At 38.1% G+C, this 55129-nt stretch carries 71 protein-coding genes, 1 tRNA gene and 1 riboswitch (1 of these 73 cut by a window edge); of the genes, 68 read left to right on the forward strand and 4 right to left on the reverse strand.

Features of this window, described 5'->3' with window-relative positions:
• The 6 genes from KJ593_04485 to KJ593_04510 form a co-directional block, all read left to right on the forward strand.
• On the forward strand, positions 1 to 1010 hold a 1010-nt coding region (locus tag KJ593_04485), incomplete at its 5' end, for an RHS repeat-associated core domain-containing protein (protein MBU2541138.1).
• Between the two features lie 80 nt (positions 1011 to 1090).
• A complete protein-coding gene (locus tag KJ593_04490; GenBank protein MBU2541139.1) occupies positions 1091 to 1636 on the forward strand; it encodes a tetratricopeptide repeat protein in 546 nt (181 codons plus the stop codon).
• A 244-nt stretch (positions 1637 to 1880) separates the two neighbouring features.
• Complete coding sequence (locus KJ593_04495; GenBank protein MBU2541140.1) at positions 1881 to 3122, forward strand: RHS repeat-associated core domain-containing protein; 1242 nt, start codon at positions 1881 to 1883, stop codon at positions 3120 to 3122.
• A gap of 2 nt (positions 3123 to 3124) precedes the next feature.
• A complete protein-coding gene (locus KJ593_04500; GenBank protein ID MBU2541141.1) occupies positions 3125 to 3571 on the forward strand; it encodes a hypothetical protein in 447 nt (148 codons plus the stop codon).
• A gap of 205 nt (positions 3572 to 3776) precedes the next feature.
• Positions 3777 to 4259: a DUF3015 domain-containing protein gene (locus KJ593_04505; protein ID MBU2541142.1), complete on the forward strand. Its 483-nt coding sequence runs from the start codon at positions 3777 to 3779 to the stop codon at positions 4257 to 4259.
• A 192-nt stretch (positions 4260 to 4451) separates the two neighbouring features.
• Complete coding sequence (locus KJ593_04510; GenBank protein ID MBU2541143.1) at positions 4452 to 6293, forward strand: DUF4105 domain-containing protein; 1842 nt, start codon at positions 4452 to 4454, stop codon at positions 6291 to 6293.
• A 245-nt stretch (positions 6294 to 6538) separates the two neighbouring features.
• Here the strand turns inward: KJ593_04510 and KJ593_04515 are convergent, their stop codons facing one another.
• The gene (locus tag KJ593_04515) at positions 6539 to 6877 is read right to left on the reverse strand and encodes a tail fiber domain-containing protein (protein ID MBU2541144.1); all 339 of its coding nucleotides are present in this window, start codon (positions 6875 to 6877) and stop codon (positions 6539 to 6541) included.
• A gap of 51 nt (positions 6878 to 6928) precedes the next feature.
• Here KJ593_04515 and KJ593_04520 point away from each other — a divergent pair, with 51 nt between their 5' ends.
• From KJ593_04520 to KJ593_04530, 3 genes are all read left to right on the forward strand, one after another.
• Positions 6929 to 7177 (forward strand): transposase, encoded by a 249-nt coding sequence (locus KJ593_04520; protein ID MBU2541145.1) that lies wholly within the window; start codon positions 6929 to 6931, stop codon positions 7175 to 7177.
• A 476-nt stretch (positions 7178 to 7653) separates the two neighbouring features.
• Positions 7654 to 8199: a nucleotidyltransferase domain-containing protein gene (locus tag KJ593_04525; protein ID MBU2541146.1), complete on the forward strand. Its 546-nt coding sequence runs from the start codon at positions 7654 to 7656 to the stop codon at positions 8197 to 8199.
• The gene (locus tag KJ593_04530) at positions 8181 to 8618 is read left to right on the forward strand and encodes a HEPN domain-containing protein (protein MBU2541147.1); all 438 of its coding nucleotides are present in this window, start codon (positions 8181 to 8183) and stop codon (positions 8616 to 8618) included. The genes KJ593_04525 and KJ593_04530 overlap by 19 nt, the downstream gene beginning before the upstream one ends.
• A 516-nt stretch (positions 8619 to 9134) precedes the next feature.
• Here the strand turns inward: KJ593_04530 and KJ593_04535 are convergent.
• Complete coding sequence (locus KJ593_04535) at positions 9135 to 10505, reverse strand: tail fiber domain-containing protein (protein ID MBU2541148.1); 1371 nt, start codon at positions 10503 to 10505, stop codon at positions 9135 to 9137.
• A gap of 77 nt (positions 10506 to 10582) precedes the next feature.
• Here KJ593_04535 and KJ593_04540 point away from each other — a divergent pair, with 77 nt between their 5' ends.
• The 50 genes from KJ593_04540 to aroB all read left to right on the forward strand — a co-directional run bounded on the left by KJ593_04540 (position 10583) and on the right by aroB (position 48213).
• Positions 10583 to 11359, forward strand: a complete 777-nt coding sequence (locus tag KJ593_04540) for an NAD(P)H-hydrate epimerase (GenBank protein ID MBU2541149.1) — start codon at positions 10583 to 10585, stop codon at positions 11357 to 11359.
• A gap of 2 nt (positions 11360 to 11361) precedes the next feature.
• A complete protein-coding gene (locus tag KJ593_04545; GenBank protein MBU2541150.1) occupies positions 11362 to 12366 on the forward strand; it encodes a hypothetical protein in 1005 nt (334 codons plus the stop codon).
• A gap of 57 nt (positions 12367 to 12423) precedes the next feature.
• Positions 12424 to 12708, forward strand: a complete 285-nt coding sequence (locus KJ593_04550; GenBank protein MBU2541151.1) for a PilZ domain-containing protein — start codon at positions 12424 to 12426, stop codon at positions 12706 to 12708.
• 228 nt (positions 12709 to 12936) lie between these two features.
• Positions 12937 to 13296, forward strand: a complete 360-nt coding sequence (locus KJ593_04555; GenBank protein MBU2541152.1) for a response regulator — start codon at positions 12937 to 12939, stop codon at positions 13294 to 13296.
• On the forward strand, positions 13293 to 14471 hold the full coding sequence (locus KJ593_04560; GenBank protein ID MBU2541153.1) for an HD-GYP domain-containing protein: 1179 nt from the start codon (positions 13293 to 13295) through the stop codon (positions 14469 to 14471). The genes KJ593_04555 and KJ593_04560 overlap by 4 nt, the downstream gene beginning before the upstream one ends.
• A 4-nt stretch (positions 14472 to 14475) precedes the next feature.
• Positions 14476 to 15612, forward strand: coding sequence for a glycosyltransferase (locus KJ593_04565; GenBank protein ID MBU2541154.1), 1137 nt, complete (start codon positions 14476 to 14478; stop codon positions 15610 to 15612).
• On the forward strand, positions 15585 to 16445 hold the full coding sequence (locus KJ593_04570; GenBank protein ID MBU2541155.1) for a hypothetical protein: 861 nt from the start codon (positions 15585 to 15587) through the stop codon (positions 16443 to 16445). The genes KJ593_04565 and KJ593_04570 overlap by 28 nt, the downstream gene beginning before the upstream one ends.
• A 6-nt stretch (positions 16446 to 16451) precedes the next feature.
• Positions 16452 to 17132, forward strand: a complete 681-nt coding sequence (locus tag KJ593_04575) for a glycosyltransferase family 2 protein (GenBank protein ID MBU2541156.1) — start codon at positions 16452 to 16454, stop codon at positions 17130 to 17132.
• Entirely contained in the window at positions 17114 to 17770 is a 657-nt protein-coding gene (locus KJ593_04580) for a protein-L-isoaspartate(D-aspartate) O-methyltransferase (protein MBU2541157.1), read from the forward strand. The genes KJ593_04575 and KJ593_04580 overlap by 19 nt, the downstream gene beginning before the upstream one ends.
• Entirely contained in the window at positions 17763 to 18221 is a 459-nt protein-coding gene (locus tag KJ593_04585) for a small multi-drug export protein (protein MBU2541158.1), read from the forward strand. The genes KJ593_04580 and KJ593_04585 overlap by 8 nt, the downstream gene beginning before the upstream one ends.
• Positions 18218 to 18727: a cob(I)yrinic acid a,c-diamide adenosyltransferase gene (gene cobO, locus KJ593_04590; GenBank protein MBU2541159.1), complete on the forward strand. Its 510-nt coding sequence runs from the start codon at positions 18218 to 18220 to the stop codon at positions 18725 to 18727. The genes KJ593_04585 and cobO overlap by 4 nt, the downstream gene beginning before the upstream one ends.
• Entirely contained in the window at positions 18727 to 19587 is an 861-nt protein-coding gene (locus KJ593_04595) for a cobalamin-binding protein (GenBank protein MBU2541160.1), read from the forward strand. Before cobO ends, KJ593_04595 begins: the two co-directional genes overlap by 1 nt.
• Positions 19556 to 20539, forward strand: coding sequence for an iron ABC transporter permease (locus KJ593_04600; GenBank protein ID MBU2541161.1), 984 nt, complete (start codon positions 19556 to 19558; stop codon positions 20537 to 20539). Before KJ593_04595 ends, KJ593_04600 begins: the two co-directional genes overlap by 32 nt.
• On the forward strand, positions 20536 to 21330 hold the full coding sequence (locus KJ593_04605; GenBank protein ID MBU2541162.1) for an ABC transporter ATP-binding protein: 795 nt from the start codon (positions 20536 to 20538) through the stop codon (positions 21328 to 21330). The genes KJ593_04600 and KJ593_04605 overlap by 4 nt, the downstream gene beginning before the upstream one ends.
• Positions 21331 to 21387: 57 nt before the next feature.
• Positions 21388 to 21587: riboswitch (cobalamin riboswitch) on the forward strand.
• An 82-nt stretch (positions 21588 to 21669) separates the two neighbouring features.
• Positions 21670 to 22275 (forward strand): alpha-ribazole phosphatase, encoded by a 606-nt coding sequence (cobC, locus tag KJ593_04610; protein MBU2541163.1) that lies wholly within the window; start codon positions 21670 to 21672, stop codon positions 22273 to 22275.
• Positions 22268 to 22792: a bifunctional adenosylcobinamide kinase/adenosylcobinamide-phosphate guanylyltransferase gene (gene cobU / locus KJ593_04615; GenBank protein MBU2541164.1), complete on the forward strand. Its 525-nt coding sequence runs from the start codon at positions 22268 to 22270 to the stop codon at positions 22790 to 22792. Before cobC ends, cobU begins: the two co-directional genes overlap by 8 nt.
• A gap of 1 nt (position 22793) precedes the next feature.
• Entirely contained in the window at positions 22794 to 23855 is a 1062-nt protein-coding gene (gene cobT, locus KJ593_04620; protein ID MBU2541165.1) for a nicotinate-nucleotide--dimethylbenzimidazole phosphoribosyltransferase, read from the forward strand.
• Positions 23852 to 24595: an adenosylcobinamide-GDP ribazoletransferase gene (cobS, locus tag KJ593_04625; GenBank protein MBU2541166.1), complete on the forward strand. Its 744-nt coding sequence runs from the start codon at positions 23852 to 23854 to the stop codon at positions 24593 to 24595. The genes cobT and cobS overlap by 4 nt, the downstream gene beginning before the upstream one ends.
• A complete protein-coding gene (locus KJ593_04630) occupies positions 24592 to 25287 on the forward strand; it encodes a diphthine--ammonia ligase (protein MBU2541167.1) in 696 nt (231 codons plus the stop codon). Before cobS ends, KJ593_04630 begins: the two co-directional genes overlap by 4 nt.
• A gap of 186 nt (positions 25288 to 25473) precedes the next feature.
• Entirely contained in the window at positions 25474 to 27336 is a 1863-nt protein-coding gene (locus KJ593_04635; GenBank protein ID MBU2541168.1) for a TonB-dependent receptor, read from the forward strand.
• A gap of 85 nt (positions 27337 to 27421) precedes the next feature.
• The gene (locus tag KJ593_04640) at positions 27422 to 28108 is read left to right on the forward strand and encodes an energy transducer TonB (GenBank protein ID MBU2541169.1); all 687 of its coding nucleotides are present in this window, start codon (positions 27422 to 27424) and stop codon (positions 28106 to 28108) included.
• A 79-nt stretch (positions 28109 to 28187) separates the two neighbouring features.
• Entirely contained in the window at positions 28188 to 28349 is a 162-nt protein-coding gene (gene rpsU, locus KJ593_04645; protein ID MBU2541170.1) for a 30S ribosomal protein S21, read from the forward strand.
• On the forward strand, positions 28349 to 29251 hold the full coding sequence (locus tag KJ593_04650) for a sugar phosphate isomerase/epimerase (GenBank protein ID MBU2541171.1): 903 nt from the start codon (positions 28349 to 28351) through the stop codon (positions 29249 to 29251). Before rpsU ends, KJ593_04650 begins: the two co-directional genes overlap by 1 nt.
• Position 29252: 1 nt before the next feature.
• Positions 29253 to 30065: an AmmeMemoRadiSam system protein B gene (gene amrB / locus KJ593_04655; protein MBU2541172.1), complete on the forward strand. Its 813-nt coding sequence runs from the start codon at positions 29253 to 29255 to the stop codon at positions 30063 to 30065.
• Between the two features lie 30 nt (positions 30066 to 30095).
• On the forward strand, positions 30096 to 30467 hold the full coding sequence (locus KJ593_04660) for a DUF1844 domain-containing protein (protein MBU2541173.1): 372 nt from the start codon (positions 30096 to 30098) through the stop codon (positions 30465 to 30467).
• A gap of 17 nt (positions 30468 to 30484) precedes the next feature.
• Positions 30485 to 30643, forward strand: coding sequence for a Trm112 family protein (locus tag KJ593_04665; GenBank protein MBU2541174.1), 159 nt, complete (start codon positions 30485 to 30487; stop codon positions 30641 to 30643).
• Between the two features lie 32 nt (positions 30644 to 30675).
• On the forward strand, positions 30676 to 31116 hold the full coding sequence (gene aroQ / locus KJ593_04670; protein MBU2541175.1) for a type II 3-dehydroquinate dehydratase: 441 nt from the start codon (positions 30676 to 30678) through the stop codon (positions 31114 to 31116).
• On the forward strand, positions 31113 to 32177 hold the full coding sequence (locus KJ593_04675; GenBank protein ID MBU2541176.1) for a Xaa-Pro peptidase family protein: 1065 nt from the start codon (positions 31113 to 31115) through the stop codon (positions 32175 to 32177). The genes aroQ and KJ593_04675 overlap by 4 nt, the downstream gene beginning before the upstream one ends.
• Positions 32152 to 32715: an elongation factor P gene (gene efp / locus KJ593_04680; protein ID MBU2541177.1), complete on the forward strand. Its 564-nt coding sequence runs from the start codon at positions 32152 to 32154 to the stop codon at positions 32713 to 32715. Before KJ593_04675 ends, efp begins: the two co-directional genes overlap by 26 nt.
• A gap of 18 nt (positions 32716 to 32733) precedes the next feature.
• Entirely contained in the window at positions 32734 to 33201 is a 468-nt protein-coding gene (accB, locus tag KJ593_04685; protein ID MBU2541178.1) for an acetyl-CoA carboxylase biotin carboxyl carrier protein, read from the forward strand.
• An 18-nt stretch (positions 33202 to 33219) separates the two neighbouring features.
• Positions 33220 to 34572: an acetyl-CoA carboxylase biotin carboxylase subunit gene (accC, locus tag KJ593_04690; protein ID MBU2541179.1), complete on the forward strand. Its 1353-nt coding sequence runs from the start codon at positions 33220 to 33222 to the stop codon at positions 34570 to 34572.
• 5 nt (positions 34573 to 34577) lie between these two features.
• Positions 34578 to 34937, forward strand: coding sequence for an Asp23/Gls24 family envelope stress response protein (locus KJ593_04695; protein ID MBU2541180.1), 360 nt, complete (start codon positions 34578 to 34580; stop codon positions 34935 to 34937).
• Positions 34934 to 35527, forward strand: a complete 594-nt coding sequence (gene amaP / locus KJ593_04700) for an alkaline shock response membrane anchor protein AmaP (protein ID MBU2541181.1) — start codon at positions 34934 to 34936, stop codon at positions 35525 to 35527. Before KJ593_04695 ends, amaP begins: the two co-directional genes overlap by 4 nt.
• Before the next feature lie 23 nt (positions 35528 to 35550).
• Positions 35551 to 36585: a 6-phosphofructokinase gene (locus KJ593_04705; GenBank protein ID MBU2541182.1), complete on the forward strand. Its 1035-nt coding sequence runs from the start codon at positions 35551 to 35553 to the stop codon at positions 36583 to 36585.
• An 18-nt stretch (positions 36586 to 36603) separates the two neighbouring features.
• Positions 36604 to 37179 (forward strand): D-sedoheptulose 7-phosphate isomerase, encoded by a 576-nt coding sequence (locus tag KJ593_04710; GenBank protein MBU2541183.1) that lies wholly within the window; start codon positions 36604 to 36606, stop codon positions 37177 to 37179.
• A complete protein-coding gene (rfaE2, locus tag KJ593_04715; protein ID MBU2541184.1) occupies positions 37169 to 37648 on the forward strand; it encodes a D-glycero-beta-D-manno-heptose 1-phosphate adenylyltransferase in 480 nt (159 codons plus the stop codon). The genes KJ593_04710 and rfaE2 overlap by 11 nt, the downstream gene beginning before the upstream one ends.
• On the forward strand, positions 37632 to 38045 hold the full coding sequence (locus KJ593_04720; GenBank protein MBU2541185.1) for a thiamine-phosphate pyrophosphorylase: 414 nt from the start codon (positions 37632 to 37634) through the stop codon (positions 38043 to 38045). The genes rfaE2 and KJ593_04720 overlap by 17 nt, the downstream gene beginning before the upstream one ends.
• Positions 38011 to 38649 carry a thiamine phosphate synthase gene (gene thiE / locus KJ593_04725; protein ID MBU2541186.1) on the forward strand — a complete coding sequence of 213 codons (639 nt, stop codon included), beginning with the start codon at positions 38011 to 38013 and terminating at the stop codon, positions 38647 to 38649. Before KJ593_04720 ends, thiE begins: the two co-directional genes overlap by 35 nt.
• Position 38650: 1 nt before the next feature.
• Positions 38651 to 39934, forward strand: a complete 1284-nt coding sequence (gene thiC / locus KJ593_04730) for a phosphomethylpyrimidine synthase ThiC (protein MBU2541187.1) — start codon at positions 38651 to 38653, stop codon at positions 39932 to 39934.
• Between the two features lie 12 nt (positions 39935 to 39946).
• Positions 39947 to 40017: transfer RNA gene (locus KJ593_04735), tRNA-Gly, on the forward strand.
• Between the two features lie 20 nt (positions 40018 to 40037).
• Positions 40038 to 41681, forward strand: coding sequence for an ATP-binding protein (locus KJ593_04740; GenBank protein MBU2541188.1), 1644 nt, complete (start codon positions 40038 to 40040; stop codon positions 41679 to 41681).
• Complete coding sequence (locus tag KJ593_04745; GenBank protein MBU2541189.1) at positions 41682 to 42170, forward strand: YfcE family phosphodiesterase; 489 nt, start codon at positions 41682 to 41684, stop codon at positions 42168 to 42170.
• Between the two features lie 4 nt (positions 42171 to 42174).
• Positions 42175 to 42651, forward strand: a complete 477-nt coding sequence (locus tag KJ593_04750; GenBank protein MBU2541190.1) for an HIT domain-containing protein — start codon at positions 42175 to 42177, stop codon at positions 42649 to 42651.
• On the forward strand, positions 42648 to 43808 hold the full coding sequence (locus KJ593_04755; GenBank protein MBU2541191.1) for a deoxyguanosinetriphosphate triphosphohydrolase: 1161 nt from the start codon (positions 42648 to 42650) through the stop codon (positions 43806 to 43808). The genes KJ593_04750 and KJ593_04755 overlap by 4 nt, the downstream gene beginning before the upstream one ends.
• Positions 43768 to 44856, forward strand: a complete 1089-nt coding sequence (locus tag KJ593_04760) for an HD domain-containing protein (GenBank protein ID MBU2541192.1) — start codon at positions 43768 to 43770, stop codon at positions 44854 to 44856. The genes KJ593_04755 and KJ593_04760 overlap by 41 nt, the downstream gene beginning before the upstream one ends.
• 3 nt (positions 44857 to 44859) lie before the next feature.
• Positions 44860 to 45375, forward strand: coding sequence for an SPOR domain-containing protein (locus KJ593_04765; GenBank protein ID MBU2541193.1), 516 nt, complete (start codon positions 44860 to 44862; stop codon positions 45373 to 45375).
• A gap of 24 nt (positions 45376 to 45399) precedes the next feature.
• Positions 45400 to 45711, forward strand: a complete 312-nt coding sequence (locus KJ593_04770; GenBank protein MBU2541194.1) for a small basic protein — start codon at positions 45400 to 45402, stop codon at positions 45709 to 45711.
• Positions 45708 to 46523: an SH3 domain-containing protein gene (locus KJ593_04775; GenBank protein MBU2541195.1), complete on the forward strand. Its 816-nt coding sequence runs from the start codon at positions 45708 to 45710 to the stop codon at positions 46521 to 46523. Before KJ593_04770 ends, KJ593_04775 begins: the two co-directional genes overlap by 4 nt.
• Position 46524: 1 nt before the next feature.
• Entirely contained in the window at positions 46525 to 47130 is a 606-nt protein-coding gene (locus tag KJ593_04780) for a site-2 protease family protein (protein ID MBU2541196.1), read from the forward strand.
• Entirely contained in the window at positions 47131 to 48213 is a 1083-nt protein-coding gene (gene aroB / locus KJ593_04785; protein ID MBU2541197.1) for a 3-dehydroquinate synthase, read from the forward strand.
• 15 nt (positions 48214 to 48228) lie between these two features.
• Here aroB and KJ593_04790 read toward each other — a convergent pair whose 3' ends face one another.
• The gene (locus tag KJ593_04790; protein ID MBU2541198.1) at positions 48229 to 48891 is read right to left on the reverse strand and encodes a hypothetical protein; all 663 of its coding nucleotides are present in this window, start codon (positions 48889 to 48891) and stop codon (positions 48229 to 48231) included.
• Complete coding sequence (locus KJ593_04795; GenBank protein ID MBU2541199.1) at positions 48888 to 49688, reverse strand: AAA family ATPase; 801 nt, start codon at positions 49686 to 49688, stop codon at positions 48888 to 48890. Before KJ593_04795 ends, KJ593_04790 begins: the two co-directional genes overlap by 4 nt.
• Before the next feature lie 88 nt (positions 49689 to 49776).
• Between KJ593_04795 and KJ593_04800 the strand changes: the two genes are divergently transcribed.
• The 9 genes from KJ593_04800 to lsrF all read left to right on the forward strand — a co-directional run.
• On the forward strand, positions 49777 to 50127 hold the full coding sequence (locus KJ593_04800) for a PilZ domain-containing protein (protein ID MBU2541200.1): 351 nt from the start codon (positions 49777 to 49779) through the stop codon (positions 50125 to 50127).
• A gap of 86 nt (positions 50128 to 50213) precedes the next feature.
• Positions 50214 to 50576, forward strand: coding sequence for a hypothetical protein (locus KJ593_04805; protein ID MBU2541201.1), 363 nt, complete (start codon positions 50214 to 50216; stop codon positions 50574 to 50576).
• A 5-nt stretch (positions 50577 to 50581) separates the two neighbouring features.
• On the forward strand, positions 50582 to 50962 hold the full coding sequence (locus tag KJ593_04810; GenBank protein MBU2541202.1) for a PilZ domain-containing protein: 381 nt from the start codon (positions 50582 to 50584) through the stop codon (positions 50960 to 50962).
• Positions 50963 to 50978: 16 nt separating this feature from the next.
• Positions 50979 to 51674: a SagB/ThcOx family dehydrogenase gene (locus KJ593_04815; protein ID MBU2541203.1), complete on the forward strand. Its 696-nt coding sequence runs from the start codon at positions 50979 to 50981 to the stop codon at positions 51672 to 51674.
• Positions 51675 to 51680: 6 nt separating this feature from the next.
• On the forward strand, positions 51681 to 52208 hold the full coding sequence (locus KJ593_04820; protein ID MBU2541204.1) for a DUF4416 family protein: 528 nt from the start codon (positions 51681 to 51683) through the stop codon (positions 52206 to 52208).
• Entirely contained in the window at positions 52205 to 52948 is a 744-nt protein-coding gene (locus KJ593_04825; protein MBU2541205.1) for a M48 family metalloprotease, read from the forward strand. Before KJ593_04820 ends, KJ593_04825 begins: the two co-directional genes overlap by 4 nt.
• Before the next feature lie 2 nt (positions 52949 to 52950).
• A complete protein-coding gene (locus tag KJ593_04830) occupies positions 52951 to 53487 on the forward strand; it encodes a hypothetical protein (protein MBU2541206.1) in 537 nt (178 codons plus the stop codon).
• Positions 53384 to 54529, forward strand: a complete 1146-nt coding sequence (gene pyk, locus KJ593_04835; protein ID MBU2541207.1) for a pyruvate kinase — start codon at positions 53384 to 53386, stop codon at positions 54527 to 54529. The genes KJ593_04830 and pyk overlap by 104 nt, the downstream gene beginning before the upstream one ends.
• A protein-coding gene (gene lsrF, locus KJ593_04840) for a 3-hydroxy-5-phosphonooxypentane-2,4-dione thiolase (GenBank protein MBU2541208.1) crosses the window boundary here: on the forward strand, positions 54526 to 55129 show its 5' portion. The gene runs 173 nt beyond the window's last position; only the first 604 of its 777 coding nucleotides appear in the window; it begins with the start codon at positions 54526 to 54528; its stop codon lies beyond the right edge, outside the window. The genes pyk and lsrF overlap by 4 nt, the downstream gene beginning before the upstream one ends.

Raw genomic sequence — 55129 nt, forward strand, 5'->3', positions numbered from 1 at the left:
ACTTTTACGGCGCGAGATATTACGACCCTGAGATAGGCAGATTCATCACTCCGGACACAATAGTCCAGGCGCCAAGTGATCCCCAAAGCCTCAACCGCTATGCCTACTGCCGAAACAATCCTTTAAATCTAATTGACCCAAGCGGACATGGTTGGTTTAGCAAGTTCTTTGCGAAAAATGCAGGCGTAATAGGTCTTTTGTTCGGCTTTACTGGTTTGGTTATTGGGAGCATAATCACAGGTAATTGGGGACCTACCCAAAATATAGCAATATCTACTGCATCTGCCTTTGTTTTTTCTGGATTTAATCCTGTTGCTGCAGCTGGTGCCTTCATTGCCTCATCCATCTTAGAAACTCAACCTGGCATAGAATACGTCCAATGGCAAGGAGAACAAGTTTTTGACGATGTATTTGGTATGCGTCCAAAAGCTGCTTATATGTGGTCATATGTCGCCACAGATATTGCTCTAACTTTGACATTTGAAGCAATGGTTGCTAGTTTGGTGGCTGATCCGGCAACAGTAAGCAAAAATGCTGTTTTATCCAAAGACATCGAAAATCCTAAAGGATACGATCCTTGGGGCAGATTTCCGGGAGCTGAAAATATAGATAAAAGTAGGGCAGGATTTACATTCGAAGAAATGAATAAATTGACCAATAAAGTAGGTGATGCTTTAGCGGTAACCGGTAAGGGTGCAAAGTCAGGAGGACTGTCAAAAATAATTCCTGGTACACAATTAGATCCTATACACGTGGGAGCAATATCTTCTAAATTCCCTAAAGCAGGAGCACCAAAACCTAGTGTTGGATGGTGGTATGGTACATTGTTTGGTACTTGTCATCAAGCTTCAAATGCAACTTTACTCGCAGGAGGTATAAGTAGTACAGTAGTTAATGTATATCCTCACTGGTCAACCTTTCTTTCTACAGCAGTCTATGGAAATTACGGGGGTGGATTAATACGTTCTGTAGCAACTGCAATAAATGCTAATCAAGATTACCAAAAATGATAAGGTGTTTTATCAAGAACAAAATAATCTGTATTTTTCTCTTAATAGCCCAGATTCCTATTGTAGGAGGATGTGAGACATTGCATGTGGGCAAAGGGTATAGTGTACACGATGATAAAGAAGCGATGGAGTTCGCTTGGGTATGGTTTAATAATAAAGATTATGGTGCTGCTGAACGAACAATAAATATAGCTCTAGGTATCAATCCCAAAAACATTGATGCATACAATCTCTTGGGAATTATCGCCTTAAAGAATAGTGACCCAAGAAAATCTGTTGAATACCTTGAGAAGGCTAATTATCTTGTAAAAGAAAATAATGCGCCTTATTCAGAATATATATTAAACAACCTGGGATTCGCTTATTATAGCAACCAAGAATACAGAAAAGCTTTGCAAGTTTTCGAGGCCTCATTTGAAATTAAGAAAAACTGGGTAAGCAGTTTTGGCACTGCTATGGCGTTGTATAATTTAGGCGACAAAGAAGGGGCGAAGCCAAAAATTGAATACTGCAAAAATGAAACGGATTTTGAATCAAAAGCCAAAGAAATATTAGAATATTTCAATATAGCTACTGAAGAAAATTTGATAAAATTCCTAGGATTAAAAGAAAATAAAAGAGAATAACAATTGGTGAATTTGAATGAATAAGGGGACGCGTTCCTCAAGATATAACTAACTAAAAGTTCCGGGGACACGTACCAATTAAATAGCTTATAAATTCGAATCCTTCATCACCTCTTTTGAATACGATGGTGATGGAGGAAGGATAAAGAAGATAACGCCCACAAGTACTACCACCTATGTAGGCTCGCTCTTTGAAAAAACTGATTACACAGATGGCAGCCAACTTGCTCAGAAGCATATCTTCATGGGTTCCCAGAGGATTGCCTCGGTTAAGTCTGTGGATAACGGCCCTTGGACAGCCCAGTATTATCATTCAGACCATTTAGGCTCAAGCAATATCATCACAGATGAACAAGGCAACCAAATAGCCCTATATGAATACACTCCTTATGGAGAACTTGCCACAACTCAACAAACAGGCGGCTCAACTAACTACCTCTTCACTGGCAAAGAACTCGACGCCTCAACCGGGCTGTATTTCTACGGGGCGAGGTACTACGATGCTGAAATTGGCAGATTCATTACTCCTGACACAATAGTCCAGGCACCGTCTGATCCTCAATCCCTCAACCGCTACGCATATTGTCGAAATAACCCCGTTAAATACGTTGACCCAAGCGGTCATGGTTGGTTTAGTAAATTCTTTGCGAAAAATGCAGGCGTAATAGGTCTTCTGTTCGGATTTACTGGTTTGGTTATTGGGAGTATAATCACAGGTAATTGGGAGCCTACCAAAAATATAGCAATATCTACTGGATCTGCCTTTCTTTTTTCTGGGTTTAATCCTGTTGCTGCAGCTGGTGCTTTCATTGCCTCTTCCATATTAGAAACTCAACCTGGTAGAGAGTACGTCCAATGGCAAGGAGAACAAGTTTTTGATGATGTTTTTGGCATGCGTCCAAAAGCTGCCTATATGTGGTCGTATATTGCCACAGATATTGCTCTAACTTTAACATTTGAAGCAATGGTTGCTAGTTTGGTAGCTGAACCTGTTGCAGGACAAAGACCATATGATCCTAGCAACAAAACTGATAAAGCATTAACTGATAATCCTAAAGGATACGATCCATACGGAAGAATGCCGGGAAGAAATGCTCACCCTGACGGGAAATTTACAAATAAAGAGTTAACTACTTTATATGATAAAAATGGAAATTCTTTAGCAGTAGTTGGTAAAGCACCAAAATCAGGTGGGTTAACTAGATTAGGGTTAGAGTCACGTCACACTGGGGCTATCACGCGCGATTTTCCGAATTCGGGAATACTAAAAAAATTTCCTGAATGGGGTTATGCAACGGTATTTGGTACTTGTCATCAAGCGACTAATGCTACTTTTCTTGCTAGCGGTATAAGTGATACTGTGTTAAGTTTATACTCTCACTGGTCAATATTTACTTCTACTGTGATATACGGCAACTACGGCGGAGGATTAATGCGCTCAATGGCTACTGGAATTCAAGCAAATCAGAATTACACGGGAGATTAACTATGTATACAATGAAGTTAATTAGTTTGTTTAGTATTATACTTTTGTGCTCAGGATGCCTTTATTTCCTATCTGACCAGGCATATTATGATGATATAAACAGATTACGAAACAAATATCTGCAAGAACATCCTGAATTGAATTCAGGGATTAAAAGTTTAATTTTAGAAGGTAAAATTGGAATCGGCATGAATAAAGAACAGGTAAAATTAAATGGGAACTACCGTTATCCAAGAAAAATTAAAGCGACCAATGAATATGGTTCAGAGGAAGTGTGGATATATTACAGAAGCTATAATAAGCCAGTTCAACTCTATAAGGCAGGTAAATTCTTAGGGTGGGGCGGAATGGACTCTACGGTTAAAAGCTTCTTGGTCTATGAAAACCTTTATTTCAAGGGCGGAATTTTGTTAAAAATTGAAGCAATTGAGACAGATAAAGAATATTAGAGAAGAAAAATATTTGATTTTCTTCCTATCCTATATCGTATTTTCTACAATTTAAAGTTGGGGTTGATAGGATGTGCAACTTCTTCTCAATTTACTAGGATAGGGGAAACTCCACTGATAATTTGTTTGACACGAATAGTTTCTATTGGTAAACTGTTAATGTCTATATTTATTAATAAAATGGCATAAAAGAAAGGAGGAAGAGATGCTAAGGGCGATTAAGATTTCTGCATTGGCTGTTTTGGTCCTCGTGGCATTTTCTCAACCCTGTATGGCGCGAGAATTTGCTGATATTTATACTGAATGTGGTATTGGAGCAATGATTGCGCCAAGAAATGAAGCTGTTGCAGCAGTTACTAATGTTACATGGGACTTAGGGACAACGGCAATCAGCTCAAATATCTCTTGTCCAGATACTTGCGCTGGCGGACAAGAAAAAGTAGCCTCATTTATTTATGACTCCTATGAAGCTTTAGAAAGAGATTTGGCTAGTGGTTCAGGGGAATATCTTGATGCATTAATGGTTTTAGCCGGATATGATTCTCAAGCTGAACAGAAAGTCACAGAGGCGTTACGTAATGCTTTTGCCAAACTTGTTGCAGATTCAAGTTATACTGATAAAAGCCGTTTTGAAAAAGCGCAAGCCTTATATAACTTAGTCTACAAACATATAGACAGCATCTCTTAGGGGTTTACTTAGTAAATAACAGCCATTTATTGTAATTTTGAAGAATGCGTCTGGATTTTATAGACGCATTTTTCATTTTAGAATCTATTTTTATGTCTCCATATTCAATTTGTTAAGTAGTGTCAGACTACCTATAATAAAATTATTCATATAATAAAACTATTCATAGTCTGTTGCACCATTCTTTTGCTTTTGAGCACCCAAGCTCAAGCATCCTCTCTGAAAGAAGTTCTCGATAAAGCCGAACGACTCAATCTTGCAAGTCATCCCATCTGGCTCAAATTACTTCATTATGGACGTAATGGCAGGCAGAGTGTAGTTTTGACAGACAGTTTCTTTCTGTCTCCAAATGGCAGGAGTGATCCGGAAGCTGAATTGATAGCTACTATTAATGCCTATTTTACTCTTTGGGGTGAGAATCCTAATGAACACGCACGGTGCAGATTTCCTGCTCGTTACTATTGGCTTTCTCATCAGCTGCCTTTACCCAACTACAACTTAAGAGAGACACATTGTCAGAAACTTGAAAAATGGGCTTTATTCGACAGCGTAAACTCTATTAGCGTACTTTTAGTCAGCGGTTATTTGGGTAATCCGGCTTCAACCTTTGGACATGCGTTTCTTAAGTTCAATACAGACTCTATTGATGATCAGGTCGGATTGTTTGACTTGACGCTGAATTATGGAGCAGTGGTTCCGGAAAACGAAAACACATTACTCTATGTTGCGCGGGGGCTTTTTGGCGGATATAAGGCCGGGTTTTCCGATAAGTATTTTTACACGCAAGATCTTGTTTATTCGCGCACTGAGTTTCGTGATATTTGGGACTACAAGCTTGCATTGACAGATTACCAACGTACGTTATTGATCCTACATATCTGGGAAATCGCTGGCAATAAGTTCAAATACTATTTCTTAGATAAAAATTGTGTTTATAGACTTGCAGAGTTGCTGGAGTTGGTAATAGAAGAGGATTTGTTAAGCAATGGGCGATTTTGGTATCTTCCGGTAGAATTATTTTATCACTTAAAGGATGTTGATAAAGCTCGACGTAAGTCTTTTGGGGCAAACCTGATCCAATCTGTGCGTTTTATTCCATCAACTCAACGAGTACTCTATCATCAACTGAAGCTATTAACGCCAGATGAACTCAAGGTCTTTAATGCTATTATTCAGGCAGGGGGACATTCTATCTCAAGCCATCTGGCAAAGTTCACAAGTGACCGGCAAATTATAATTTTAGACAGCTTGCTTGCCTACCAGCAATATCGACTTATAGCTGAGGAGCCTAATCCAAGCAGCGAGAGACGAAAGTTTAAAGATCAGATTCTGCTGGTTCGCTTGCAGCTGCCCGCTTGCTCAAAACCATCGCTTGAAATTAAAGAATTGCTTTCACCCGCAGACAGTACACGCCCTATGGAGTTTGGTGTCAGTGTTGCTAGCGAAGACAGCGGGAGGCCTTTTTTACGTTTGAATTGGGCACCTTTTAAACAGGAAAAGGTTGGAAAGAGTAGCCTTGAAGGTAATGAGCTTGTTGTTTTTGATCTTGCTGTTGGGTTTTTTGGAGATGAACATAAGGTCTTTTTAGATAAGCTTGATTTACTGCGTATTCTAAATCTCAACACTTTACCTGTTTCGGTAGTGGATGAAAGTCAGTGGTCTTGGCAATTGCGAATCGGCAGTAACCGTATTAAGGATAATGAAAAATACAGTTATGATGGAGTTGTGAGTTTTGGCCTCGGTCGTGCGAAAAAATGGAATGAAGCGATTACGAGTTGTGGAATGGTTGATTTTGCAGCGCATACAATCTCCCCCCTTGTTCGATTACGCCCTCATTTAGGTTTGAAATTTGATTTGAGAGAGATGCAGACATGGTTATATTTTGGAGCAGAATCTGTCAATTATGATGCTGAATTTAGAGAGGCTTGGGGAGGAAAATTGCAGTATCAGTTGAATGATCGATATGCTGTTCACGTCGAACTTTCCAACGAAAATGCTACGCGTGTATCTTTCGGAGTGAGTTCTTATTGGTAAATTTTGACCGAAGATAAACACATAGGTCTAAGCAGTAATATGAAATAATAGGAGGTTTTAGTATATTCTTTATAAGAGCAATATAGATACAGTGTCTGTTGAAGGAACAGTTTAAACAGCAGACAGAAGTTCTTTTGTAAACTTTTCAGTTTCTTTTGAACCCAAAAAGTTGCGAAAGTCGTCCAATAAGGGGAGTCCGCATGCTCCAATGTTGATAACAACAAGGAAAAGGATTGAGTAGGAAATTAACCTTGGAGTTCGCCCTCCAAGACTTCAACTCGCTTTTGTAGCTCATCATTTCCCGCTTTTAATTCTTTAACTACTTCTAGTAAGTAAATTGCGACTTTATCATATCTAACCGATTCTGGCATACCTTCCTTGTTATAAATTACCAAATCAGGAATTATTTCGTTAACATCTTCCGCAATTAGACCAACTCCTGCTTTTCCTGTTGATTTCCAGTTGAATTTTACTGGATTTAATTTAAGAACCGCATCAGTATCAACTATTAGGTTTTGAATGTTATTTTTATATCTCTTACTAGAAATAGCCCTATAAACAAAAATAAGGGGACGGTTCCTCAAGATGCAACTAGTTAGAAATCAATAACTTGTAAATGCTAATAATCAAATATTATGCCAAGAAAGGCAAGAATTATCCCAGAAGTTGGTTTTCTACATGTTATGTGCAGAGGAAACAATAAAAGAAAAGTCTTTCGTACCTCTACAGATAAGCGGCGATATTGTTCTTTGTTAAGGGAATTTAAACAAGAAGAAAATATAAGAATTCATCACTATTGCTTAATGAGTAATCACCTTCATTTGATGGACTCAATAGATCAACAGAGCAATCTTTCTCGATTTATGAAACGAGTAAATTTGTAGTATTTTTACTATTACCGCCGCAGGCATGATTATTCAGGCCATCTCTGGCAAGGTCGTTACAAAAGCAAAATTATCTTAGACTACGTTTATCTTGTTCAGTGCGGAAAATATATCGAACTTAACCCTATTAGAGCACGTCTAGTACATAAGCCAAGTGATTATGAATTTTCCAGTTTTAGGTTTTACGCCCTCGGCCACAAAGATAATCTAATAGATACAAATCCTTATTACTTAGAACTCGAAAAAAGCCCTAGAGACAGGCAATCTTCTTATCAAGACTTGTTCATTGATGATTATATGGAAGAAAAAATGAAAATTTAACTTCTTGATGTTGTAACGCTATAAAAAATAAGAGGTTAGGGGGGGGGCGAGGAACCGTCCCTTTTGTTCTTTCTAGGGCAGATTTACCTTGACACTAAGATGTTAACTCAATATAATGGACATGAGTCCAAAATATTGGATGAAGAGGTAAAATTATGGACAACGCAAAATCTATTTTAGTGGCTACAAATTCACAAAAGGTCTTAGAATTCTTCTTGGATCACCCGGGGAGAGAACTTACCGAGAAAGAAACACAAAATTCTGTTAAGGTAAGTAAATCCGGAACCAACTATGCTTTACGGGAACTTGCAAAGGCAAATTTTCTGCTTAGGGATAAGAAGGGTAAGATGTCCTTTTATTCTTTAAATTACAAAAATCCCGCCATAAAACAACTAAAGGTATTAAAAATAATAATGTTTATACAGCCTATCATTAAGAAGTTAGCTGTGTCTTCCTCGCAAATAACTCTTTTCGGCAGCTCTGCGAGGGGAGAGGATATTTCAGATAGCGATATCGATTTATTCGTTATCAGTAATAGCAAAAAGCAGGAACTAGAGAGGGTAATTGAGAAAATTAGACTAAAAAGGAAAATACAGCTAATCGTAGAGACAGAATTATTCCATACAGAGCTAAAGGTTAAATCGCCTGATTTTTATGAACAGGTTCAGCGAGGCATTGTATTATGGAGAAGAGAACAGTAAGTCCCGAATTTGGGGATTGTCTTAAGAGAAATAAAATAAGAGAGTTTTCTCAAGGAAAAAACTTGGTGGATAAAGAACTGCTTGCTGCTAGGACTGACCTTTCTGAGGCAAAAGATACCTTTCAAAGAGACAAGTTTAAGTGGGCGATTATTCAGGCATACTATTCTATGTTTCATTCTGCAAGAGCTCTCTTATATAACCAGAATTACCGAGAAAGAAGCCACCACTGTTTAATCGTTGCTTTAAAATCATTCTATGTGGAAAAAGGGAAACTCTCAGTGCGATTTCTTGAAGGACTTCAAAAAGCTAAGACGTTAAGAGAGAATGCTGATTATTATGACCAGTGGTCTCAACTTGGTGCAAAAGAAATGGTTGCTTTAGCCGGAGAGTTCTTAAATAAGGCCGAGTCTATATTGTAATCGCAAAACAACATGTATTTTTTGCACTATAAAGGGCCGTTCGGCGCCAAAATCGTTTTCTCAAGTTTCCAAAATGCCAATTTTCCCAACCGGGCATAGATTCCTAACACTTTGTCTTCCATGAAGTCATATAAGCCAAATTTTATTTTTTTGCCAACTGAGTAGAGAATAGCAGAATAGGGAACGGTTCTTCGAAATATAACTAACTAAGTAGCAATGAAATATAGATGCTGGAAGTTAAAATACGATTTCCGGGGATACGTACTAATTATTTCAAAATTTGCCTCCCCGGAAATTGAGATTCCATATATATCCAATAAATCGTAATAACCCTTAGAAAGGAGGGTACATGGTTAAAAAGCTTCTTTGTTTGTTGATTGTAGCAGTTTTTGCTTTTTCTTCTGCCGGAGCTCATAACCCCCAGCTAGAATTAGAATTTAATCTGGCAAAAGAAGACAAAAATAATAAAAATAAATAGTTTTTTTGATGGAATGGATAGAAGTAAAAAAGATAGCTTTAAATTTTACTCTCTAGCGCTTTGACTCTATCTTTAAGCTCGTCATTTTCCGCCTTTAACTCCTTAACAACCTCCAGTAAATAAATCGCAACTTTATCATATCTAACCGATTCCGGCATACCTTCCTTGTTATAAACTACCAGATCAGGAATTATCTCGTCAACATCTTCCGCAATTAGACCAATTCCAGCTTTTTCCGTTGATTTCCAGTTGAATTTTACTGGATTTAATTTAAGAACCGTATCAGTATTGACTATTAGGTTTTGAATATTTTCTTTATACCTCTTACTAGAAACAGCCCTATAAACAACTCCGCTTGCATCCGCACTTAGATTTTGCATATCGCCGTCTATAGGTGCGCGGATTTTTAGATTTCCATTAACATCCAAAGCTTCAGTTGGAGCATCAGTCCTAACGCCAACACTACCGGCGCTACCTTTTGGAAATATTAAAAATGCGTCAGGGGTAGCTATAGTTTCTACAACATTTGAATGACCCCATGCAAATGTCCGATCAGCAGCAGTAGTCAATTGCATATTCTCTCCTGCTGCAAAGGAATGATCGCCTGCAGCTTCGTTAAATGAGCCGCCTACTATCATGGAATTTGTTCCTGATGCAGTATTTGAGAAACCACCTGCTACAACAGAACCTTGACCTGATGCTGTATTTAAACTACCGCCTGAAATAGTGGACGTGTTGGCTGATGCTGTGTTTCCGGCACCGCCACCAGCAACAGTAGAAAAATCACCGCTTGCAACGCAGAGGCTTCCGCCCGAGACTGTTGACCAGTCGCCGCTTGCTTCAGAGTTAAGACCAAAGGCAACAGAATAATCTCCTATATTGGCATCATCCCACTGATTTGGAAATGCTGCATTTATTGCTCCTGCACGGAAGGCTGCTTTTCTAGGATACCAGATAAGCCTTGTACCTGCTCCAGATGTAATAAGCACATTGCCGCTGTTCATAGTTCCCCTAGCGATTATCCCGCCATCATTATTCAGATCAAGCTTGAATTCAGGAGTATTAGTGCCAATGCCAACCTGCCAAGTAAGATCATTTGGATGAATATCTGTTCCATTTTGCGTCCAAAGCCCGGTTAAAGGTTGCCAGGTAAAAGTAGCTCCGTCGCAAACAAGTATCTGATCCCCTGTGTTATAGTAACGTAAGGTTCCTTCTTCATTTGCTGCACAGGCAGCACCAGTGGCAAAATCATCATTAGGATAAAGCGTTAGTTCCTTATACACCCCGTGGGGTGCAGGGTAATAGGTGGTAATAGAAAGTTGTTCAGTAGCAGCAAAAGAGCTTGCACTGTGAAAAAAGAATGCCAAAAGCATAACAATGACTAAAAGTAAAACTTTATTTTTAAACATAGCTAAATCCTCCTTTTTAAATCGCTTGTTTTTCATCCAATATATCATTAATTTAACACGCCCAGTAGAAATCGTCAATGTCTTTTGCGTTTTCTCTAATTAGAGTTGATATTTCACTTGACAAACCAATGGTTTTGATGAATATTATTGTAAGCGAAGAAATAAACATAAAAAATAAAATCACCAGAGAAACTATGAAAAGAAAATATTGCACAGCCAAAGAAATGCAAATTATTGATAAAAAGGCGCAGGAAGTTTATGGCATTCCTTCTATTGTGCTTATGGAAAATGCCGGTATTTCAAGCGCAGAAGTAGCCTTAAAGATGCTAGGTAGAGGGAGGAAGGCGCTTTGTATTTGCGGCAAGGGCAATAATGCCGGAGATGGTTTTGTATGCGCAAGGCATTTGATAAATAAAGGTGTAAATGTTGCCATATTCTTACTCGCAAGTCCTAAGCATCTAAAGTTTGACGCACGAATTAATTTTAATATTCTAAAGAAGTTAACCAAAAATATTTATTTCATAAATAAAAGCTCCAAGTTATTGAAAAGTAAATTAAAAACAGCAAGTCTTATTATTGACGCAATTTTTGGAATTGGCCTAACTGGACAAATCAAAAAACCTTATGCGAGTATTATTAACTTGATAAACAGCTATAATAAAAAAATCCTTGCTCTAGATGTACCTTCAGGACTTAATGCCACTAGAGGAGAGATTTTAGGCACTTGCATAAAGGCAACAGAGACTATTACATTTGCCTTAGCTAAATCCGGGATGATTAAGAATAATGGACCTAGTTATTGTGGCAAAGTACATGTTGCTGATATATCAATACCTAAAGCCTTACTCAAATAATAATGACTAAAGTTAGATATGAGATTGATCCGCACAATAGATTGGTTTTAAAGGAATCAGGCAAAAGTACAAGGCTGAGTAGGTACCGCACAGTTCTCGACGGAAGATTTAAAACTGACAGTAAAAATTCTTTGATTTATCATGCCAAAATCCCCTCTCACACTAAAGAACTGCAACAGATTAAATTAAAGGGAAACTGGTCTTTAAATAAAAACCACGATCTTGTGTTTACGCTTAACAAATGGGGCAATCAAGTTGCAAAGAACAAATTGACGATAAAAGGGGAGCTGATTAATGTGGGAGGCGATGAAATAACCTTTGCAGTTATAAGTAGAGAGACAGCTAAAAAGAGATCAATCTATCTTTTAAAATTATCCGGTAAATGGAAGTCTGGTAAGGATAACGGGCTAGAGTTTGATGTCCAAAAGGATAAAGAGGCAGATACCCTGCATTTTCAAGGCTCCTGGAAACTCAAAAACAACCAATTGACTTACAATTATAAAAAATATTCTGGCTCAAAAAGAAAAAAAGATGAGCAGGGTTTAACATTTTGTGGCTACTGGGATATCAAAGATAAATATCGCCTCTCTTACGTAATGGATAAACCGTTAAAGTCAGGCTTTGATTTTAGGGCATCGCTTGCAGCACCAATCAGGAGTAAGGGACAATATGGCCTTAAATATAAATTAGGTGCAGGTCTAATAAGCAATGAGAAAACAAATAAAACCATAATAATTTTTGGAGAGTGGAAAATAAAAAAAGGCATTGGTCTAATCTTTGAAGTAAGATATGGAGAAAATTACCTTAACTCAATAGTCTTTGGCGGAGAGATGAGAATTAACAAAGATTATAGCCTAATCGTGAATTTGACGAGTAGAGAAAACAATGATCTGGGGATTAGATTGGAATTATCAAGAAGATTCTTTAATGACTATAAAGGGTTTCTAAGGGTTTTGATGGGGAAAGAGGAGAAGGCTGTTGAACTTGGTGCTGGCTTTAGATGGTAGGCTTTTACTTGCAAAATTGAACACTTTGCTGTATAATAACAAATTATGGAGGGAAATATGCAGGAGAGACGAAGATTTCCTAGAATCAACTCAACAAACATCACAGAGATTGAGCCAAGACCTGTAGTTTCAGATATCCAGGCGATTACCAAAGACATAAGTCAAGCTGGAGCTTGCATTTACAGCGATACCTATCTTGAGCCAGGAAAATTTACCAGGATAAGAATGCACAAGGAAAATCAAGCTTTTCCTGAAGCAAAAGAGGCGGTCGTTGCCTGGTCAAAATTATCCAAAGATAAATTTGGCTCAGTCTTTCAAATTGGCTTAAATATCCCAGAATAACAACATTGTCTTCAGATCCGAGGGGTTAAGGTAATCAAGAAAGAGAGGTTTTATTTTTTAATACCCAATAGAGATGTTGGGTTTTTTTATTGATAGTGTTGACTAAAAGAAAATTTAAAAGTATAATACATTAACACACTTCTTTAAAATTTTTAAAAAGTGGATGAGGACATAACTTATGTAATCCGAAAGGATACACGGGTTATGCATTCACTTAAGGAGCTAAAAATGAGTAAATTATTGATTGTTGATGATGAACCGGATGTGCGCGAGTTTGCTAAAAATTTCTTTGTCAAAAGAAAACTTGAGGTTGATACTGCTGCAAGTGGTTCTGAGGCAATTGATCTTGTAAAAAAGTCAAAACCTGAATTAATTCTGCTTGATTTAAGGATGGAAGGCATAGACGGCCTTGAGACGCTTAAACAAATTAAGGAAATAGATAAAAACATCAAGGTAATTATGGTTACCGGGGTTAATGATGCTGAGTCTATTAATAAGGCAAAGGAATTAGGGGCAAAAGGTTATATTCATAAGCCCTTGATCTTAGAAGAATTGGAAAAAGTGGTTTTAAAGGAAATCAGGAAATGACAATAAATTACAAAAGAGAACTAGAGGCTGCTGCTAAAAACATGATTCTTATCCACAGGCCAGATACACTCATAAAATTGGTCTTGAGGACAACTGTGCGCAAGGCAAGGCTTACGCATGCAGCTGCGCTTCTTTATGATAAGAAAAAAAATATATACATATTTGCAGAATCAAAAGGCGAGACAGGCGTGAAGGTGCCTTCTGGGTATGTTCGCCTTGATCCCAATAGCGGATTAATCAAATTCTTCCGGGAAAAAAAGAACTATCTTTTGCATAAAGAAGGGGTCTTAGAATTTGCAGAGATCAGCAATTTTTTAAAAACAAAAAAAGAGCTCTTTGCCAAGGATAAGCTACTGAAATCATATCTTCAAGAGACAAAATATCAAATGCAACTTTTTGATGCCTATCTTTGCATCCCTAGTTATATTCATGGAACTCTCCTGGGATTACTTCTACTTGGATCCAAGAAGTCTGAACAGCCCTTTTCAAAAGAAGAGATAAATTTCTTCGTAGCCTTAACACATGACGTAACCATGGCAGTACGAAATGCTCAGCTATTTGAAGAGTTAAAATCTGAACTTGATAAAAATCACAGTTTATTTATCCATACTGCCCAGGCCTTAGCCAGCGCCATAGATGCTAAAGATCACTATACTCACGGACATACAGAACGTGTGACTCAGTATTGCATGGCAATTGGTAGAGAATTGATCAAGAGAAAAAAGATACGGGTTACAGGCAATTTTTTGGAAACGCTTCGCGTCTCAAGCCTGCTTCATGACATCGGTAAGATTGGCATACCGGATGATTTACTTTCTAAAAAGGGTCCACTTACTGAAGATGAAAGAAGAGATATTGAAGAGCACGCTATGATCGGCAGCTCAATATTAAATCCCTTAGAAGAATTAAGTGATGCAATTACAGCAGTAAAGCAGCACCATGAGAATTTTGATGGTACGGGTTATCCTAAAGGGGTTAAGGCTGATGAGATAAACATCTATGCTAGAATTATTCGCGTTGCTGATTCCTATGACGCGATGACAAGCGATAGGCCTTATAGAAAAGCATTTTCTGACCAACAGGCATTTGAAGAATTAAGGCAATATAGCGGCACCCAATATGATCCTACTGTAGTGAAGGTTTTTATAGATATTTACAGAAGAGGAGATCTTTAGTCTGATGCCAAAGAAGGCGTTACTACTTTATATATCTGAGGTTTCCGGCCACCATCAGGCAACATTGGCTATTGAGAGTGCCTTAAAACGGCTTGATCAAAATATAGAGGTCTTGAATCTAAACGCCTTCAATTATACCACTCCAATCTCAGAAAAAATCATCAATCAACTTTACATCAAAGTAATTAAAAGAACACCTAAGATATGGAAGTATCTTTATGATAATCCCAGCGTAATAGAAAACACTCGGCAAATTAAAAAGACCATCCACAAACTAAATTCCCCGAAGTTAAAAATACTCATAGATAGATTCAAGCCCACTTGTATTGTATGTACACAGGCCTATCCTTGTGGAATGATTGCTGACTGTAAAAGGACGTTTGGTCTGAATATACCCTTAATCGGTGTCTTAACCGATTATGCACCGCATTCCTTTTGGATTTACGATGAAGTTGATTATTATATCGTCCCGGCAGAAGAAGTAAAGCAGGCATTCGTACAAAAGGGTGTTGAGGCAAAGAAAGTTATCAACTTCGGTATCCCAATTGACCCCAAGTTTGTCCAGAGCAAAAATAAAGAACTTATTGCACACAAACTCGGCTTAAACCCTTCAGGGCCCATTATAATGATAATGGGGGGTAGCCAGGGAATAGGGCCCATTAAAAAAATAGTGAACGACTTAGAGGCATTTCCGTTTGAGTTACAAATTTTAGTTATCTGCGGCGTAAATAAAACTCTTCTTAAATGGCTAAAGCGTAAATCAAAAAAGGGCAAGAAAAAACTAATTGCCTTAGAATATGTGGAGACAATTGATGAATTGATGGAAATCGCAAGTTTAATTATTACCAAACCTGGCGGACTTACAACAGCAGAAGCCTTAGCCAAAGGACTTCCGCTTCTAATCGTCAATCCTATCCCCGGCCAAGAAGTTGCTAATGCGAATTTTCTGACAAAGAAAGGTGCCGGAATAACAATTGAGAAAATGAAAGACTTCTCAAAGTCAGCTACAGAGCTGTTAATCGACCAAAAAAGATTAAACGACATGTCCTTTCAGGCGCGCCAAATCAGCAAACCCAAGGCTGCCATTGACATTGCTTCATTAATTATAAAACTATGTTCCAATACTTCATTTACAGACTAGCTCACTTCATAGTTTCACACTCACCGTTAAAGGTTGGCTATTCAATAGCAAAATTTGTTGCTACTTGGCAGTATCTATGCTCGAATACAGACAGGAATATTGTTAAGAAAAACTTGAAGGCAATCTTTCCTGAAAAAAGCGATTCAGAAATTAAGGCAATTACAAAACAGGTATTTATCAATTTTGGCAAATATCTTGCAGATTTTTTGCGCTTTTCAAAAATAGATAAAGAATTTATCAAAAACAAAGTTAAAATTAAAGGCTTAGAAAGCATTGATAAGGTTTTAAGGCAATCAAACGGCGGCATAATAATCACAGCGCATCTTGGTAACTGGGAACTTGCCGGGGCTATCATGGGGGTACTGGGTTATAAGATTATTGGCATAGTGATGCCCCATAAACATAAAAAGGTGAGCGATTTCTTCAATAAGCAACGCCAAATAAATAATATGGAGGTTTGTTCCTTAGGAAACGCGGCTCGTTTTTGTTTATCAGGATTAAAACAGAATAAGATGGTAGCTGTTGTGGCTGACAGGGACTTTACCGAGCATGGCCTAGTAACTGATTTTCTAAATAAAAAAGCGCTTTTACCCAAAGGTGCCGCTTCCTTTCATCTTAAGACGCAGGCTCCAATAATTTATGCTTTTCTTACCAGATGCAAAGATGACACATTCAGATTTGAACTTGGACAACCCCCTAAGTTTAATTTAACAGGAGAGAAGGAAAAAGATATCGAAATAATTATCAAAACATACATAACTATAATTGAAAAATACATAAAGACATATCCAGAACAATGGTTTATGTTTAGAAAATATTGGATAGATGAATAGCCCAAAATGAATATCTGTGCCGTAATTCCATCTTATAATGCTAAGAGGACGATAAAGCCGATTATCTCCGCTTTAAAAAAAATAAATATTAAAGTAATAGTAGTTGATGATGGCTCAACTGACAAGACAGAGGAAATTGCCAAAGAAGAAGGGGCAATAGTACTACGCCATAGGAAAAACGAAGGAAAAGGCGCAGCGTTACGTAACGGTTTCAACTATGTAATCTCCAATACTGACTGCGACGCGATAATCACTCTTGATTCCGACGGTCAGCATGACCCCGAAAGCATTCCTAGCTTTATTACTTTGGCATATTCAGATGAAAAGATTGGCGTTGTAGTAGGTAACAGAATGAACCATGCAAAAAATATGCCCAGGATTAGAATATTAACCAATAAATTCATGTCTTGGGCAATCTCCAAACTTTGCCGCCAGGAAATCCCCGATAGCCAGTGTGGCTTTAGATTGGTCAAGTGTCACGTTTTAAAAAACATCAAACTTATGACGTCAAATTTTGAAGTTGAGTCAGAAACGCTGATAAGGGCAAGCCGCCTGGGTTATAAAATTGCCTCTATGCCCATAGAGTCAATTTATTCTAGAAAAATCATCAGTAAAATAAATCCGATTATTGACACCTGTCGTTTTTTCATTTTTATAGCCAAAGAGATATGGATTTCGCTCTTTTAAAAGAAAGGATGTTAAATGAGCAGCTAATCCGCCGCGGAATAGAAGATGTACGTGTATTAGAAGCATTCCGAAAGATAAATAGACATGAATTCGTTCCAGCGATTTTAAAAAAACAAAGCTATGCTGACTGGCCGCTTGCGATAGGAGAAGGACAAACAATATCTCAACCCTATATTGTTGCCTACATGATTGAAACATTAAACTTAAAAGGGGGAGAGAGAGTACTTGAAATCGGCACAGGTTCAGGTTATCAGACAGCACTCCTTAGTAATCTAGCCAAAGAAGTTTACTCAATTGAAAGATCACGGGTCTTAGCAAAAAGAGCACAAGAAGCTCTCCAAAGATTAGAGATTGCCAATAACAAGGTAATCGTTGGTGATGGCACTAAAGGATTAGCTGAATTTTCTCCTTTCGATGCTATTATTGTAAGCGCAGCCGCACCCCAGATACCAGCTCCGCTTACTAGGCAGCTAGCTCAAGAAGGAAGGATGATTATACCCATAGGAGAAAGATTTAGCCAGGTACTCATACGATTAACAAAAATTAAGGATAACATCAAAGAGGAAAGGTTAGTTTCTTGTGTGTTCGTTCCACTCGTTGGTGAATTTGGTTGGGGAGAGAAGGTAAATCATGAGTGAAGAGCTATTAGTCTTATTAACTGCAGCAGCGCCTATATCTGAATTAAGAGGCGCTATTCCCTTGGGAATTATCAAATTCGGCCTGCCAATATATAAGACGTTATTTATTTCTCTTATCGGCAACATGCTTCCTGTTATTCCCATACTTATTCTTGTTCAGCCTTTTGCAGAGATGTTGAGAAAATTTGCCTTTTTCAAAAGATTCTTTGATTGGTTCTTCGAACGCACAAAAAGAAAGGCAGAGTTGGTTCAAAGGTATGAAGCCTTAGGCCTAATTCTTTTTGTGGCAATACCGCTTCCGGTTACAGGTGCCTGGACAGGCGCAGTTGCAGCTACTTTATTCAAGATTCGATTTCGCTATGCCTTGATAGCAATATTTGCTGGTGTGCTTATAGCCTGCGTTATAGTAACTACCTTAACCATAGGTAGCTATAATTTCTTCATAAAATAGGTATGATACACATTTATACAGGAAATGGAAAAGGTAAAACAACAGCAGCTATTGGTCTGGCTATGAGAAGAGTCGGCGCAGGAGGTAAGGTCTGCATTATTCAATTCTTAAAGAAAGGCATTTATAATGAATTAAAATCATTAAACAAAGTATCAGGCATCACTATAAAACAGTTTGGTAGAAGCTGTCTGCTTAAGGCCAAGCCTACTAAAGAGGACAAAAAGTTAGCAAAGCAAGCGATTGCTTACGCAAAAGGAGTCATCCAGAAAAAAAACTACGACCTTTTAATTCTGGATGAAATAAATGTTGCTTTAAAATTAAAACTTATAAGTCTTAATATAGTTTGCGAATTTCTTAAGGCCTTGCCTGAATCTGTTGAGTTGGTACTTACAGGTAGGTATGCGCCTAAGAAATTAATTTCCTTAGCTGATTATGTCGCTGAAATAAAAGAAGTGAAGCATCCCTTTAAATTAGGTATTCCTGCCAGGAATGGCATTGAGTTCTAATGCATCTTTTAACCAAATTTAACATCTATCTAATAGCATTTTTTCTAAATTTCCTCTTTCTTAACAATTCTTCTGCATCTGGCGATGACAAAGATATAAGGATTATTTCCATTTCACCTGCGGCAACTGAAATTATCTATGCAATAGGTGCTGGTGATTCTTTAGTCGCTGTAAGCTCTTATTGTAATTGGCCGCCTGAAGCCAAGGCCAAAACCAAAATAGGTTCTTTCAGTTGGCCCAAGATCGAAAAAATTATTTACCTGCAGCCAGATATTGTTATTACTGCCGGATTAGAACAAGCACCAGTTGTTCAGCAGCTTAAGGCGCTTAATATTAGAACAATAGTCTGCTCTGCAAAAACAATAGAAGGGCTGTTTGGTGCTATTGAGGAAATAGCTTTGGCAGTGGATAGAATTGAGGAAGGGCAGAAGTTGATTAAAGTTATGTCAGCTAGGATAAATCAGATTAAAAGCAGATTTGAAGATATACCGGTTAATAAACGGCCAAAGGTTTTATTGGAGCTATGGGATGAGCCTTTGATTGTTGCCGGAACTGATTCGCTTATCGGTCAGGTTATTGAGCTTGCGGGAGGCAAAAATATCGCCTATGATGCAATGCACGCCTACAGTCGTTTTAGTTATGAGCTCGTGCTTAAGAGAAATCCTGACTACATCATCGCTGTTTATATGAAACGAGGCCAAGATAAGGAACGTATTAAGAATCGTTTTGGATATAGCAATATCAAAGCTGTGAAGAATGACCACATTATTTGTGACATTAACCCAGATATTATTTTAAGGGCTGGTCCAAGAATTACAGAGGCGATTGATGAGATCAACAAAAGGATATACGCACAATAGGTCATTAATTATAATTGCTTTATTTGCGCTATTGATAATAGGATCTGTCCTGCATTTGTCTTTGGGTGCTGTAAAGATCAATATATTTACTCATCTTGATGAAATCTCCCTAAAGATTATTCAATTACGTTTTATGCGTCTTGTGCTTGCGCTTATTGCCGGCGGCGGCCTTGCCGTGAGCGGCGTCATCTTACAAGGCCTAACACGAAATCCTTTAGCCGAACCTTATCTTCTGGGCATCTCCAGTGGCGCAGCTTTAGGTGCAGTCTCTTGCTTATTAATCGGGGTTGATATCAGACTTCAACCTATCATATCTTTTTTATTTGCTGCCTTAACGTTTTATGCCGTATACTCAATCGCTAAGGTCAATCAAAAGATATTTATGCATTCCTTAATCTTATCCGGGGTAATAATAAGTATACTTATTTCCAGTGTGACAATGTTTCTTGTGTCTCTTTCTCCAAATGAAGCCTTGCATGGAATGTCTTGGTGGTCATTAGGAAGCCTGCATATATTCAGTCAACCGCTGTTAATAATTGTGGGAGTAACAGTAACAATAGCAGTTGTCTTTAGCCTCTTTTTTGCGCGCAACCTTAATGCTATCAGCCTTGGAGAAGAAGAGGCAATGCATCTGGGCATAGATGTTGAAAAGACAAAAAAGATTCTGTTTTTGATTGCCGCATTAATAACCGCTAGCTTAGTATCAACCTGCGGTATGATTGGTTTTGTAGGTCTTATAATTCCGCATATGTGCCGCTTACTGCTTGGTCCAAATCATAGGGTTTTAATGCCAGCATCTGTTTTAGCTGGGGCGGCCTTTCTAATCATAGCTGATATATTCTCACGCAACTTAATGGGTTCTGTAGAGGTGCCTATTGGGGTCATAACAGCCTTGATTGGTGCACCTGTTTTTATTATTCTCTTCAAGCACAAACTAGGTTCAAGAGTATGAATTTGATAGATGTCGAAAATCTAAACTCCGGCTACGAAAAAGACAAAGTCGTCTTGAAGGACATTAGCTTTGAGGTAGGGGAAGGAGAGTTTTTAGGTATTATTGGCCCTAATGGCTCAGGAAAGACTACACTCCTAAAATCATTAAGCGGCATCATCAAGCCTTTCAAAGGCAAGGTACTATTAAACAATAGAGACGTATACAAAATGAGTTTGCGCGAAATAGCTAGAGCCTGTGCCTTTGTTTCATCAGACACCTCAATTGCCTTTCCTTTTAGCGTATTAGATATAGTCTTAATGGGAAGAATCCCTCATATAAAAAATTTAGGCGGCTATAGTAAAAATGATATACGCATTGTCAGGGAGTCTTTAGAGCTGACTGACAGCACTGCATTTATAAATCGGCCTATATACACACTTAGTGCGGGTGAACGCCAACGCGTCTTCCTTGCCAAGATGCTGGCTCAGGAGCCTAGGGTGGTTTTTCTTGATGAACCAACAACACATTTGGATATTGGCCATCAAATCCAAATACTCAGCCTTTTAAAAAGATTTAATCAACAAGGAAAATTTACTATAGTGGTTGTTTTGCATGACTTGAACCTCGCAAGTGAATTCTGCACCCGCCTAATCCTTCTTAATAACGGCAAGATTGAAAAGGCCGCTAGTCCAGAAGAAGTGCTCACCTATGAAATAATTGAAAAGGTTTATAACACCCTTGTGATTGTTAGTAAAAATCCAGTAAGTAGTAAACCCCATATATTATTAGTCAAGGAAGAAGAAAAGATATAGTAAGTCCTTAAATTCTGCTTGACATCTTGATAAAATAATCTAAAATAGATTTATCTTTGAAAATTAAATCCTACAGGTCCTTTCTCTAGGAAAGAGAAAGGGATAACAGGGAATCCTAAAAAGGGAACGGTCCCGCCGCTGTATAAGGTAACGAAATCCCAGAAAGCCACTTCTTAAAAGATCTTTTAGAGGGAAGGCAGGGAGAGTAGGTTATGAAGCCTTGAGTCAGAAAACCTGCCTGTAAAAATAAGCCTCGAGGAAGGGTGAAGTTAAACAGGGCGCAACCCCGAAGCTGACGATTAGAAGAATCGTAGATTTCGGGGTTTTTTATTTTTAAAAATGCCTAAGAAGCTAATCTTAATTCGGCACGGTCAAACAGACTGGAATTATCAAAAAAGATATACTGGCTTTACGGATATAGGCCTAAATAAAAAAGGCAAGGCCCAGGCAAGAAGGCTTTCTAAGAAGTTAAGCAAAGTAGAAATTCATAACGTCTACGCAAGCAATATGAAAAGAACAGTTCAGTTTGCCAAGATAATCTTTAAAGATAAACCAGTAAAAGAATTTTCAGGGCTTCGCGAGATGAATTTTGGCATACTTGAAGGCTTGACATATCAGGAGATTATGAAAAAGCACTCTCAAGCTTATACGAAATGGTTAGCCAACCCATCAAAACACACTATTCCAGAAGGTGAAAATTTAAATAATTTCGCAAAAAGAGTAAGAAAAACATTAAAGACGCTATTATCAGACAATAAGAATAAAACAATCGCAATATTTACTCACGCCGGCCCCATAAAAGTAATTTTATGCGATATTTTAAAAATAAGTTTAAGAGAGACTTGGCGTATAGAGCCAAAATCAGGCAGCATTAATATTATTGAATTTACTAGGGGCAAGGCTAGAATCCACTCTACATCCAACACGGCATATTTAAATGGGTAAGATTATATTTATTCTTGGCGGGGCAAGAAGCGGAAAAAGCGCCTATGCTGTTAAATTGGCTAAGGGGCTTGATAAAAAGGTCGCGTTTCTTGCTACTTGTCTACCTTTAGATAAAGAAATGAAAGAGCGAATCTCTCTCCATAAGAAAAAAAGGCCTGCGCATTGGCAAACATTTGAGCAACCTAAAGATTTGACCCCAACACTTAGAAAGATATGTCCTAAATTTAATGTTATCATTATTGACTGTCTTACAATTCTCATATCTAATCTTTTAGGGCAAGGGCTCAAATGTGCTGCTGTAGAAAATAGGATTGCTAAGATGTTGAAAATCCTTAAACAAAGTAAGCCTACATCAATCATTGTCTCTAACGAAGTCGGTTTAGGCATAGTCCCCGAGAACGCGCTAGGAAGAAGATTTAGGGACTTGGCTGGAAGAGTGAATCAGAACGTAGCAGCCAGAGCTAATGATGTTTTTTTTATGGTTTCAGGCCTGCCTTTAAAAGTCAGAAAGGGATAAAATGGACAAAATACAAGAAATTATTAAGAAAATAGAGGAACTTGATCAAGGTCTTATGACTAAGGCCCAGGCTAGATTAGATAACCTCACTAAACCGCAAGGAAGTTTAGGCCGACTAGAAGAAATAGCAAAGCTTATTGTTGGTATTAGCAGGAATGAGAATCCGTCTATTGGAAAAAAAGTAATTTTTACCTTTGCCTCTGATCATGGAGTAACGCAAGAGAAGGTAAGCGCCTTTCCAAAAGAGGTTACAGCACAGATGGTCTATAATTTTTTAAGTGGCGGTGCGGGAATTAACGTCTTAGCAGGTTGTGTTGGCGCAAAGGTTATAGTTGCAGATATGGGAATTGCACTTGATTTAAAGCCGCATCCAAAACTAATTATCAATAAAATCAATTATGGTACCAAAAATATGGCAGCCGGTCCAGCAATGACAAGAGAAGAGGCGGTAAGGTCTGTTGAAGCAGGTATTGAAATATTTCTAGATGTGTTTAGAGAAGGCGTAGATATTGTCGGCACAGGAGAAATGGGCATTGGGAATACAACAGCCTCAAGCGCTATAGCTGCCTGCCTACTAGAAGAGCCGGTTGAAAAAATGACAGGTAGAGGAACAGGCATTGATGATAAGGCCTTCTCTAATAAGGTTGGAGTAATAGAAAAAGCGCTTAGTATAAATAAACCAAATCCTAAAGACCCTTTAGATGTATTATCTAAAGTAGGTGGATTTGAAATAGGAGGCCTTGCTGGGGTAATTCTAGGGGCGGCCTCAAAAAGAATTCCTGTAGTCATAGATGGTTTTATTTCCGGAGTAGCTGCCTTAATTGCTTACAGGTTAGAGCCAAAAGTAAAGAATTATATGATTGCTGCCCACTGTTCTGTAGAAAAAGGACATAGAATAATCTTAGACTACCTGGGTCTCAAACCACTCCTAGATTTAGAATTACGCCTTGGAGAAGGAACCGGGGCTGCTTTAGGAATGGGAATAATTGAGGCTAGTATTAAAATCTTTACTCAGATGGCTACGTTTCAAAAAGCATCTGTTTCCGAGAAAATCGAAGAATGAAAAGGTTTTTAATTGCCCTCCAGTTTTTAACTACCCTGCCCATAAAGATTAAATCAGAGATTAAAAATGAGGATTTCGGTAAATCTTTATTGTATTTTCCTATAGTAGGGATGTTAATCGGTCTTTTATTAAGTTTAATTCTTTCTCTTTTTAACTTCTTGCCCCATTTGGTGTTAGGCGTATTTATCTTATTAGCGTCCTTTATCATAACAGGTGGAATTCACTTAGATGGATTCGCTGATACTTGTGACGGATTTTATGGCTCCAAACCCAAAAAAAAGATACTCGAGATAATGCGAGATAGTCGAGTCGGAACAATGGGGGTAACAGGTTTAGTCTGTCTCCTGCTTTTAAAGTTTGCACTTATCGTAAATACTCCCAAAGACATGCTTTGGAAATTATTGATTATGATGACTGCATTTGCAAGGTTATCTCAAGTTCTTGCCTGCTATACTTCTGGATATGCACGTCAGGAAGGTAAGGCAAAATACTTCATAGAATATGCCCTTAAGAAAGATGCTGTTATCGGGGCCTTATTTACCTTGAGCTTATTCTTATGGCTGATGCAGATAAAAGGTGTTGCCCTGTTTCTTATTCCTATACCTTTAATATTTTTATTCATAAATTATATTAAGAAAAGAATTAATGGAATGACCGGCGATACAATTGGTGCAGTGAGTGAACTGGCAGAAGTGTCTATTTTGCTAAGTTTTCTTGTTATAAACAGGCTTTATATATGAAGAATTCCCTAGCCATATCTTCCTGGAGCGGAGGAAAGGATAGTTGCCTTGCTTGCTATAAGGCGATGAGACTTGGCTACAAAATAAAATACCTCCTAAATTTTATCTCTAAAGAATATAAACGCTGCTGTTTTCATGGAATTGAAGCTAGGCTGCTAAAATTGCAGGCTGAACTTGTAGGAATTCCACTCGTTCAAAAAGAGGTTTCACCTGACATGAAAAAGTATGAACAAGAGTTTAAACAGGCTGTAAACGAGCTTAAAGATAAAGGCATTAGAGAAATGGTGTTTGGAGACATCTATTTGGATGAACACAAAATCTGGGTTGAACGCGTATGCAAGGAAATCGGAATTAAGCCTATAGAACCCCTCTGGAACCTTTCACCAGAAAAAATCGTAGAAGATTTTATTAATCTAGGATTTAAAGCAATCGTTGTTAGCTGTAAGGCTGATATGTTTGGAAAAGAGTTTATTGGAAGATATGTAGATAAAGATTTCCTAAAAGAACTTACAGCAAGAGGGATTTGTCCTTGCGGTGAGAACGGCGAATTTCATACCTTTATTGTTGATGGACCTATATTTAAAAAAAGAATAGAGATAACAGAAAGTCAAACAGTTCTTAAAAAAGGCTTTTGGGAGTATTGGTTTTTAGATATTAAGAAATATCAAGTTAAAGGAAAGGAGGAAAATTAATACAACTTGATAGAAGGTATAGACAAAAACACTTTATATAGGCAAAGGAAGTAGGGGTGAAATTCCCCTTGCTGTCCCGCAACGGTAATACCCAGGCTTGATAAAAGCCTAGGTGAGCCCGGACGATTGCCTCGCTATTTCTGCTTGCAATAAGCAGGAAAGTATCCTCGCGGAAGGAGAAAAACAATGAATAAATTTAAATGCTTGTTTACTTTGACTTTATTATGTATTTTCTGTCTAATTAATACTAAGGTAGATGCAAATGAGTCTGGTACATCTCATTACACAATTGATTTAGAAAAGATTGTAATTACGCCTTCTAGGCTAAAGCAGGAATATAGGCATTCCACCCAAAATATAAGTATTATCACTAAAGAAGACATTGAGTCTGAAGGCAAGCTTGAGATCTCAGAGGTCCTGGATTTATTGCCTTCAGTAGATATATTAGAGTATGGTTCTACTGGCTCTACGCGAGCTATCCATACCCGAGGTGCCTCATCCAGCCAAGTCCTCACTCTTGTTGACGGAAGACCAGTCAATACCCCGCGCGATGGTCTCACAGATTTTAATCAAATTCCTCTTTCAAACATTGAAAGGATTGAAGTTTTGCGCGGCCCTTTAAGTAGTATATATGGCGCGAATGCGGTAGGCGGGGTTATCAATATAATTACTAAAAGCGGAAAAGAAAAAAAACAGACTAAAAGTTCAAGCAAATTCGGTTCTTTCAATACAAAATCTGTTTCTTTAACCCACTCAAATAAAATAGATAAGTTCGATTATTTTATATCCAGCGACTACCTAGCCTCGCATGGCCATAGAGATAATGCTGACTATTTAAGCAACAATGTAAATACAAAATTAGGGATTGAGTTAGATGCTGACAATCATATTAATACTTCTTTTGGATACTACAATTCAGAAGTAGGAACCCCGGGCTTAATTACTAATCAAGACCTGGATGATAGACAGGAAACATTTAAAAAATATATCGATATAACTTATGATGGGAAAATGTTGGAAGGTCAAGATATAGTTTTAAAGGTATATCAGAATTTTGATAGATTGGAATTTATTGAAGCCTTTGATCCGCTTGATAAAGATACACAACAGACCAAGGTTTATGGGACAGATTTTCAGATTTCTCAAGTTCTATTCGATATTTATCGATCCGCAATTGGATTAAGCTTTCAAGAGCACAGACTTAACAGTTCAAACAGCGGCAAACATAGCTATAGCCTGAAAGGGACTTATTTTGAATCAGAGACAGACATTTTTAATAAAGGGTCCTTGAAGTTCGGAGCACGCTGGGATGACTATTCAAATTTTGGAGATAGGATTAGCCCTAGTGCTAGTTTTAATCTTTGGTTATTTGATAAAATAAAGCTGCATGCCTTGGCAGCAAAATCTTTCCGTGCGCCTACTTTTAATGATCTTTACTGGCCGCAAGAAGATTGGGGTATTTGGGGCGGGGTAGAAGGGAATTCTAATCTTGGTCCTGAAAAAGCAATTTCATATGAAGCAGGCATAGGCGGGTATTCCTTAGGAAGACTTAAGACTGATATTACATATTTTATGACAGATTTCGATGATTTAATAGAATGGACAGTTGATGACTCTTGGTGGTGGAGACCTGAAAATGTTAGCTCTGCATCTATAAGAGGAGCTGAGCTTGAGACAGAATTCGTTACAAATGACCATTTTAAAGCTAATTTTAACTACACTTACCTAAGAGCTAAAAATAAAGATACAAAGAACTGGTTAATATATCGGCCTAGACATCTGTATAAGTTAAAATTAACCTACTCACCTGTCCCTAGATACGAATTGGGCTTAAGCGGCATATACAAAACAAAAAGATTCAGCAATGCAAGCAATACGACCTTTCTCAAGGCCTACTTTATTATGAATATGAACCTTTCCTACAAAATAAATGATTTTGCGCAAATTTTGTTTGAGACTAAAAATATCTTTGATAGAACGTATCAAGAGGAGAGGGACTATTCTATGCCAGGAAGGGCATTTTATAGCGGGTTTAAATTAACATTTTAATTTGGCTTGAGTTTTTATTTTTTATATGTTATAGTATTTTATAGAAGCAAGAAAAAACTTCTAACTAATTACTATATTTGAAGTTATGGAGCATTCTAGTGCCCAATTTAAAGTAATCATATTAATTTCGATATTTATTCACGCTGTGTTCCTTCTAGAATTGCCACGATTTAAAATAATACCTCCAAAGAAATCTTTAACGAATCTGGAGGTAACATATAAGATCCTAAAGCTAGAAAATGCCTTGAATAAAAAATTAAAGCAGAATGTTAATCAACGCGAGGATCTTAGTAAGCTTAAAAAAAATAGACTACTTCTAAAGGCAGGAGACATGTCTAGTCCGCCGGCATTTTCGCAAAAAGCAGATCTTTTGAGTACCGGTAAGGTTATCGTACGTAATGTACAATTGCCTACGAGAAAAGAAAAATCACCCATAGAAATAGTAAAGCTTCCTGTGGTCAGCTCTCCTTTTATGTCAAATCCGGCATATTTGAGCTATTACCAGATAATCCGGGAGAAGATCAAAAATGTGGCTCACTTAAACAATACTTTAGTTAACGAAGGAGAGGTGTATTTATCCTTTGTTGTCGATTCCAGTGGTCAACTCATAACTGCAAAGGTCGTTAACGAAAAATCAACTAATAATCAAGAACTACAATATATGGCACATAGCTTCTTAGAAAAAGCAGCGCCTTTTCCAGTATTCCCACCAAAACTCAAGCATCAGCAACTCTCCTTCAATGTCATTATTGAATTCAGATTGGTTGACTGAAATTCATACAAGTAAGTTGACATAACATTCTAACAGTGCTATAGTTGTAATACTATTTAAAGAATGAGGGGTGATATTAATGTCCGAAGTAGAAGTACGCAAAGGCGAACCATTTGAATCTGCATTGCGTCGTTTTAAGAAGAAGATCGAACGCGAAGGAATATTAAGAGAGGTCAGAGACCGCAAACACTATGAAAAGCCTAGTGAAAAAAGAAGGAAAAAAGGCAAAAGAAAAAAATAATGTTTGCACTTTCTTTATCCTGGAACGTCAACAAATTTAGAAGTGCAAAGAAACAGATTGATGAGATAGTTAAGGTAGGATTTAAGGAATTAGAGCTTAACTTTAGTCTTACCGAAAAAAGAATCAGACAAATAGATAGGCTGAGGAAAGAAGGCATGATTAGAATCCTCAGCTGTCATAATTTCTGCCCGATACCTAACTGCCTCTCAACTAAAAAGGCGTTACCAGACTATTATTCCATTTCCTCGCTAAACGAGAAGAAGCGGCGTCTTGCTTTAAAATATACCAAAAAGTCAATAGAGACTGCTTCACAGCTAAAGGCAAGGGCGCTTATCTTGCATTCAGGAAGAGTGGATATGCAAGATAAAAGCAAGCAGCTCATGCAATTGTTTGCTGCCGGCAAGGGCAATTCCTCTGCTTTTAAAAGTATTAAAAACAGAATGCGCATCTTACGTGAAAAGAGGAAGAAGCCGCATTTAGAGAAGGCCCTCACGAGTATAGGAGAGCTTTCTAATTACGCAAAAAAGCTGAATGTAAAGCTTGGTCTGGAAAATCGTATCTATTATTCTGAAATCCCACAACTAGATGAATTCGATATTCTGCTTCAAAACACAAATGCCTTTTTTTGGTTTGATACAGGCCATGCCAGGATTATGCAAAAGCTCTGGGGTATCAGAGAGAAGGAATACTTAAAGAGATACTCCTCTAAGTTTATTGGCGTCCATCTTCACGATGTAATTGGCATGCAGGATCATCTTGCCCCGGGCGTAGGAGAACTTAATTTCAAATCTTTAGCGCCTTATATTAAAAGAAATACGATTAAGGTAATTGAAGCACATGCTGCGGCTAGTAAAGAAGAGTTGGGCCAAAGCATTAATTTCTTAAATAAAATTTTTAGTTGATATGTTGCGTGAGTCTGTTGCCTCAGGCAAGTTTTATCCTTCTAGCGCTGCTGCAATTAGAAAGCAGATTAATTCCCTTCTTCCTAAAGAAAGGGCGCAAAAATCATCTGCGATTGCAGCCATGCTTCCTCATGCCGGCTATATTTACTCCGGAGAGGTAGCAGTTAGCGTAATAGCGCAACTTGAAATTAGAAAAAATATAATCCTCCTAGGGCCGAATCATACTGGCATAGGAAAGAGGGTAAGTATTTCATCAAAAGGTAAGTGGAACACACCTATGGGGGATGTGGAAATAAACGAAGAAATCGCAAAGGCATTTCTTTCCAATTCTGAAATTTTAGAAGAAGATATAAGCGCACATGTTTACGAACACTGCCTGGAAGTAGAACTTCCAATCCTGCAATATTTTAGTAGTGATTTTAAGATTGTTCCGATTGTTGTTGGGCAAATTAGCCTAAGTGAAATACTAAAACTTGCCGCCGACCTTGTAAAAACAATTAAGACAGCTGATCTTGTTGATGAAACCTTGTTTTTGGCAAGTTCGGATATGACGCATTATGAAAGTCAGCAGGAGGCAAATTCAAAAGACAAGCTTGCAATTTCCCAAATAGAGAAGCTCTCAGCAAAAGGCTTAATAGAAATCGTAAGTAAAAATAATATCTCAATGTGTGGGGTATACCCTACAGCTGTAGTTATTGAAGCAGCACGGATATTAGGAGCCAAGAAGGCCGAGCTGATAAAATACGAAACAAGCGCTAAAGCAAGCGGCGATTATTCTCAAGTAGTAGGTTACGCTGGTTTGATTATCAAATGAAACAGGAGCGTTCAGAAAGAGGTGAATTATATGGAGAGCCCTGAAAAAAAGAAGATTGATGAAGATTGGAAGAAAACTGCAAAAGAGGAAAAGGCGCAAAAGCCAGAAGGCGCTGAAGGTGACGATAGTAAAGACGGATTCTTACCAGACGAACCAAATTTTACTTTTTTTGTAAGCACCTTGGGTATGCAGGCCTCTATCGCCTTAGGGGATATGCCAAATCCAGTTACAAAAGAACAAAAAGTAGATTTAAGGCAAGCTAAGTTCTTTATAGATACCTTAACCATGATAAAAGACAAGACATCCGGGAATTTAGCATTAGAAGAGGATAATTTTATAGATACACTTCTCTATGAATTAAAAATGCGTTTTGTTGAAAAATCAAAAGGGGCCAAGGCTTAAACAGGAGGTGGCCAAAGATGATAGACAAAGAATTGTTAGATATCCTTGCGTGTCCTGCGTGTAAGGCAGACATTGAATTAAAAAAGGAAAAAATTGTCTGCACGAAATGCGGACGTAAATACCCAATAAAAGACGGTATTCCGATAATGCTTATTGATGAGGCAGAGCAGGATTAATCAAGAGATCCTTGCGTTCAAAAGGGGTGATTATGCGCAAAATCCTAATTATTCATGGACCAAATCTTAACCTCCTAGGTCAAAGAGAGGTAGACGTCTATGGTAAAGTAACCTTAGAGGAAATCAATAGCAGTCTAAAAAAAATCGCCAAAAAAGAAAAACTGACGCTTAAGATACTCCAATCCAATCATGAAGGCGAAATAGTAGACGTAATCGGTAAGGCCAAAAAACAAGGCTTTAGCGCTATTGTAATAAATCCTGCTGCCTACACCCATACAAGCGTAGCTATCAGGGATGCCGTAGCTGCCTCAGGCCTGCCGACCATAGAAGTACATTTATCAAATATATATTCTCGTGAAGAATTTAGACAGCATTCTCTTACAGCTGCCGTAACAACAGGACAGATTTGCGGTTTTGGTATTAACAGCTATTGCTTAGGGTTGCTCGCTGCCTCTAGAATAATAAAAAAGTGAAACAACGATTGCTTTATCTCCACAGCAAACTGGATGAACTGAATCTGGATGCCCTCCTCATAACAGATGTATCCAACATTGCTTATCTTGCAAATTTTAAGGCAGATGATTGTTATATCATTTTAGATGCGAAAAAAAGGTATTTTTTGACTGATTTCAGGAACATTGAAGAGGCAAAAAAAGCAGTAAAGAACTTTAATGCTGTTTGTATTAAAGATTCTGTGTTTAAGACAGTACCTGAGCTTATTAAAAAAATAAAGGCGAGGAGATTGGGTTTTGAGGCAAAATCATTGGATTACGCATCCTATGCGAAATTAAAAAAAGACCTAAAAAAGAACTGCAAGTTAATTCCTACATTTGATTTGATTGAAGACTCACGACAGATAAAGACAGAAAGCGAAATCCGGTTAATAAGAAAGGCTGTTAATATCTCTATAGGTGCCTATAGATTCGTAAAAAGAATCATTCGCGCCAATATGAGTGAAAATGACCTTATCTCGCGAATCGAAAGTTTTATAAAAGATAAAGGCGCACAAGGAACTTCTTTTGAGCCGATCGCCGCCAGCGGTAGGCATTCATCCTATCCGCATGCAAGAAGTACAGATAAAAAAATTGGTAAAAACAGCGTTCTAACATTGGATTTTGGAGTCGATTATAAGGGCTATAAATCCGACTTGACAAGGGTATTTTTTTTGGGTAGAATACCTGCAGATTTAAGGAAAATTTACGACGTTGTTCTTGAGGCACAAGCTAGAGCGATTTCTAAAATAGAACCAGGCATTTCTGCGGCCCAAATCGATGCGGAAGCGAGAAATTTTATAGCCCGAAAAGGATTTGGGCGTTTTTTTCAGCATGCTACTGGCCATGGTATTGGTCTGGAAGTACACGAGGCACCTTTTATATCAAAGAAAAATAAGAAACCTCTCATCCCGGGTATGGTCTTCACAGTAGAGCCGGGAATATATATACCGGGAAGGTTTGGGGTTAGAATCGAAGATATGGTTTTGGTCAAGAAAAATGGAGTTGAGGTTCTAAGTGGCGCTCTCAATAAATCAGCTTAAGAGTGGCTTGACTGTCCTTATTGACGGACAAGTATATACAGTAGTAAGCACTCAACATGTAAAGCCGGGCAAGGGCTCTGCATTCAGCAGGACGAAACTAAGGAATCTAAAGACAGATACAGTCTCTGAAAAGAAATTCCGTTGCGAGGAAAGAATTGAAGAGGCATTTGTGGAACAAAAAAAGATACAATATCTATATAATACACACGATGTGTATCATTTTATGGACCTTGAAAATTACGAAGAAATCGCCATTAGCAAAAACCGACTTAAGGACCAATTGCATTTTCTGAAAGATAATCTAGAATTATCCGCTTCTTTTTATGATGGAGAACTGCTTACAATCAGCCTTCCTGCATTTGTCAATTTTAAAATATTACACACTGAAGCTGCAATTAAAGGCGATACTGTAAAGGCAGGCACAAAATCGGCAACAATTGAAACAAAACATACTATTCAGGTGCCACTTTTCATTAAGCAAGGAGACATTGTTAAAATCGATACCCGAACTGGTAAATATCTTGAACGCGCTTCTTAGACATAATGGAGGGAAGCTATGAACATCCGAGAAATTAAAGAAATGTTATCCCTGATGAACGAGAACAATCTTGCAGAATTTGAGTTTGAAAAGGATGGCATGCGCATTCGCCTTAAGAAAGGAACTGGCTCGCAATATGAAGTATCAACCACACAGCCTGACGGCGAGCAAACCAAGGAAATCCTGGACGCCCAGAAACAACAGGCAAAATCTTCAAGTGAAGCCTCAAAAGAAGTAAAAGGACTTATTGAAATAAAGGTGCCCATGGTGGGTACTTTTTATCGCGCACCTAGTCCGGAGACGCCTCCATACATAGAAGTCGGACAGGTTATTAGTAAAGGCCAAATAATCTGTATTGTCGAAGCTATGAAATTAATGAATGAGATCAAATCTGAACACAAAGGTAAGATCGTTGAAATCTTAGTAAATAATGCTGAGCCTGTAGAATATGGACAGGTGATTATGCGCCTGGAACCATCTTCCTAGCCTGCAATTTGCGATAATATGTTTTCAAAAATTTTAATTGCTAATCGTGGTGAAATAGCATTAAGAATTATCCACGCCTGTAAAGAACTCGGAATTAAAACTGTTGGGGTATATTCTGAAGCTGATGTAGACAGTCTGCATGTGCGCTTTGCAGACGAAGTTGTCTGCATTGGTCCTGCAAACAGCGCAAATAGTTATTTAAACATTCCTGCCATCATTAGCGCTGCAGAGATTACTGACGTAGAGGCAATCCATCCTGGGTATGGTTTCCTTGCGGAAAATGCCCATTTTGCCGAAATCTGTCAATCCTGCCAGATAGAATTTATCGGACCTTCTCCTTACAATATGCGACTCATGGGAGACAAGATGGCAGCGCGTGAGACAATGAAAAAGGCTAAGATTCCCATAATCCCCGGTACGCTAACCGCCATTAAAGAAAAAGAAGATGCAATAAAGATAGCAAAAAAAATAAAATATCCAATAATGATAAAGGCTACCGCGGGTGGTGGCGGAAAAGGAATGCGCATCTGTCATAATGACGTGCGACTGATCAGCGCTTTAATTACAGCCCAGAATGAAGCTGAATCAAGCTTTGGAAATCCTGATGTCTATTTTGAAAAATATATATCCAATTCCCGTCATATTGAATTCCAAATTGTAGCTGATCGCAAAGGTCACACAGTCCATTTAGGCGAGCGCGATTGCAGCATCCAAAGAAGACATCAAAAGCTTCTAGAAGAATCTCCTTCTATGGCCCTGGATGACAAACTAAGAAGAAAAATGGGCGAGGTTGCTATAAAGGCTGCCAAGGCCGTGGGCTATCAAGGCGTAGGTACAGTTGAATTCCTCCTAGATGAAAACGGAGATTTTTACTTTTTAGAGATGAATACTCGTATACAGGTTGAACATCCGGTTACAGAGACGCTCACAGGCATAGATCTTGTAAAACTACAAATTCTTTTAGCAGCAGGTGAAAAGCTGAAATTGAAACAGGATAAGATAAAATCATCGGGCCACTCAATAGAATGTAGAATCAATGCAGAAGATCCTGACAATGGTTTCCTGCCCTCCCCAGGCCTGATAAAGAATTTAATCTTGCCAGGCGGACCTAATATAAGAATTGACACTCATGTCTACTCCGGATATAAAATCCCACCCTATTATGACTCTTTAATTGCAAAATTAATCACTAAAGGCAACAATCGCAATGAGGCGCTGCAGACAATGCGCCGCGCCCTTGATGAATTTATAATCGAACCGATAAAGACAACCATTCCTTTTCACAGAGAACTATTGGAAAACCGTAATTTCTTAAGGGGAGAAATTACTACGCATTTTATCGAAGACCTATTATCCGAAAAGAAGGAGTGAGTATTATGGATCAAAATGTAAAAAGTGAGTTGGGAACCATCCGCATACACAAAAAGGTTATTAGCTCCATTACTACGAATGCTGCCAAAGAAGTAGATGGCGTTGCTGACTTGGGTTATTCGCTAAAAAGCTTTGTATCTAAGCTGTTTGGGCTCAATCTTGGCGGAATAATAGACGTTAACATTGACAATAATAACGAGGTTACTATATCTGTTCCAATTATAGTTTCCTACGGCTATAACCTTCCAGAGGTTGCAGCCAAGGTACAGGAAAATGTACGCAAGATGATAGAAAAAAGCACAGAACTAAATATTAAACAGATTGACGTAAATATCCAGGCAGTAGAAAAGGAGGCGAAAAAGTGAAGATTATAACTAAATTTGTTATCTATTGTTATACGATCGTCTTATTCACGATTGGCGCATTATTGATAAGCTTTGCTCTTGGAAAAATCGATGCCTATGACTTAACTGTTCTCTTGAAAAGCCTTGACACCGTTAATGCCAGATTGGCTACAGGTCTAACAGGCCTATTGATTATTCTAATTGGTTTTGTTTTCTCTCAAATAATGTTTTCAAGGATTAAGCGTGAAAAAACAATAGCCTTTCAAACAGCTAGCGGCGAGGTCCTTGTGGCCTTAAATGCAGTAGAAGACCTAATCAGAAAATTAACCGGCGATATCGAAGGAATAAAAGAAGCAAGGCCAAACGTCATAGCCTCCAAAAAGGGCATAGAGATTAATTTAAGGCTAGCCTTGAATGCCGACGTGCACATCCCTGAATTTACAGGAAAGGTTCAGGAGTTGATAAAGGAGAGGATTCAGGAAATCCTCGGAATTGATGAGGCAATCACCGTTAAGATATTTGTCACTAAGATACTGGCCAAAGACAGACCGCGAAATAAAAAAGAAGCAGAAGAAGATACATCAGTCCCGTTTAGGGGTTACAAAAGATAACAATCAGTGGAGGCTAACAAGAAATGGCAAAAAAAAGAATAGCAATTTTAACCGGAGGCGGGGATTGCGCGGGTTTGAATCCGGTAATTAGAGCTGTGACTCGAAAGGGTCTTGAGTTAGATTTTGAAATTATCGGTTTACTCAACGGTTGGAAAGGACTTATTAATAAAGAGACGATGCCGCTTGATCTAAAGTCTGTTTCAGGAATATTGCCTAAGGGCGGAACTATTTTGGGAACAAGCAGGACCAATCCCTATAAGCAGGAAGGTGATGTAGGCAAAATAAAGACAAATTTCAAAGACCTGGCTCTTGATGCACTTATAGCTATTGGCGGCGAAGACACGCTGGGTGTGGCAAATAAGCTTTATACTCAAGAGAAACTACCTATCGTTGGCGTGCCAAAGACTATTGATAATGACCTTTCTTGTACAGATTATACATTTGGATTTGATACAGCAATTAACATTGCAACAGAATGCATTGACAGGCTCCATACAACCGCAGAAAGCCACCATAGAATTATTGTCGTGGAAGTAATGGGTAGACATGCAGGCTGGATTGCGACCTATGCAGGCATTGCCGGAGGTGCAGATATTATTCTCATTCCTGAAATACCTATCGATACGGACGAGGTCTGTAATCTTCTAAAGAAACGACACGAGAGAGGTAAAAAATTCAGTATTGTCGTAGTTGCAGAAGGGGCAAAGCTCAAAAAAGACACTGAGGTATTACAAGAGGAGAAAAAAGACGCATTTGGCCATGTGCGCTTAGGCGGCATTGGAGAAAAATTAGGAAAACTAATAGAAGAAAAAACTGGTTATGAAACACGTATTTCAGTTTTAGGGCATATCCAGCGTGGTGGTTCGCCAACTGCATTTGACAGAATTCTCGGAACGCGCTTTGGTATTAAGGCAGTCGAGTTAATCAAAGATAAGCAATTCGGAAAAATGGTTGCTCTCTCAGGCAATAAAATAGTTACTGTATCATTAAAAGATGCTGTTAAAGAACTAAAGACAGTAGATATGGAACTCTACTCTATTGCTAAAATCTTCTTTTAATAAAGAATAAAATCTTTCATGAATAGAATTATAAAAAAAGACCTACAAGAAAGCATTTCGATAACTAATTACGCTATTAAGAATCAAATTAAAACGATTGAAGGGATAGCTGAAGTTATTATTGACTGTTTGGAAAGAGGAAATAAGGTTATACTTTTCGGTAATGGCGGCTCTGCAGCTGATGCCCAACATATCGCTGCTGAATTAATAGGAAGATTTGAAAAAAATCGCAAGGCCCTTGCAGCAATAAGCCTAACCACAAATACCTCTATAATAAGCGCTATTGCAAACGATTTTGGATATAGTCATGTCTTCTCAAAGCAGATTGAAGGACTAGGCCAAGCTGGAGATGTTGCCATAGGTATTTCTACCAGCGGCAGCTCAAAAAATGTCCTAGAAGCACTAAAAAAAGCAAGACAGCTAGGGCTTGCTACTGTAGGTTTTTGCGGTAAGGCCTCAAAGGCAATATTTAAGGTTTCTGATCTAACCTTAAGCGTTAATTCCCTGCGCACATGCCGCATACAAGAGATGCATATAAAAATCGGCCATATTATTTGTGGTTTAGTGGAAAAAGCTCTCCTGAATGAAAAATAAAATTATATTAAATCAAAAAAAATTAAAGAAGATTCTTGAGCTTCAGAAAAGGAAAGGTAAGAAGATTATATTTACAAATGGGTGCTTTGACCTGCTTCACTTTGGTCATATCAAATACCTCAACGATGCTAAGAAATTAGGAGGGTTTTTAATCGTAGCGCTCAATAGCGATAACTCGGTCAGGAAAATAAAAGGAAAAGGTAGGCCTTTAACATCAGAAAAAGACAGGCTTCAAATTATCTCCAGCCTAGAAATGGTAGATCAGGTGACGCTGTTTAACGATAGAACCCCGCTTAAATTAATCAAACTCCTCAATCCGGATATAATCGTAAAGGGCGCGGACTGGAAGCTTGAGGATATAGTTGGTGGTGATTTTGTAAAGGGTTACGGAGGAAGCGTGCGTCAAATCCCCTATTCAAAAGGCTACTCTACATCAAAATTAATAAGAAAAATTGCCAAGAGAAACTAAGATCTACAGGGTAATCGACGCTAACATCAACCGTCTTACGGAAGGAATCAGAGTCTGTGAGGATATTATACGCTTTCTGATTAATGACTATAGTATCTGGATTAAATTCAAAAAAGTAAGGCACGAAATCTCTGCTATAGTAAAAAAAATTACCGCAAGGCATAAGCTGATAGAACATAGAGATATCGTTAGAGACGTAGGGAAAAAAAGTATAAAGAGTGAGTCAAGAAGGGATAATTATCAGCAAATCTTTTTTGCAAATATCCAAAGGACTAAAGAGTCTTTAAGGGTTCTGGAGGAGTTTTCTAAGTTGTTAGGAAATAGCCAGACTCAAAAGATTAAAAAAATCAGATATAAGATTTATGCACTCGAAAAAGAAGCAGCTTTCAAATTCTAGACTTTATTGTATTGTTGATGTAAAAAAAAGGCCCCTAGAGATAAAGCGACTCTTGAAAAAGATTACCTCTGCCGGAGTAGACATAGTGCAATTAAGGGAGAAAACCGAACAATTCCAGAGGCTTCTTACGGCAGCAAAATTAATAAAAGCCAATTCCAGTAAGACCAAGCCTATTCTTATCATCAATGATCGAGTCGATATCGCAAGGCTTTCTTCTGCCGACGGCGTTCATTTAGGCCAGAGCGACATAACAATAAAGGATGCCAGAAAGATTTTAGGGCCGGGAAAAATAGTTGGTATTTCCTGCCATAGCCTTGCTCAAGCCAAGAGAGCGCAGGCTAGCGGCGCAGACTACATCTCAATAGGACCAATCTATAAAACGCCTACGAAAAAAGGAGTGCCTGCAATAGGCGAACGATTGCTGTCAGAAGTATCCAATAAAATCAATATACCAGTTTTTGCAATTGGGGGAATAAATCGAAAAAATCTAGACAAGATAAAAAGAAAAGGTATAAAAAGAATCGCTGTGCATCGCGCTATAACAAGAGCCAAGAATCCCGCTGGTGAGGCAACGCGCTTAAAACAGCTCCTAAGATGCAATTGATATGACTCAAATAGATCAAGCAAAGACAAATCGAATCACTCAAGAAGTACGCTATATAGCTAAGCTAGAAAAAATCCCCTCTAAGCTCCTGTCAAAAAGAATAGCTTCTAATGAGGCAGTGATTTTTTCAAATAATATAAGACGCCCTAAAAAGACAACGGCAGTGGGCAAGGGTTTAAAAACAAAGGTTAATGTTAACATCGGAAGCTCGACCGATAAAGCCAATGTTAAACTGGAATTAAAGAAACTTAGAGAGGCTGTAAATTTAGGAGCTGATACTATAATGGATTTAAGTGTTGGTCCGGATGCGCAAAGAGTACGCAATCTAATCTTAAAGAATTCTCCTATTCCTGTAGGAACAGTGCCGATTTATGAAGCGGCATTACTGGCAAGGAAAAAGAGAGGCAGCTTTCTCAAGATGGATTTAGAGACAATGCTTAAATGCATTGAAAATCAGGCAAAAGAGGGTGTTGACTTCTTTACAATTCATTCTGGCATAACAAGAGAAGGATTAAAGATCTTAAAAAAATCCAAACGTCAGATTAAAATTGCAAGCAGGGGAGGAGCAATTTTAAGCGCTTGGATGGATGCAAATAAAAAAGAAAATCCTCTCTATGAACATTTTGATGAAATTTTAAAGATTGCATATAAATACGATATTGTCTTGAGTCTGGGTGACGCCTTAAGGCCTGGCGCAATATCTGATGCCACTGATGCTGCACAAATAAACGAATTAAGACACCTGGCTGATCTTGTGAAAAAGGCAAGAAGAAAAAATGTGCAGGTTATTGTAGAAGGACCCGGGCATGTGCCGCTACATCAAATCGAATCTAATATTGTCCTGCAAAAAAAGTTATGTAAAAACGCGCCATTTTATGTCCTGGGGCCGCTTGTTTGTGATGTGGCAGCAGGATATGACCACATAACTGCGGCAATCGGAGGCGCTTTGGCTGCTATGTATGGTGCTGATTTTCTTTGCTATGTCACACCTGCAGAGCATTTACGGCTACCTACGATCAGCGACATGAGAGAAGGTCTGATTGCCTCGCGCATTGCGGCGCACAGCGCAGATATTGCCAAGGGAATTAAACAAGCGGATAAATGGGACAGGCAGGTATCTTCTGCAAGAAATAAAAGAGATTGGAAAAAGCTAATCTCTCTTTCTATTGATCCGCAACGAGCAAGCGAATTTAGACACTCTATTAAAGCAAGGGAATTAAAAACCTGTTCTATGTGCGGTGATTATTGCTCTATGAAACTGACCGAGGCTTCATTACCTAGTTAAGTCAGTATTTTTGCGGGCGTAGTTCAGTGGTAGAACATTAGCTTCCCAAGCTAAAAATGAGGGTTCGATTCCCTTCGCCCGCTTGGATTAGAATTAAAAAAGCATGGTTGATAAAGAAATAATACTAAAACGCATTAATATCCTAGAGCCTATCTACAAACGCCTCAACAGCCTTGTAGATGGTTATCGTCAAAATATTGCCTTGATTGGCGAAACCGGTGTCGGTAAGAGCACAATTTTAAAATATCTTCTCACTTCGTTTATGCGGCCCCAGCTTACGTTTGCCTACGTTAATCTAAACTGCTCTGATTTTGAGCAGTTCAGCTATAAGTTATTGGGTAGTATGCTATACAACTATCTGCAGGAGAAAGGACTGATTATCAAAGATGATTTCGATTACTTAAGCAAGGCAAGTGAAAAGATTTTACCAAATACCTCCAGCCAGATAGAAGAGATCAAGCAATTAATAGAAAGACATAAATACAATGAGGCCTTTGCCAAGACATTTGATTGCACTGATATCTTTACAAAGGAGACCGGCCATAGGCTGGTGTTCATAATCGATGAATTCCATCTCTTAGAGGAAATGGACATAAAAAATGTATTTGCCCTTTTCAGTAAACGGATTATGCTACAGCAATCCGTGGCCTTTATAGTAGCCAGTTCACATGTAGGAAAGGCAAGAAAAATCCTCTCTGAAAAATTATCACTTTTATTCGGTAATTTTGAAGTCATGAATATACATCCCCTGGATCACACAACAAGCAAAGAATTTATCTCAAGCATCATTTATCCTTTCGGAATCGCAGACGTAGGCAATGATTTTCTTATTAATCTAACGGGCGGGTTTCCTCTTTATCTAAAGCTAATCGCCAATGAACTTTCTCGTCTGGCAGAGAAAAATGTGTTCAAGCAAATAGATGAGCATATTATTGCTACGGCGCTGTATAATCTCTTATCAAAAGAGACAGGACTACTTAATGAGAAATTCAACAATACAGTAATGAAGATATCAGAACTAAAAAGTGAGCATAAGAGGACCTCTTCAGTTCATTCCTGGAAGATTTTAATTTCAATTGCCAATGGTTTTAATAAATCTAGCAGCTTGGTTAAGAACCTGCGAAAGGGCAAACCGCAGATACAGGCTAAGCTTACAAAACTTATTGATCAAAATATCATCAGCAAGAACTCGTCATTCTTTAAGATAAATGATCCTGTGTTCGAATTGTGGTTAAAATATGTTTTTTCAAAAAAACAGTATAATTTCAATGAGGATGAATTGGATTTCAAAAATCAATTTATCTCTGAAATCAAAACATTGATTGAGAATTTTACAGTAGAATCAAAGCGTAATTTCATAGACAGGATCTCTGAAGTCTTCGAACAATTTAAGGATGAATCCATCGTATTTGAACGCCGCAGGTGGAAACTGACAAAATTTAATGAGATAAGGCCTTTAAGCTTTGCTGGTAGTGGAATTAGAAGTGGTATCTATGGTCGCGGCGCTGGAGATCTCTGGATTGCTGCCTTAAAACAAGGACATGTCTGCGAAAGTGATATATCTGAATTTATTGTAGAATGTAAAAAATTTAAAAACAAGCGCTTAAAAAAAGTCCTGATTGCCCTTGGCGAAATTGATTTAAATGCAGCGCTCTTGGCCAAAGAAGAGAAGATTCAAACCTGGAACTTGAACCATCTCAATCTATTGCTGAGATTGTTTGGGAAGCCAAAGATTATTCATTATTAAATGAAAGTAGTTGTAATTTCCGATACACATATACCAGAAAGGGCAGAGCAACTTCCGACTAGCTTCCTAGAAAAGGCAAAAGACGCTGATTTAATATTGCATGCCGGCGACCTAGCCGACATTTCAGTCTTAAGTGAACTTAAAAAGATCTCTAAGGTCGTGGCTGTCTGGGGCAACATGGACTCGCCTGAGGTCAAAAAAACATTAAAGGAAAAGGAAATAATTAAAATCGAAGACATCTCAATAGGATTAATGCATGGCAGGGGACATCCAAACTATCTAATAAAATTTTTAACAGAACAATTTAGGAGTGACGCCGTAGATATCATTATCTTCGGCCATTCTCATAAACCAATGAATAAAGAGATTGATGATATTCTATTCTTCAACCCGGGAAGTTTAACAGATGATTTCTTCTCAGACTATGCCTCTTTTGGTGTTATTGAGATAAAAACAGGTAAATATAAAGCTAAAATCGAAAAATTATAAGAAGATGGAAAATTTATGGGCGCCCTGGCGCATGGACTACATTAAGCCAAAAAGAAAACAAAGCGGCTGTCTACTTTGTAGAATCGCAAGGGATAAATCGCACGATAGGAAAAATTTGGTATTCTTACGTACAAAGGCAGCTTTTTGCGTGCTTAATAAATTTCCCTACAGCAATGGCCATATAATGATATGTCCTAATGCCCATAAAAGACACCTAAGACAGTTAAACAAAGAAGAAATCCTACAGCTAAGCAGCTTAGTAATTCAAACTCAAGACTTGTTACATAAGGTATTAAGGCCTGCAGGCTATAATATCGGAATTAATCTTGGTAGCCACGCAGGTGCAGGTATTGATAAACATTTACACATTCATCTTGTTCCGCGCTGGAGAGGGGATACGAACTTTATGCCTGTTATTTCAAAGACCAAGGTTATCCCTCAATCTCTAGATAGCCTTTTTAAGAAACTTAAAAAAAGATGAGTAAACTATCTAATGAAACATTGATAGCCAGTTCTGACTCCACATTAGCAGCATATGCGTCTAAAAACCAAGCAAGTCGTGGCAGAATCTATAAAGAGCCAGAACATGCATATAGAACAATATATCAGCGTGATAGAGACAGGATTATCCACTCTGCCTCGTTTAGAAGACTAGAATATAAAACGCAGGTTTTTGTAAATCACGAAGGTGATTACTATCGCACAAGGCTTACGCATACCTTAGAGGTTGCTCAAATAGGTCGCACTATCGCAAAGGCGCTTAATCTTAATGAAGAGCTGGTTGAGGCCATAGCCTTAGCCCATGACCTTGGACACACCCCTTTTGGTCATGCTGGCGAAGATACCTTAGATGATTTAATGAAGGAAGAAGGTGGTTTTAACCATAATCTGCAAGGATTGCGCGTCGTAGATCAGCTAGAAGAAAGATATCCTGATTTTCCCGGCCTGAATTTGAGTTGGGAAGTCAGAGAAGGTATTGCCAAGCATTCAACCATCTATGACTTTCCTAAGACCCTATCAGAGTTTGAGCCAGGCAAGGGTCCTAGTCTAGAAACTCAGGTTGTTGATGCGGCTGATGAAATTGCCTATGATAATCATGATTTAGATGATGGCCTGACCTCAGGACTATTAAAGGCAGACTCATTAAGGAAGATTGATTTCTGGCGGGAGATTGAAGACGGAATCAATAAGCGCTATCCTGAAATCGGAAAAGAATTACAAAAATACCAGATAATTAATTCTTTGATAAATTTCCTTGTTACTGATATAATAAACGAATCAAAAAAGAGGCTTAAAAAATTCAATATAAAAAATGTTAATGACGCAAAAGAAATCAAGGAAAAAATTATTACCTTTAGTAACGAAGTTCAAAAGAAGAGAGGACCATTGAGAGAATTCCTGTTTAAGAATTTATATAATCATTATCGGGTTATACGCATGTCAGATAAAGCAAAACGTTTTATAAAGGACTTATTTAACGTCTACCTAGAGAAACCTCAACAATTACCAATCAGGACTCAGGAACATTTTAAGAATGAATCTATTAAAAGAGTTGTCTGTGATTATATCGCAGGAATGACTGACAGGTTCGCGCTAAATGAATACAAAAAATTATTTGACCCTTACGAAAAAGTATAAAACGGCCCTTTCGGCTATTCATATAATAGCCCGTCTTATAAATTCAACAACGAATATTAAGGAGCTGCTTTTGCGCGTGGCTAGACTCGCCTGCCAAGTTGTAAAGGGCAAGAACTGCCAAATCATCATTTCTGATAATAATCAATTTATCTCTGCCAGGATCAACGCTGAAACCACAAAAAAAGGATTATATCGAAGAAGGAAAAAGATTTCAGTGCCTATCGAAAAAAAGATTGTTCTTTCTGGTTCCTTGATCCTTGAGCCAGCCTTTCTTGGAATCCCTCTTATCGGTGATGATCTGATGGGAGCAATTATCGTTAAGGGTAAAACCGAACCTAAAAAATTCGATGTGGTTGACCAAGAAATCTTAATGAACCTTGGCGAACAACTTGTAATGGCAATTAAGAATTTACGCCTTTACGATGAACAAGAAAAGCTCCTTTTAGGAAGCGTCAAAACATTAGTCTCGGTCTTAAACTCTACAAGCCCCCAGGCCTATACGCACTCTAAGAATTTTAATCATATATTATTGGCAATTGCAGAACAGATGCATTTGTCTGAGCAAGAAATTCATGCCTTACTTTACGCCGGACTTCTTCATGATGCCGGAAAAATCGATATACCGACAAATATCTTAACTAAATCAACTAAACTAACGGGTAGGGAATTTCGCATAATAAAGGAGCATCCCTTAAAGGGCGTTAAAATTATCAAGCCACTCCAGCTTCTTAAGCCCGCAATACCAATAATCCAGCATCATCATGAAAAATATGATGGCACAGGATATCCTGCGGGACTAAAGAAAAACCAGATCCCCTTAGGTGCAAGAATTATGGCAGTTGCTGATGCCTTTGAGGCAATGCTAGTGGAAAGACCTTATCGTCGTCATAAAATGACCCTATCAGCTGCAGTAGGCGAAATGAAGAAATTTTCCGGCACGCAATTCGATCCTAAAGTAATTGATGCCTTGATTAAAAGCCTGAAGGCAAAAAAATTAAAAAAATATTTATCAGGCCGTCCCCGTAATCATAATCCGGATAAACTTTAGCAAATGAAACAGCTTGAGCTATTCGATGGTTTTCATAAATCTGGAGGAGAGAAATCTTTTAAAAAAAAGACCCAGCATACTAACAACCTGCGGATATTAAGATATGGGCTATTTCTCATAATCTATACAATTGTTGTCCTAATACTCGGCTTTGTCCTAGGCTATGATCGGGCAAAAGTAAAAAGGCCCAGTCCAAGCAAAGCTCCAGAAGCAACTTTAGAGAAGACAGTTAAAGAAGAACCTGTAAGAATAGAAACTGTGGCTACTGACAAAGACATCAAGGTTAAAGACGCCTATGAGATTCAGGTAGCTTCGCTTAAAAAGCAATCGTCTGCAAAAACAGAAAAAGAGACACTAACAAAGGCTGGATTTAAGGCCTATATTTCTGAGTCCGGAGAATATATAAAGGTTTGTATCGGCCCATTTAAAACCGAAAAAGAAGCTGATAAAAATCTAAGGGCTCTTAAAGAAAAATATCCAAAGAAATACAAAGATTCTTTTATAAAGAAAATCAAATGAGGATACTGAAGGAGGAGATTTAACATGTCTATTCATCCATCTCTACGAAAGGCATCAAAAGGCAAGCAACAACGTTCTATACTTAAACGTATCGAGCGGGTTAAGAAACTTGTCGAAGAAGAAGCCTGGGAAGAGGATAAGGTGTTTAAGCTTCCTAAAATAAAAATGATAAGACTGAAGGTCAAGAAAGAAAAACTTAAGGAAGAGGCTACCGAGGCTACTGAGGCAGGGGCTGGGGCTGCAGCTGGAGGCGCCCAAGAAGGAAAACCAACACAAGCCAAAGAAAAGCCAGATGAGAAAAAAGAGTCCAAAAAGGACGCTAAAAAGCAAAAATGAAAAGAATAATATTATTTATATTTAGTTTTATCATTCTTTTTAGCTTATCAGCTGTCTATGCTCAATCCAATCAAGAAGATACGCATTTTCCTTTTATTGGCAGGATAAAAGCAGAAAGGGTTAATGTTCGCTCTGGTCCGCATCTAAACTTTGAAACCCTGGGTAAGGTAAAAAAAGGACAAGATATTACCGTGGTAGGAGAAAAACAGGATTGGTATAAGGTTAGAGTACCAAGCAATTTTTCAGTGTTTGTTGACTATAAATTTGTCCAAAAACGCACTGAGCCTGTTGGGGTTGTTAAGGGTAAAAGAGTAAATGTCAGGGCAAAGCCAAACTTAAAGGCTACGCTCCTAGGACAACTTAACAAAGGAGAGATAGTTACAATTAGAGGCCAAAATAATGAATGGCTAAAGATTGCACCCACACCAAACTGTTTTGCCTGGATAAAGGCAGAATTCGTCAATTACATTCGAGCCGGACTCGCCAAAGAACCAGCAGACGAAATAGAGCTTGTTAAAAAACCTGAGCCTAAGGTAGAGAAGGCATCCTCTGGTTGTAAAAAGTGCGGCCAGAAAAGAAAAGAAACTCCTACGGCAAAAGGCATAGTTGAAGATTCCGGAAGACTATTAAACAAGCGCTCCTTGGCCAAACTCATTGATAAGAATAATGAAATTGAATACTTCCTAGATGCTGATAAGAAATTACTAGACACCTATGGCAATTCCAGAGTAGCTGTGTGGGGAGAAGTAATAAAAGATAAGGATTACCCTGCCCCGATAATAAAGGTAGAAAAAATAATCTTGTTAGAGTAGAATGTCTTTTTTGATTTCTATAAGCCTATTTTTCTTTGCATTCACCATTCACGAATTCGCCCATGGTTGGGTAGCATTAAAACTGGGTGATCCTACTGCAAAATATTCCGGAAGACTAACCCTCAATCCGCTAAAACACATCGATCCTATAGGTACTGTCCTTATTCCTGTTTTACTCTACATTACTCATTCACCCTTTATTTTTGGCTGGGCAAAGCCGGTTCCCATAAATTTTTTGAGATTAGGAAATCCCAAAAAGGATATTATCTGGGTAGGTCTGGCCGGTCCAATGGCAAATATTATCCTGGCAATTATTATCGGCACTATATTTCGTATGAATATTGCAATAGACATTAACCTGTTTGTCATGCTGCGGACTCTAGGAATATTAAATCTGGTCCTTGCTGTTTTCAATCTCATCCCTATTCCGCCTTTAGATGGCTCACGCGTATTACTAGGATTGTTACCGAACAATTTAGCCCGTTCCTATGCGCGAATCGAACCATTTGGTATGTTCATACTTATTGGCCTGCTTGCATTTGGCCTGCTGCGTGTAATCATCTGGCCGATAATTTCACTTCTAGCAGTTATCATAGGTTTGATATAGATGAAAAAGATTAAGGTTAATCTCAAGGACAGAAGCTACGATATCCTCGTTGGAAATAAGATTATTCCTGGATTGCCTGCCTGTATTAGGAGGATTATCAAGCAGACTGATGCAATCATAATCACAAATTCAACTATTGCCAAGCGTTACGCAGGTGCGCTAAAAAAAGCATTAAAAGGCAGTGGATTTTCTCATATACTTCTTACTGTACCTGACAGCGAAAAGGCAAAATCCATATTCTACCTGAATAAACTTTTAAATAAAATTGCAAGATACGCAAAGGACAAACTGCCTTTTATCATCGCTCTAGGGGGAGGAGTGGTAGGTGATGTTGCGGGATTCCTGGCATCAATTTATAAAAGAGGCATCCCCTATATACAAATTCCTACAACCCTGCTTGCGCAAATTGATTCTAGTATTGGCGGGAAGACTGCCCTAGATTTAACCAGTGGTAAGAATCTCGTTGGTTCATTCTATCAGCCAAAATTGGTATTATGCGACATTGGTCTCCTAAAGAGTCTGCCGCAGCGGGAAATTAGCTCAGGTCTGGCAGAACTAATCAAATATGCCTTGATAAAGGATGTTGGACTTTTTAATTATCTTGAAAAAAACTATAAAAATTTACTAAAGTTAAAGCCCGCAAATTTACTACCGGCTGTTTCTTGTTGCGTTAAAATTAAGGCCCAAGTTGTATCAAAAGATGAAAGGGAAAAAAGAGGACTGCGCACTATTCTTAATTTTGGTCATACTGTAGGGCATGCCATAGAAAGTGCCAGTAATTACAGATACAATCACGGTGAATCAGTAGCCTTAGGAATGCTGGCTGAGGCAAGGATTGCGCTCTCTCTGAAACTGATAAATAATGATATTTATGACAGGATCTTAAAGTTGATAAGGAATTGCCGCCTACCTACTAAAATAAGAAAGATAAAGTGCGAAAAAATAATGCAGGTTATTTATTTTGATAAGAAATTCGTTGGTAAGCTTAGTCGTTTTGTCCTGCCAACTAAAATTGGTAAGGTGATAATTAAAGAGAATATTAAGCAGGCAGTTATAAGAGAGGCCATAAAGGACCTGAGTTAAAGATTCTTAATTTTGTTACTCGATAGTCAAAACAAATTCCTTACCGCCAAATGAAAGCACTACCTCTCTGGAACCTACCGAAATTACCTTAGCGCCTTTTATCGTATCGCCAACCTCAACAATCTGATCATCAATCAGGGCTAGATTGCGTCCCTCAGAAGAAACTATCCCATCAAGCGAAAGGGAGATCTCAGGACTTAAATGAAATAAGTTCTTCTTTGACTTCTTTTGAACTGGTTGGGCGCCAGAGGCTTCAGGCGTAGTCACAGGCCCTTCCTCAGTAACCTGCACTAAATATTTATCCTGGAACTTGAAAGCAAAAAGATAAAAGACTAAAAGGCTACCCAATAGTCCAAATACAATCATGGCAATAAAAGCAAAAGGGTTCATATGTCTAATATCATGTATAGTCCACATGTGCAGACGCGGGCGCTTTGTTGCCTTTTCCTTAGCAACATCTTTTTCCTGTTCAGCTATCGGCCGTGTGCCTGCTATAGGCTTAATAGGTTGCGTTAAGTCTTCGCCAGCAGCAAAACCAGAAGAAGTAATCCCACGAGTAGGAGTTTTATCCTTAGGTGCTTCTTGTGGTTTTTGCGACTCTTTTGATTCAGGTTCTTTGGCATGCTGAGAACTAAATCTGGACTGAGCCTTCTTTAGAGCGTCAAATATTATACTCATCCTAACTCCTCAATACATTTTTTTATCAAATCTCTTGATATAGTGTTTGTCTCTAGAACAAATCCTGCCAGCAAGGCGCGGTCACAGAGAATATTGATTAGACGAGGCGTGCCTCCAGAGTAACTAAAGATTTCACTCAATGCATCCTGGCTAAATTCAATTTTACTCTTTGCCCTGGCAATGTGCAAGCGATGTTTTATATATTCTTCCAATTCATCTCGCTCAAGAGGCAAGATATGGTAACGCACAGCAATCCTTTGATTCAACTGTCTCAAGCTCGGCTGCTTCAGTTTGTCGCATAATTCTGGTTGACCAACAAGAACGATCTGTAAGAGCTTGAGCTTCTCTGTCTCTAGATTAGAAAGGAGACGAATCTGCTCTAATTGTTTTGAAGATAAGTTTTGTGCCTCATCAATTAAAATAACAACATTATTACCACAATTCGCCTCTCGTAGAAGAAAATCATTCAAGGCGTTGATAAGGGCAAGTTTTGTGCGCGACTTTAAATTCAAACCAAGGTCTGCCATAATTGCCTGCAATAATTGGACTTGCGACAAATATGGATTTAAGATAAATGCGGTTTTTGTACTCCTGTCTAGGTGGTTAAGAAGTGCTCTGCAGAGAGTGGTCTTGCCTGTTCCGATCTCACCTGTAATCTCCAAGATGCCTTTTCTATCTTGGATACCATAGACAAGGTGAGAGAAAGCCTCTTTATGCCTTCTACTTAAATAAAAAAAGGTAGGATCAGCCGTTACGTTGAACGGCTTTTCTTTAAAACCATAAAAATTTTCATACATAATATTTTCTTAAATTATAGCAAGACTCTAAATCAATGTAAAGGGCAAATATTTGACATCGCTAATTTATTGTGCTAGACTTACTAGCATGGAACAGGCAAATATTGAAAGAAGAAAGCATAAAAGACTCAATAAACGCTTCCCCGTACATTTCCGCATAAAAACTACCAATAAATACGGCGATACCTTAAGCTGTGACGTTAGCGGAGGCGGCATAAGGGTAATGATTCAGAATTTCATAGCCCCCAAAACTGATTTTATGCTTGAATTTAGCATTAATGATTTCTTTCAGATTATTTCCGCTGTCGGAAAAGTCGTCTGGACAAAGAAAGTGCCCCATTCTGATCGCTATCAGTTAGGTATAGAATTCAAGGAAATCCCTTCAAAAGTCAAAGAAGTCATAACTCAATTTATTGAAGATTGCTTTAGCAAGCTCTAACCCACCTTTAAAAAATCTTTTGCCATAAAAATTATATGTGTTAAAATATGGTGTTGGGCTTACTAATAAAATAAGGAGATAAATTAATGCCAAAGAAAGAGAAAAAAGCTAAAGAAGAACAAAATAAAAACTGTCAAAATTGTAACAAGCCAATATACAGAATTTCACGTTATTATCGAAATGGTAAATTCTTCTGTGGTAAAGGTTGCTTTAAGGCCTCCGAAGAGAAAATGGCGGAAGAGAGAAAGAAAAAGGAAGAAGAGGAGAAAGAGCAAAAACGTCAAGAAGCCGAAAAGCAAACAGAAGAGGCAAAAAAACAAACAGAGGAATCTAAGGATAAAGAGTCACAAGTTGAGGAAAAAGCAGAGGAGTCCCCTAAGAAAGAAGAGGCAGCTCCCAAAGAGACTAAAAAAGAAGAAGAACCTAAGAAAGATCCGAAGCAGGGATAAAAATAATGAACTACAAAGGATCAGAAAGAAGAAGAGCAAGTCGAGTCGAAAAGAATGTACCCATAAAGATAAAAGAGGTCAATTTTGACTCTGTCAGTGAAACAAGAAACCTAAGCTCTTCTGGAATTTACTGCAGGCTGGATAAATATATCGCACCAATGGAAAAGGTTGTTATGATTCTTTTGGTACCGCGATTAAAAGAATCTTCCCCTGGAAAAGACCGCTGCAAAAAGGTCGAATGCGAAGGCACAATAGTAAGAACCGAGCTGGTCAATGATCCTATTGAAGGCGACTACTATAATGTTGCTATCTTCTTTAGCGAGATAAAAAAAGCAGACAAGTCCTACATTGAAAAATATGTAAAGAGACATTTGGAAGAAAAGTGACAACCCACCCCAGGCAATGAGAAAAGTTATTACAATCCTTGCTCTTCTTTGCCTATCCATAATAAGCCTCAATGTTTTTTCTAAAGAAAACAAGGAAGCTATGAGTATCAAGCTCCCAGACATCAAAATATCCACGAATAAACCTCTTAATCGACTTCTTCAAAAACGACAATCCCTTAGAAAATTCAGCAATAAAAAATTAACATTGGAACAAATCTCTTCACTTCTCTGGGCAGCAATAGGTGAAAAGGTTGATGCTGTTAGCTCTGCCAGCCGCACTGTGCCATCAGCAGGAGCAAGCTATCCTGTTGAAGTATATTTATATGTACAAGGTGATACTGTGGATGTTTTAAAGTCAGGATTTTATCATTATCTTTCTGGTACACATAGCCTGAATTCTCTGCCTGTAAAAATTAACAATGAGGAAATCATCTCTTCCTGCTGGGACCAGGGATTTATCGCCCAAGCCCCTATTGTTATTATAGTTGTGGCTAATTTTGAAAAAACAACAAGTCGCTACGGGAAAAGAGGCCAGCGCTATGTCTACATCGATGCCGGACATGTTGGTCAGAATTTATATCTTATGGCTACACAATTAGGCTTAGTAACTGTAGAGGTAGGGGCGTTTGACGATTTTAGACTAGCAGAATGCTTAAAATTACCAAAACCATTAAAGCCAATACTGGTTATGCCAGTTGGTTATGCCTTTTAGTAAAAAATGAGAGTCGCAGGATTTACTGAATCTGTAAAATTAATCGTTGGCCTCATCAGTAAGGATGAGGCGTTTCTTTTATCGGCAAAAAAAGAATTAGCAAAAGAATTCGGAAAAATAGACTTTGAGAGTCGTATAATGGCCTTTAACTACACAGATTACTATACCCGGGAGATGGGAGATAACCTTAAACGCGTTTTCTTGGGTTTTGAAAAATTAATTGATCCAACCAAATTAACCAGGATAAAAATCTTGACCAATAAGTTAGAAGAACGTTTCTCTCATCAAGGCAGGAGAAAAGTAAATATTGACCCCGGCTACATTGATTTAGCAAGATTGATCCTAGCCTCAACAAAGGACTTTAGCCATCGAATCTGCTTGGGCAAAGGGATTTATGCAGAGGTTACGCTACTGTTTAAAAATAAGACATTTACCCCGCTTGAGTGGACGTATCCGGATTACAGAACAAAAGATTATATAGAAGTTTTTAAAGACTTAAGAGCAATATACAGCAGACAAATTTCCTCACAATGAAATTAAAAACTTTTTTAATATTGGTTTTGCTATTCGTCTTTTTATCTGGTTGCGCTAATACATATAATCCAGCAACCGGCAAAAACGAATTTATCATTATTGGCACGAGCTCAGAAGTAAGCCTTGGAAAACAAGTCGCTCGCCAGATTGCCTGGGAAAAACAAATAATAAAAACCGGGTTTCAGCAATTAAGAGTACAAAGAATCGGAGAACGCCTAGCTAAACACTCAGATCGCAAGGATTTGGAATATAATTTTTTTCTAGTTAAAGATGAAGAACTTAATGCCTTTGCCGTACCCGGCGGCTTTATCTACATAAACACTGGTTTAGCAGAGAGGGCAACTGAGGACGAACTTGCCTGTGTAATCGCCCATGAAATTGTCCACGTTGCTGCGCGCCACAGCGTAAAAAACCTTCAGGCCTCTTTAGGTTACCAACTTCTTATTTCAATAGCCTTAGGTAATAAAAATCAGATAAGGACACGACAGATCTCTGATATGGTATTTAATTTAAGCAGACTTGGTTATTCACGTAGTGATGAAACGTTAGCAGATAAATTGGGCGTAAAATACGCACATTTAGCTGGATATAATCCGCAAGGAATGATTAGTTTCTTTGAGAAATTAAAACAAGAGGCCCTAAAACATGGAGGCGCTTTACGCATCGAGATATTCAGTTCACATCCTGACATAGACAAACGAATACTGACTACTAAAGAAGAGATTAAAAAGCTGCAATAACAATGAAAAATAAAAAGAAGGTGTGTCTCCTGCTTTTTCTTTTATTGCTTATTGACTCCTCAGTATCAGCTGAAACAATCAAGCTTAAATCAGGAAAAACTGTTGAAGGAAAAATTGTTACGATGACAGATAAATATATAAAGGTAGATATCGGAATTAATGTAAATATTATGTATTTTTTAGATGAAATAGAAAAGGTAGATAAAGGCGAGACGGAGGACAGTCAAGTTGAGGACTACACTGTTGAGAATGAGCATTCTATTAAAAGAAACAAATTCTATCCTATTCCTTACCAACCCAACGTGAATAAATTACAACATCGCCTAAAGCCTAATTTCAAAACAACAACAAGAACCATCCAATTCCAAAAAAGTGCCCTGAAATTACAAATGCCACTTCAATCTAAAGAAGAATTTCTGATAGATGCGCCTCAGCATGATCATTTTACAGGAGAATATCAGCTACAAAGAGATACCTGGAGAGACGCCTGGCGACAGAGAAGAAATAGTTGGCAAGAGAACCATTTTTATAGAAAATAAGATGGTAAAGACAAAGATAATCTGTACAATAGGCCCATCCAGCTCTAATGAAACTGTCTTAAGGAATATGGTGTTAGCAGGTATGGATGTTATAAGGCTGAATTTTTCGCATGGCACTCATAGAGAACATCAATCCCGAATTGATTTAATTAGAGGGTTAAATAAAAGGTATAGGCGACACATCAAGATATTACAGGACCTGGAAGGATATCGCATAAGAATTGGCAGGCTAAAAGGTAGGAAGGCAATTGAATTAAAAAGAAGACAAGTAGTTCTTTTGAGCAATAAGAAAAGATTAAAAAACAAAAGTATTATAGCATTCGACTACCAAGGCTCATTAAACGACATAGAGGCAGGAAGTTATATATATATAGATGATGGAAATATCTCGCTTAAGGTAAAGGCCAGATATAAGAATTATATAAAAACAGAGGTAGTTATTCCGGGAACCCTAAAAGAAAATAAAGGCATTAATATCCCAGATGCTAAGTTAAAATTCAAAGGCCTAACAGAAAAGGATAAGATAGATCTTGAATTCGCAATCAGAAACAAGGTAGATTATATCGCCCAGTCATTTGTAAGAAGTAAAAAGGATATTAATAATATTAGACGCTTTATTAAAAAAGGCGGCGCGAATCCCAAGGTTATTGCTAAGATCGAAAACCGTCAAGGAATCAATAATATAGATAAGATTCTAGGTGTATCTGATGGGATTATGATTGCACGTGGAGATATGGGTGTATCTTTACCCATATATCAGATACCATTTTATCAGAAGATGATAATTAAAAAATGTAATAAAAGAAGGCGGTTCGTAATTACAGCTACGCAAATGCTTGAGAGCATGACTGAAAATCTAAAACCTACGCGCGCAGAAGTAACTGACGTGGCTAATGCAATACTTGATGGTTCGGATTTCCTGATGCTTTCAGGAGAGACAGCTGTTGGCAAATATCCTGCTAAAACAGTAGAGATGATGAATCAAATAATTAAATTCACGGAAAGGTCAAGTAAGACCACAACTAAGGAGGTAGTAATATGAATTGGGGTATGAAGAATAGATTATCAAGAATAATCAGCCCGAAGACAGGCCGCTGTGTCATGCTGGCAGTAGACCATGGTTATTTTCAAGGTCCCACTACTGGCTTAAAAGACCTAGCTAAAACCGTCAGTCCCCTCCTAGACTTTGCAGATGCATTAATGATAACCAGGGGCGCATTAAGAAACTGGATTGCACCAGAGATGGATAAACCTATCATTCTAAGGGTCTCAGGCGGCCAAAGCATATTAAAAGAATTATCAAACGAAATAATCACAACTTCTATTTCTGATTGCATAAGAATAAATGCATCTAGTATTACTTGCTCTGTTTACATCGGATCGGAATTTGAAAAACAGACGATTGGAAATTTATCTAAAATAGTAAATGAAGGGGAAAATTACGGAATTCCCGTGCTGGCAGTAACAGCAGTCGGTAAGGAAATAGCGCGCGATGCGCGTTATTTAAGTCTAGCATCAAGGATGTGCGTAGAATTGGGTGCACATATGATAAAAACCTATTACTGCGAAAACTTTAAAAAAGTTGTGCAGGCCTGTGGAAACGTTCCGGTTGTTATTGCAGGTGGAAAGAAAATAGAAGAAA

Source organism: Candidatus Omnitrophota bacterium (assembly GCA_018830005.1).
In the GTDB taxonomy this organism is placed as follows: domain Bacteria; phylum Omnitrophota; class Gorgyraeia; order JAHJTE01; family JAHJTE01; genus JAHJTE01.

What these genes read in the sequence shown, in the direction of transcription:
- KJ593_04495 (MBU2541140.1), top strand. Translation starts at nt 1,881, where the DNA reads ATGGGTTCCCAGAGGATTGCCTCGGTTAAGTCTGTGGATAACGGCCCT.
- KJ593_04500 (MBU2541141.1), top strand. Translation starts at nt 3,125, where the DNA reads ATGTATACAATGAAGTTAATTAGTTTGTTTAGTATTATACTTTTGTGC.
- KJ593_04505 (MBU2541142.1), top strand. Translation starts at nt 3,777, where the DNA reads ATGCTAAGGGCGATTAAGATTTCTGCATTGGCTGTTTTGGTCCTCGTG.
- KJ593_04520 (MBU2541145.1), top strand. Translation starts at nt 6,929, where the DNA reads ATGCCAAGAAAGGCAAGAATTATCCCAGAAGTTGGTTTTCTACATGTT.
- KJ593_04525 (MBU2541146.1), top strand. Translation starts at nt 7,654, where the DNA reads ATGGACAACGCAAAATCTATTTTAGTGGCTACAAATTCACAAAAGGTC.
- KJ593_04530 (MBU2541147.1), top strand. Translation starts at nt 8,181, where the DNA reads ATGGAGAAGAGAACAGTAAGTCCCGAATTTGGGGATTGTCTTAAGAGA.
- KJ593_04535 (MBU2541148.1), bottom strand. Translation starts at nt 10,505, where the DNA reads ATGTTTAAAAATAAAGTTTTACTTTTAGTCATTGTTATGCTTTTGGCA.
- KJ593_04540 (MBU2541149.1), top strand. Translation starts at nt 10,583, where the DNA reads ATGTCTTTTGCGTTTTCTCTAATTAGAGTTGATATTTCACTTGACAAA.
- KJ593_04545 (MBU2541150.1), top strand. Translation starts at nt 11,362, where the DNA reads ATGACTAAAGTTAGATATGAGATTGATCCGCACAATAGATTGGTTTTA.
- KJ593_04550 (MBU2541151.1), top strand. Translation starts at nt 12,424, where the DNA reads ATGCAGGAGAGACGAAGATTTCCTAGAATCAACTCAACAAACATCACA.
- KJ593_04555 (MBU2541152.1), top strand. Translation starts at nt 12,937, where the DNA reads ATGAGTAAATTATTGATTGTTGATGATGAACCGGATGTGCGCGAGTTT.
- KJ593_04560 (MBU2541153.1), top strand. Translation starts at nt 13,293, where the DNA reads ATGACAATAAATTACAAAAGAGAACTAGAGGCTGCTGCTAAAAACATG.
- KJ593_04565 (MBU2541154.1), top strand. Translation starts at nt 14,476, where the DNA reads ATGCCAAAGAAGGCGTTACTACTTTATATATCTGAGGTTTCCGGCCAC.
- KJ593_04570 (MBU2541155.1), top strand. Translation starts at nt 15,585, where the DNA reads ATGTTCCAATACTTCATTTACAGACTAGCTCACTTCATAGTTTCACAC.
- KJ593_04575 (MBU2541156.1), top strand. Translation starts at nt 16,452, where the DNA reads ATGAATATCTGTGCCGTAATTCCATCTTATAATGCTAAGAGGACGATA.
- KJ593_04580 (MBU2541157.1), top strand. Translation starts at nt 17,114, where the DNA reads ATGGATTTCGCTCTTTTAAAAGAAAGGATGTTAAATGAGCAGCTAATC.
- KJ593_04585 (MBU2541158.1), top strand. Translation starts at nt 17,763, where the DNA reads ATGAGTGAAGAGCTATTAGTCTTATTAACTGCAGCAGCGCCTATATCT.
- KJ593_04595 (MBU2541160.1), top strand. Translation starts at nt 18,727, where the DNA reads ATGCATCTTTTAACCAAATTTAACATCTATCTAATAGCATTTTTTCTA.
- KJ593_04600 (MBU2541161.1), top strand. Translation starts at nt 19,556, where the DNA reads ATGAGATCAACAAAAGGATATACGCACAATAGGTCATTAATTATAATT.
- KJ593_04605 (MBU2541162.1), top strand. Translation starts at nt 20,536, where the DNA reads ATGAATTTGATAGATGTCGAAAATCTAAACTCCGGCTACGAAAAAGAC.
- cobC (MBU2541163.1), top strand. Translation starts at nt 21,670, where the DNA reads ATGCCTAAGAAGCTAATCTTAATTCGGCACGGTCAAACAGACTGGAAT.
- cobU (MBU2541164.1), top strand. Translation starts at nt 22,268, where the DNA reads ATGGGTAAGATTATATTTATTCTTGGCGGGGCAAGAAGCGGAAAAAGC.
- cobT (MBU2541165.1), top strand. Translation starts at nt 22,794, where the DNA reads ATGGACAAAATACAAGAAATTATTAAGAAAATAGAGGAACTTGATCAA.
- cobS (MBU2541166.1), top strand. Translation starts at nt 23,852, where the DNA reads ATGAAAAGGTTTTTAATTGCCCTCCAGTTTTTAACTACCCTGCCCATA.
- KJ593_04630 (MBU2541167.1), top strand. Translation starts at nt 24,592, where the DNA reads ATGAAGAATTCCCTAGCCATATCTTCCTGGAGCGGAGGAAAGGATAGT.
- KJ593_04635 (MBU2541168.1), top strand. Translation starts at nt 25,474, where the DNA reads ATGAATAAATTTAAATGCTTGTTTACTTTGACTTTATTATGTATTTTC.
- KJ593_04640 (MBU2541169.1), top strand. Translation starts at nt 27,422, where the DNA reads ATGGAGCATTCTAGTGCCCAATTTAAAGTAATCATATTAATTTCGATA.
- rpsU (MBU2541170.1), top strand. Translation starts at nt 28,188, where the DNA reads ATGTCCGAAGTAGAAGTACGCAAAGGCGAACCATTTGAATCTGCATTG.
- KJ593_04650 (MBU2541171.1), top strand. Translation starts at nt 28,349, where the DNA reads ATGTTTGCACTTTCTTTATCCTGGAACGTCAACAAATTTAGAAGTGCA.
- amrB (MBU2541172.1), top strand. Translation starts at nt 29,253, where the DNA reads ATGTTGCGTGAGTCTGTTGCCTCAGGCAAGTTTTATCCTTCTAGCGCT.
- KJ593_04660 (MBU2541173.1), top strand. Translation starts at nt 30,096, where the DNA reads ATGGAGAGCCCTGAAAAAAAGAAGATTGATGAAGATTGGAAGAAAACT.
- KJ593_04665 (MBU2541174.1), top strand. Translation starts at nt 30,485, where the DNA reads ATGATAGACAAAGAATTGTTAGATATCCTTGCGTGTCCTGCGTGTAAG.
- aroQ (MBU2541175.1), top strand. Translation starts at nt 30,676, where the DNA reads ATGCGCAAAATCCTAATTATTCATGGACCAAATCTTAACCTCCTAGGT.
- accB (MBU2541178.1), top strand. Translation starts at nt 32,734, where the DNA reads ATGAACATCCGAGAAATTAAAGAAATGTTATCCCTGATGAACGAGAAC.
- accC (MBU2541179.1), top strand. Translation starts at nt 33,220, where the DNA reads ATGTTTTCAAAAATTTTAATTGCTAATCGTGGTGAAATAGCATTAAGA.
- KJ593_04695 (MBU2541180.1), top strand. Translation starts at nt 34,578, where the DNA reads ATGGATCAAAATGTAAAAAGTGAGTTGGGAACCATCCGCATACACAAA.
- KJ593_04705 (MBU2541182.1), top strand. Translation starts at nt 35,551, where the DNA reads ATGGCAAAAAAAAGAATAGCAATTTTAACCGGAGGCGGGGATTGCGCG.
- KJ593_04710 (MBU2541183.1), top strand. Translation starts at nt 36,604, where the DNA reads ATGAATAGAATTATAAAAAAAGACCTACAAGAAAGCATTTCGATAACT.
- rfaE2 (MBU2541184.1), top strand. Translation starts at nt 37,169, where the DNA reads ATGAAAAATAAAATTATATTAAATCAAAAAAAATTAAAGAAGATTCTT.
- thiE (MBU2541186.1), top strand. Translation starts at nt 38,011, where the DNA reads ATGCACTCGAAAAAGAAGCAGCTTTCAAATTCTAGACTTTATTGTATT.
- thiC (MBU2541187.1), top strand. Translation starts at nt 38,651, where the DNA reads ATGACTCAAATAGATCAAGCAAAGACAAATCGAATCACTCAAGAAGTA.
- KJ593_04740 (MBU2541188.1), top strand. Translation starts at nt 40,038, where the DNA reads ATGGTTGATAAAGAAATAATACTAAAACGCATTAATATCCTAGAGCCT.
- KJ593_04745 (MBU2541189.1), top strand. Translation starts at nt 41,682, where the DNA reads ATGAAAGTAGTTGTAATTTCCGATACACATATACCAGAAAGGGCAGAG.
- KJ593_04750 (MBU2541190.1), top strand. Translation starts at nt 42,175, where the DNA reads ATGGAAAATTTATGGGCGCCCTGGCGCATGGACTACATTAAGCCAAAA.
- KJ593_04755 (MBU2541191.1), top strand. Translation starts at nt 42,648, where the DNA reads ATGAGTAAACTATCTAATGAAACATTGATAGCCAGTTCTGACTCCACA.
- KJ593_04760 (MBU2541192.1), top strand. Translation starts at nt 43,768, where the DNA reads ATGAATACAAAAAATTATTTGACCCTTACGAAAAAGTATAAAACGGCC.
- KJ593_04765 (MBU2541193.1), top strand. Translation starts at nt 44,860, where the DNA reads ATGAAACAGCTTGAGCTATTCGATGGTTTTCATAAATCTGGAGGAGAG.
- KJ593_04770 (MBU2541194.1), top strand. Translation starts at nt 45,400, where the DNA reads ATGTCTATTCATCCATCTCTACGAAAGGCATCAAAAGGCAAGCAACAA.
- KJ593_04775 (MBU2541195.1), top strand. Translation starts at nt 45,708, where the DNA reads ATGAAAAGAATAATATTATTTATATTTAGTTTTATCATTCTTTTTAGC.
- KJ593_04780 (MBU2541196.1), top strand. Translation starts at nt 46,525, where the DNA reads ATGTCTTTTTTGATTTCTATAAGCCTATTTTTCTTTGCATTCACCATT.
- aroB (MBU2541197.1), top strand. Translation starts at nt 47,131, where the DNA reads ATGAAAAAGATTAAGGTTAATCTCAAGGACAGAAGCTACGATATCCTC.
- KJ593_04790 (MBU2541198.1), bottom strand. Translation starts at nt 48,891, where the DNA reads ATGAGTATAATATTTGACGCTCTAAAGAAGGCTCAGTCCAGATTTAGT.
- KJ593_04795 (MBU2541199.1), bottom strand. Translation starts at nt 49,688, where the DNA reads ATGTATGAAAATTTTTATGGTTTTAAAGAAAAGCCGTTCAACGTAACG.
- KJ593_04800 (MBU2541200.1), top strand. Translation starts at nt 49,777, where the DNA reads ATGGAACAGGCAAATATTGAAAGAAGAAAGCATAAAAGACTCAATAAA.
- KJ593_04805 (MBU2541201.1), top strand. Translation starts at nt 50,214, where the DNA reads ATGCCAAAGAAAGAGAAAAAAGCTAAAGAAGAACAAAATAAAAACTGT.
- KJ593_04810 (MBU2541202.1), top strand. Translation starts at nt 50,582, where the DNA reads ATGAACTACAAAGGATCAGAAAGAAGAAGAGCAAGTCGAGTCGAAAAG.
- KJ593_04815 (MBU2541203.1), top strand. Translation starts at nt 50,979, where the DNA reads ATGAGAAAAGTTATTACAATCCTTGCTCTTCTTTGCCTATCCATAATA.
- KJ593_04820 (MBU2541204.1), top strand. Translation starts at nt 51,681, where the DNA reads ATGAGAGTCGCAGGATTTACTGAATCTGTAAAATTAATCGTTGGCCTC.
- KJ593_04825 (MBU2541205.1), top strand. Translation starts at nt 52,205, where the DNA reads ATGAAATTAAAAACTTTTTTAATATTGGTTTTGCTATTCGTCTTTTTA.
- KJ593_04830 (MBU2541206.1), top strand. Translation starts at nt 52,951, where the DNA reads ATGAAAAATAAAAAGAAGGTGTGTCTCCTGCTTTTTCTTTTATTGCTT.
- pyk (MBU2541207.1), top strand. Translation starts at nt 53,384, where the DNA reads ATGATCATTTTACAGGAGAATATCAGCTACAAAGAGATACCTGGAGAG.